Here is a 57,671-nt window from a genome sequence, read left to right on the forward strand (position 1 = left end):
GCCTCCTGCGCCGCCTTCAGCGCTCCAACCTGCACACCCGTCGCATTCTTCGCCGCCAACTGCAAAACAGCTCCATACATCATCGGGGCCGGTTCAGGATTGAGATCGACCGTCGCCGGGTCAGTTCGGGTTTGCGGGATTTGGCATCGTCTCTCATCCGTCCCTCCTCGAACGTGCGGCGCGAATCGCTGCGTGGCTGTGACGCGCCATTTGTATTCTAAAAAAATACAAAATGTATACAGAAAAGTTGACATCATGAGCCTTGAACTGCGCCAAACCACTCGGAGCGTCCGATGGACCAGCTGCGCACATCACTTTCATTCTGGTCGAGGTTGGTTTCCGGAGAGCAGGCAGCGGCTACTGGAAATACGGCGACGCGTTCATGGAGGCGTTCCACTAAGTAAACTCTGTGCTTAGCAACTTTGTGGTCGACGTGATGCTGAACCTGATTGGGGGTGTCCAAGGATAAGGACGGGCCATCGCTGTCGCTCATCTGGCTAGGGCGATCCACGTTATGCAGATGGTACAATGCTCGGGTATTGCCGCTGCGGATCGCCATTGGCAGCGCGTCCGAAAGCCCCAGGCATCATTCGTAGATGTCCCGTTTTATCGCTACGCACATGCTCAAAAAGGCAAAATGGGTTGAGTATTGGCGGCGGGGGGAGCTGCTCTGGCCGTTGGCGAGCCCAGTTGGTCAGGCGCTCACCCCCTGATCCCGCTCGTACCCCCTCGTTAAATTCAAACTCGTAAACTGATCAGCAGGATTGAGTTTTGGTACGTGCAAAAATGGGCATAACTATTACGAGATCGTGTCAGATCTATGTGTTTTACAGCCCAAGTTGCTACTCGTGCCTCATTTTGAAAAGTGTAAAAACCTTAAAGGGGCATATGTTGGCCGCCTGTTGTCACTTATGTTTGCGTTAGAACTGGCTTTATGTCATTTTTGTTTAGCCAAGAATGGGACAATTTCTGTAAATAATGGCGTTAATTCGCAACCGAATTTGTTCGAGAGTTTCCAAGTCCTCATCAGGAGTTAACGTTGGAGGACGGATATGAATTTGGAATCCCAGCACGCCGCAGTGGAACTTGCGCCGCGTATCATTTCTATTGCCAAGCGCGAGCGGCAGATTTGTCAGGCGTCCAAAGCAGCCGAGGCCGCGTTCCAACGTATCGCAAACGCGGCCAATGATGGTGTTTCAGTGCAAGGTGAATTGCAGAACCGGGTGTTTTCCATCTTCCGCTGGTATTTCCTGTCCGCTTTTTGCACGCGCCTGCTGACGGATGCAGCGCATCGGTTGGAGCATCAGACCCTGCAGGTGTCTGTGGATATTTTCAGCGCGGTTAAAATGGTCCTGACGGATAGTGAGATTGAACGCACGATGGCGCTGGTTAGTGTCGAGCGCACATCTCCGACGGTGGTACGCGCCAATGACATCGGCAGTCGCGGGCACACGGTGGGCTGGGTCGCTGCAGGGCTTCATGAAGAAGGTCAAAAATTTCCGGCCGAGATTCAGAACGCCCTGGCTGGTGCGTTAGCGGCGTCGGCCCGGATCAACTGATCCCCGGCAGTGGTTGCCCCCGCGTCAGGCTCTGACTGCATAGTTTACACAAGCACAAATCCTTGCGTACGATCCGGTTGAATTCTTCCGATTGTTTTAACGCAAGGGTTTGAAGCTATGTCAGAAACACTGGACCTTCACAAGTTTGAGAACTTAAGTCCTTTTCAAATCAAAGACGAACTCATTAAGTTGGCCGAGAAAGAAGCGCGCCAGATGGCCTTGCCCTATCTGAATGCAGGACGTGGCAATCCCAACTGGATCGCCACCAAGGCACGCGAGGCGTTTTTCCTGCTGGGCCAGTTCGCAATGACCGAGGCTCAGCGCCACCGCAATGAACCGCAGGTCGGGCTGGCCGGGATGCCGCAGGGGCCGGGCTGCTATGATCGGCTCAAGGCGTATTGTACGGACTCAGTAGATAAGAACGGTCCTCCGGGAGCGGATATTCTGGCCGCCGTGGTGGATTTTGCGATTGAGAAATTCGGCTTCATTCCAGATGATTTCGTGCTGGAACTGACCGACGGTATCGTTGGCGACCATTATCCGATGCCGGACCGTTGCATGAAGCACAATGAGGCGATCGTTCATGAATACGTGATGTGGGCGATGTGCGCGGGGCATCGGCCCGACGCAAAGTTCGACATTTACGCGGTCGAAGGTGGCACCGCGGCGATGTGCTATATTTTTAAAGCGCTCAAGAACCAGCGACTGCTGAACGCGGGTGACACAATTGCGTTGGGGACACCGATCTTCACCCCCTATCTGGAAATGCCGGTGCTGGAAGACTATGGGCTGAATGTGGTGGATGTGTCCTCGGAAGAGGAAGACCATTTCCAGTTGACCGACGATGACCTGGAACAGTTGGCCGACTCGAAAGTCAAAGCGCTGTTTCTGGTCAACCCGGGCAATCCGTCTTCGGTCGCAATCAGCCCCGAGGTGATGGCCCGGCTGGTCGAGTTCGTCAAAACCCGCCGTCCGGATCTGATCATACTGACCGACGACGTCTACGGTACGTTCATTCCGAACTTCCAGTCAGTGATGGGGCACCTGCCCGAGAACACGATCGGGGTCTATTCCTACTCCAAGTATTTCGGCTGCACCGGCTGGCGTCTGGGCGCGATACTGGTGGCCGAGAACAACATCTTCGACAAGATGATCGCCGAAGCGCCGGACGAGACCAAAGCCGTGGTCAACGCGCGATACGAGACGCTGACCCCGGACCCGTCCTCGTTCAAGTTCATCGATCGGATTGTCGCGGACAGCCGCGACGTGGCGCTGAACCACACCGCGGGCCTGTCTCTGCCGCAGCAGGTGATGATGACGCTGTTCTCTTTGGTCGAATTGATGGACGAGGACAAAGGCTACCAGAAGTTCTGCTGGGGCATCCTGAAACACCGCTTTGATGAGCTGGTCAAGGGCATGGGCATCGAAGTGCCCGACAACCCGCTGTTCGACCGGTATTATGGCATAATCGATTTTGAGTTCTGGCTGCGCAAATACGTGGGCGAAGAGGTGGTCGCGTGGATCAAGAAAAACGTCCACCCGCTGGATATCTCGTTCAAGCTGGCGCAGGACCACGGGATTGTGCTGCTGAACGGGTCGGGCTTTGATGCCCCGAACTGGTCCGCACGGGTGTCCTTCGCCAATCTCGATGACAGCGCCTATCGTCAGATTGGTCGCGCGGTACGGGCGGTGGCCGTGGGCTATGTGCAGGCCTATCGCGCCTCGAAAGGGTTGCCGTTGCACGGCTGAATAACGGCGCGGGGGGAGGGGCGAAATGGAATTGATCGGGTCGATATTTGGCCACCATCCCGCCCTTGCCTTGTTCTGCAGCCTCGCCCTTGGCTATGCGCTAGGAAAAATCACCGTCGGCTCGTTCACCGTGGGATCGGTGGCGGGTTGCCTGTTGGCTGGAGTGCTGGTCGGCCAGACCGGGGTGGTGGTGTCGGATGACTTGAAACAGGCGTTTTTTCTGCTGTTCCTGTTCTCGATCGGATACCGGACCGGGCCGCAGTTCTTCCGATCCCTGAACCTGCACGCCTTGCCGCAGATCGCCGTCACAGTGCTGCTGTGTGTCGTGGCGTTGGTGGTGGCCGCGGTGTTGGCCCCGCTGATGAGGCTGTCGGTTGGGATCGCCGCGGGTCTTTTGGCGGGTGGTGTGACCGAAAGTGCTACGCTGGGCGTGGCTATCGATGCCTTTGCCAAAACCGGGGCAGACGAAGCCGCGCAACAGATTTTCGATGGTGAGATCGCCACTGGTTTCGCCGTGGCCTATTTTGTAGGCGTGATCGCCACGATCTTTTTTCACACTCAACTGGCCCCGCGGTTATATGGCCGGTCATTGAAAGAAGCCTGCGCGGAACATGAGGCCGAGCTGGACAATAACGGCGCACCTATGGTGTCGGAACATCGCGATTTTGAAGCCCGCGCCTATCGCATAAACCCCGAGTTTGCGGGCCGTCGAATATCTGAGCTTGAGGCCCGCGTTCCCGATCATGTCCGCGCCTTTTTCGACCGGGTGCGGCGCGGGAACAAGATCCTGCCGACCTCGCGCGATATGGTGCTGCAAGAGGGCGACATCGCTGCCATCGCTGGCGTGCGGTCCTATCTGATCGACCACACTGCCATGCTGGGGGAAGAGGTCGAAGACCCCGAACTTCTGGACCTGCCGGTGCAGACCAACGATATCGTCGTGACCAATAAAGAGGTGGTTAACCAAACGCTGGCCGAACTGTCGGCCCGCCCCGAGGCGCGCACCATCTATCTGCGTGGCATCATGCGCAGCGGTGAGCGGCTGCCGATCTTTCGCGGTGTGACCCTGCACAAGGGCGATGTGCTGACCGTATCGGGCACCCGCGGCCATATTGAAGACGCCGCCAAGCGGTTGGGCTATTTGGATCGCGAAACCACCAAGACCGACATGGTCTTTGTGGCCTTTTTTATTCTGCTGGGCGGGCTGATCGGCATCCCTGCGCTGAAATATGGCGCGATTGAGCTGGGCTTGGGCACCTCGGTCGGGGTGCTGCTGGGCGGACTGGTGGCGGGGTGGCTGCGCTCGGTCCATCGGACGTTTGGCTTCGTACCCGAGGCAACTCTGTGGATCTTCGACTCGCTGGGGCTGTGCGTGTTCGTGGCCTGCGTGGGCATCACCTCGGGGCCCAGTTTTGTAACGGGAGTAATGGAAAGCGGCCCGTCACTGATCTTTGGGTCGGTGGCCATTGTGCTACTGGCCCATGGGTCTGCGGTCTTTGTCGGTCGCAAGGTCTTTGGGATAAACGAGGGTGTTCTGGCGGGCACCTGTTGCGGGGCAGGGACGTCGGCGCCCGGCCTGGCCGCCGTGCAGGAAGCCGCACAGAGTCAGGTTCCAACGCTGGGCTATGGCCTAGGCTATGCCGTTGGCAATGTGCTGCTGGCCCTGTGGGGCTCAGTCATCGTAATCCTGCTGATGTGACTTACGGCACGAACGCCACGACCAGCGGACCCCACAGGGTCAGGAAAATATTCGCCACCGCATAGGTCATGGTGAAGGCAGGCGTCGGGGTTGCGTTGCCGGTCTTTTCCAGCAGCGTCGCAAAGCCTGGATTGCCGGAACGTGACCCTGTCACCACCGCGCAGGCCTCGACCGGGTTTTTGATGCGCAGGACAAAATAGTTGATCGGGAACTGAACGATCATCGGCATCAGCGTGATGACGACACCCAGCAGCAACAGGGTAATGCCGTATTCCTGAATTGCCTCCAGCGCGGGCTTGCCTGCGTTCAGGCCGACGACCCCGACAAATACAGCAAGCCCAAAGCTCTGCAGAAAATTCGCAGCACCCCGGTTGATGCCGCCAATCTTGGGTCGACGGATACGCAGGTACCCGATGATCAACCCGGTCACGAGGCATCCAAGGCCAGACCCCAGCGCCACTTTGGTGCCTGCGATGACAAAGCTGATTTCACCGATCAGATAGCCGACGGCCACGCCGATCCCCAGAGCGATGAAATTCGTGACCGAGGCCGATGGCGGCACATAGCCCGCCACCTTTGATACCCGGTTCAGATCGTCCTTGTGGCCGACGATTGATACCTCGTCACCCGCGTGGATTTCGGTGTTGTGCAAAACAGGCACGTCATGCCCCATGCGCGTGATCTTCGAGATATGGACCCCGCGTCGTTGATCCGCCGTCAATGCTTCGCGCAATTCCGAAAGGGTCTTGCCCGCCAGCTTGCGGTTGGTGATGACGACGTTGCGGCGCTCTTCTACAACGGTCAGCTCGGGCGGGTATTCACCGATCTCACCACTTGCGGTGCCCTCAAACTGAGTCAGGGTCGCAACCAGTGCCGACACGACAATTACATCCCCGGCGTTGACGACAGTTTCAGGTGCCGCGTCTACTGGGGCGCCGTCGTGCAACAGCTTCTCGACGATCAGGTCGCCGTCATAGACGCCCTCGATGGTTTTCACAGTTTGGCCCACAATTGTGGCGTCGGCATTCACCTGATAGGCACGAGCGTCGAAGCGGTTCATCGGAAGGAATTCACCTTCCTCAAGCTTGCGCCCGCCACCGCTGAGTTTCTGGGCCAGCTTGATCGCCTCTTGCCGCAGGTCGACGCGCATAATGATCGGGATGACGCTGACGGCAAGAATCGGGCCGATCGAACCAAAAATATAGGTGACCGAGTACCCCACCGCGATGTTTGTCTTGAGCTTTTCAGCCTCGTCCGCCGACAGCCCCAGAAGGTCGATGGCGTTGCCAGCGGTGCCGATGATGGCGGATTGTGTCAGTCCTCCGGCGGCCAACCCGGCGGCCAACCCTTTGTCCAGCCCGGCCAGTCTGGCGACTACGATGACAAAGAACAGTCCCCAGAGGGTCATCATGAACGCAGCCAGCAGCTTCGTAAGGGCGGTTCTGTTCAGGGCCGCAAAAAACTGTGGCCCACCGTTATATCCGACCATGAAGATGAACAGAGAGAAAAAGACGTTCTGGACATCGGTGCTCAGGTTGATGCCGCCGATCTGGCCCACAAAAACCGCTACCAGCAGGGTCCCTGCGATGCCGCCCAGTTCGAACTTGCCAACCCGGAACTTACCGACGCCATAACCCAGGCCCAGACAAAGGAACAGCGCCATGATCGGATAGGCGCGAAGCTGTTCTGTGATCAATTCCATCTCAAATTCTCCAGTTGCAAGTCTGGCCTTAACGCCGCCCCGAAAGACGTCTCAGAACACTGATAAATCTTGGAAATTCAGATTACCCATGTCGCGCTGCGCTCAGGTAAGCATCGACTTTGTGTTCTGTCAAATTGTCCCCCAAGACCCAGTGGGCGCGAGGACGGTCGAGACACAAGCGTTGCATCCCGGCCTTTGCATCAATGCCTGCTTGTAAACTCTGTGGATATGCGGTTGGGTCGGTTGATCCTGCAACTGAGGTTTTGCCTGTGGCGGTCAATTCGGTAAAGGCGTGATGGCATCAGCAGTGCCGATATTGATTTCGGGTGCGCGCGCGCCAGTTGCACTGCATCTGGCGCGGTTGTTTGCACAGGCAGGTCACCCGGTGACTTTGGTCGATCACCTGAAACACCCAGTTGCTGCGGCCAACCGATTGGACATCGGGTATCACCGCATTCCGACGTTCACGACCGAGCCCCACGCAGCGCGTGCGGCGCTGTCGGAGATCATTTCGTCCGAAGGCATCAAACTTGTCGTACCCACCTGCGAAGAAGCACTGCATCTGGGCGCAATGTGGGCGCAGAACCACATGGGTGCCACATTGTTCGCACCGGAAATTGCATTGCTCGAACGTGTGCACAACAAGTTTACCTTCATAGAATTGTGCCGGGAAATTGGGCTCGACACGCCCGATACCCACCTTCTGACCACCCAAGCCGAATGCGCCGCCTACGCGGCATCTGCACGGGATCTGGTGTTCAAACCGGCGTGGTCGCGATTCGGGTCTAAGGTGCTGATCCGGCCTGATGCCGCGCGCCTGCGCCGGGTAAAGCCTACGGCGGCGACGCCTTGGGTTGCTCAGCGCCACGTATCAGGCGCGGAGCTATGCGTCTACGCCGTGGCGCGTCAGGGCCGAGTTGTTGCGCTTGCTGCCTATCGGGGATTGGTGCGAGCCGGGCCGGGGGCGGCTGTTTGCTTTGAACCTGCCGACGCGGAAATCGTCCGCCCTTTCGTGGAGTGCTTTGTCCGCGCGACCGGATGGACAGGTCAGGTTTCGTTTGACCTGATGCAGACCGACGATGGACGGATAGTCCCGCTCGAATGTAATCCCCGCTCGACAAGCGGGCTGCATTTTTTCACCGACGGGGCGGCTTTCGTACGTGCCATGTTCATGGATGACGCCGAGGTTAAGCCAAACGTAACCGACCCGCAGGCGGTACGGCTGGCGTTATGGCTCTACGGCCTGCCGATGATGCTGCGGCGAAAGGAGCGGCGTGTCTTTCGGGATGCGCTGCGCCGCTCGGGCGATGTTATGGGATGGTCCGGCACGCGGGTGGGGCTGGGGGCACAGCTTCGATCAGTCGCGGAGTTTGCCAGCATCGCCTTGCGGCATCGGATCAGTCTGGAGCGCGCCTCGACCTGGGGTATCGAATGGAACGGAGAGGATCAGAGCTCCATCTCATAGCTTTGCACGCAGGGGGTAAGGGTCTGGCCCGCTTCGATCAGCTCAATCTCGCGCCGCAGAATGTCCAGCGGTCCGATCATGCGGGTGCTGCCGCGTCTTTTCTCGTAGGCCGATGCCAATACCCGTCGATCCTGTTCCAACGCCACGCGAAACATCGGCTTGAAAAACAGCGCCTTGAGATGACCCAAGCCATGTTGACGCGGGGCACTGAGCCAGCCAATGCCCTCAACCGTTTCCGCATCCGTCTGCCGCAGGTGGAAGGTGGTGGCCAGAACCATTCCCCGAGGCCCCCAATATTCAAGCTCGGCAATTCCCGGGCGGCGATAGCGGCCCACGCCTTTGGTGCGGGCCCCATCCAGCAAGGCGCTGACCAGCCCATGTTGGCGCTCTTCCCCGGTATAGACGGCCTCGACCCAATCCGGGCCGCGCGTCACCTCGACTTGAACCCGGTAGCGTTTGGCTGACAGGCCACGCAACAGGCCCTTGTGCGTGTAATGGGTATGGGTTGCATCAAGGATGTTCTCGGCCACGTCGACCAGGGTCGAGCACGTCGTACTTTTTACAACCTGCGAAACGATGTCTTGCCCTTGCATCGGGTGAACAAAGGGCGGGGCAGGGGGCTGCCCGCTGGACAGGAAAATCCCGCCGTCCGTTTCCAGAACCCGATAGCGCGGGACACGGCAACGGGGCAGGGGATCGACTGTTCCGGGCATGTCGACACATTTGCCATCGCCCGAAAAGCGCCAGCCGTGATAGGGGCATTCGATTGTGTCACCCACCACGCGGTCTTGCGACAGCGGCACCAACCGATGGGGGCATTGGTCGTGCAGCGCCGAGATGCCTGTTCCGTTTCGGAAAAGCACTACGGGTTTGCCGTCAAAATGCACGCGGATCGGTTTGCGCCGCAGGTCGCGGGACCGGGCGACAGCGTGCCATAGGTCAGTTGTCATAATTCGAACCTTTGCAGAAGGGGGACGCCGACGCCTGACAACACGGTTGAAATCGCGCGCAAGGCCATTCTTTGTCGTCTGGGCAGATGTCGGACGTAGACGGCGCTGAATTCTATGGCGGGCACGGCCCCCCGATGACGTTTGAAGCCCGCCGCGCCGGCGCTCATGTTGAACAGCAGACCATGATCCAATGCGGCTTGCTGTGCGAGCGCGGTGATCAACCGATATAGCCCCTCCTTTTGCGGGCGGCTGGTGTCGTAGCCAAGCAGCGGTTGTGTCAGGGTGCGCCCGATCTGAAACCGCCCGCCAAAAGCCGCAAGCTCCCCGTCTTCGCCGCGCAACCCCTCCAGTTCAATCAACCCGCATTGGTGCATTTCAGCGATGAAAGCCGGAGTGTATTGCGGGTTCAGTGGGGTGTACTTTTCCAGATATAGCAAGCGGTAAAGCGCGGCGCACCGCGCATAGTCGCGCGGTTCAAAGGCCTCGTTGGTGACCAATTCATGCGGTGTTTTCTGCAGCAGGCGCTGATCGTTTTTCATGTCTTTTTGCAGCTTTGGCGCTTTGCGGCCATCGAACAGGTAGACCTGCCGCGATGGGATCATATGGAACCCCTCGGCCCGGAAAGCGTCCAGCGTAGACGCGTCCGCATAGGTATTGAGCGAGCGCAATATGATCGCGTGGCCCGGAAACCGCGCCGTCAGGTGGTCGCGCAATGCGGCGGCTGTAGGGCGGTCGATCTGCGTCACCGGGTTGGTGGAAAAAAGCCAATTGTTCACCTGCACCGAGCGGTCCAGCCCAGTGGCACGAACGATAGGCGCCGCGCAATGGGTCAGCCTGATTAACACGTGCCGCAACAGTGGGCGGCTGCCAAAATTGCGGGTCTCTTCGATGGCATAGTCGATATAGCCCGTCACCGGATCACAGATGTAGCAATTGCCTTGCAATCTGCCATCGTTCACCGTCATTGGAACGCTCAACTCACCGATATCCAACTGCTCAACCCGTGTGGACAGGTTTGCAATCAGCGCTTCGGAACGGTGTCGGGCAAAGAGGTCGACAAACTGCGCAACAGGGGCGGGGCTGTCCATCATACACTGTCATTCGGTGCAAAGCGGCGTTCGACCCGCCTGAGTTTCCGCGTCACGTCCAGCACCAGCGGTTTGCGTGCCAATGTGACCTCTGCCCAAAGTCCGCGACGCCTCAGCAGGGTTTCAAGTTGGTGTTTGGCCCGATCCACCGTGTCTGATGGCAGGCCCGGCGGCAGCGTCAGGACAATGTCCTGCGCGCCCGTCTGAACGATCCTGAAATCTGTAATCCGCGGGTCTGCTTTTAGCACGGCGTTGCGCAACACGTCCGGAGTGACGAGTTGCTGCCCCGATTGGCCCGGCAAGTGAAAACAATCGTCCACACGCCCGACCACCTCCTTCACCGCTTGCAAGTGTGAGCCGCAGGGGCAGGTTTCAAGCGCAAGCCTGAGAAGATCATTCATCCGGTAGCGCGCAAGGATCTGTGTGTTTCTCCGGAAGGATGAAATCAACGGTGTGACAAGCCCATCCTCTGCGGGTTCGAACTCAAAATGGATCGAATCTTCGGCCAGATGCAGACACCCATGGCGGCAGGTCACGCCCAGCAGCCCCTCGGTGGCCATGTAGATTTGCTCCAACGGTGCCCCAAAGGCTGTTTCGATCACCGGTCGGTCCACCGGATCAAGCGTTTCCGCCGCCGAGAAAACACGGGCCGGCTGCACCCGAAAACTCTGTTCCACCATGTGGCGAAGCACTTTCGGCGGGGCGACGATCACCGAGGGGTCGAAGGCTTCCAGCGCGCCCTGCCATGTGTCCGGGCCAACCGTAAGATCGAAGAATCGCAACTGGATTTGCCGGAACTGGTTGGCGCTGTCATACAGCCCGGTTCCTTGGGACAGGATGATCGCCACCCGCTGCCGGTGCCAAAGAAGATCGGCAATGGTTTTTGCCAGAATGGTCCCCAGCCACCGGTACCGCTCCGCGTCCGAGATGACAAAGAAACCGCGATTTCCACTGGTTCCGGTGCTGGCGCCCACGGTGAGCGAACCGATGCGAAAATCACGCTCCATCGCGTCGCGGACTTGCTCGGCCGTCACGCCGGGCACGTTGTAGCTTCCGAAATCGGCCATGAGCCGGGCCTTGTCCATCACGGGCAGATCCTGCAACCGGGCCGGTGCATCGGCATGGGCGCGCACCCGTGGCACTGACTGGTTGAGCCAACGTTCAAGTGCGCGGGTCTGCAGCTGTTCGAACCGTATGCGCGAAAGCCCCGCCTTGGAAAGGCGTCGCGTCGTCACAAAGCTTATGGGTGCCTGAAGCCGGGCGATCAAAAATGGGCCCCTTCTTCAACATCAAAGGATGAAGCTCCGTCGTCGTGGCACAACATGACGAGGCCCCCGGAGTCGCGAAACGCTTGGACATGATCGGTGCTGCGCCGCATGGCATTGTAATCGTCGGAAAGGAGACGTGGCATCAGGCGGGGCCGTGCGGCCCGAGGCAAGGCATCGATCACCCATTGCGCATCCGTGGCGTATAGCAGCGGTTCCTTCAATCGCGGGAACAAAAGCCCGAAATGACCCGCTGCATGACCGGGCAGCGGGACCGACAGAACACTGCCATCCCCAAAGAGATCATGACCGTCCGGCAGGTGCGGCACGCTCTTACTGGCCCTTTCTTCTACCGGGGTCAGGCGAGTGGCAAAATCGCCCGGAAGCAGTTCCGCAAAAACCCCGTGCCGGATGTTCTGAAAATTCCTGTTGCGTTGAAGACTGGTCCAGGCCGCCCTGCTGCACATGAATTGCGCGTTCGGAAAAACCGACAACCCAGAGACATGATCGGCGTGAAAATGGGTGACAATGACAGTGGTGATATCCCGGGGGGCAAGACCAAAGCGGTTCAGGAACGGCCGCGGCTGCGCATCGTCGTTCAGTATGGGGGCGAAGGCGTGCCCGTAAGCCCGCAGCCATCGGCTCCGCCCCGGCCCTTGGACGCTGTGGGCGGTGTAGCCGGTATCGATGAGAACCGGCCCTGCATCAGGATGCACAAAGAGGCCGTAGCGGACCCTTAACCAATGCTTCCGCCACGAGCCTTTCCGCAAGATGAACCTTTCGCGTGCACTGATCCAGGCGCTGTTGGCAAAAACTGGTTTCATGTCGCGTCTCCTGCTGCAAAGGTGCGCTCAAGGCCTTCGGAAAAGGAAACTCTTGGGACCCAGCCCAATTCGCTTTGGGCGCGCGAGATATTAAGGCTTTGCGCAAAGGCAAACAGGCTGAGAGCATACCTTGTGATCGGTGGTTCAGGTTGGCCGGGTCGCAACAGGGCTATTGCTTCGGCCGCCCGGGCAGCAATCAATGCCGGCGTCAACGGCATGTTTCGCCACTGAGGTGTGATCCCGGCACGCTTGCAAGCGCGTTCGGCGATTTCACTGATCGAGATCACTTCGCCACCGGAAATATTGAAAACCCGCTGCTCAACCGAAGACCCGGCATGGAGGGCGGCCAAGACCGCCTCAACCACGTCGTCCACGAATGTCAGGTCAATCCGCGCCCGCCCATCACGAAACCGGGGCAACGCACGTACCCTTGCAGAGTTCAGCAACCGAGGCAAAAGCGAGCGGTCACCGGGCCCGTAGAGGCCGCGCGGCCGCAGTACGACAGGCCCGACCTCTCGGGCTGCCATCACAAGGCCCTCGGCAGCGATCTTGCTTGCCGCGTAAGCTGTAAACGGGCGGGGCAGAGTTGTGTCTTCGCTTAGGTCCAACTGATCGTTCAGGGAGAAATACACCGAGGGGCTGGAAATAAAGACCAACCGCCTGATGCTGCGTTTTCGCGCGAAATCCAGCACTGCCTGCGTACCCAGAACATTTGCGTTGTGAAACGCCCGGCGCGGGCCAAATGGCGCGGACAAGCCTGCGCAGTGAACAATCGCGGCAATGTCATCGGGTATCCGGGCAACGGGTGCCGGATCGGGCAGGGACCAGCATAAGGTGCGCATTCCCTGATCCTCGAGTGCCGCCAGACGCCCGGTGTCGCGCCCCTGGCCAATGCCCCGCGTGCCCAGCCGACGCAGAATAGCACCGCCCAGAAAGCCGGTGGCCCCGGTGACAAGAATGCGCTCCGCCATCTCAGATCACCAAGGCGGCACCGCCGATGCTGACGCCAGCGGAAGTTCCAAGCATAAGAACCCTGCAGCCTTCGGCCAATCGGCCCTTTTCCCTGGCGATATCGAGAGCAAAGGGAATGGAGGCCGCAATTTGGTTTCCATAGTCTTCGACAATACACACGACCTGATCCCGGTCGAATCCAGTCTGTCGGATCATATGCTCAAGCCCCGCTGGGCTGGCCTGATGGGGGATCACAAGATCTACGTCGGACCGCGTCCAGCCTGCCTGACCTAGCAGGTCATCCACAAAGGTGTTGAAATACTGCGATGTCAGCCGGAACAATGCCTTGCCGTCCATCCCGAACTTGGCGTTGGCAACAAACGCGTCGCGGTCGGTTTCAAAGTCGAACCGGGTGCCACCTGCGCCGATGCTGCAGGCCTCGTATGCCGAGGGAAAGCTGCGGAGCCGGATTGCCTTGATTTCACCGGGTTTGTCGTCGCCAGATGGCCCCAATACCACCGCCGCAGCGCCGTCCCCGAAAAGGGCTGCGACTTCGGGCTGATCATTCCACGGCAACGCACGTGAGGCGACTTCCGACGATATCACCAACGCCCGCTTTGCGGCGCCGCCATCGATCATCCGCGCCGCAGTCTCAAGCGCGCTAACAAAGCTGAGACAGGTGCTGTTGATATCAAACGCTGCAGCGGTTCCATCGGGTATCCCCAATGCTCGCATGATCAACGGCGCGGTCGAAGGGATAGGTTGAAAGGGCACGGAGGACCCTGAGATAACCAAATCGACGTCGCCAGCAGAAAGACCGGCATTTTCAAGCGACGCGAGACCAGCAGCCTTTGCCAGATCAATCTGTGTCTCGTCGTCACAAACAAATCGCCGTTTTACACCGGTAGAAGAGATGCGATCTATTAATCCCAAATCGAATTCTATCGCGCTAGTCAGCAGTGAATTTGTCGGCAGGGACCGACCGGTTCCGAGAACGGAAACTTTCATATTTGTTCCTACGGTTGAGCCTTTGTCATATAGCTCGGCCGCGTTTTTTAAGAAATGGAGTAATTCCTCACCTGTACATAGGACAGACAATTTTGGATTGAAGTAACAAGTCATGCGACCGCTCTCCATGAGTTGAGGACGCGCAAGCATCTGTTGGCGAGCCACTTCTACGGCGGCCCTCCGGTCCAATTGATTTTCGGTAACAAGCAGCAACTTATCGACAAACTGTTTCGTCGGGCGTCGGCTAAAGCCTCAAGCTCTTTCGCAAAGCTGGAGCGGAAATGTCCGATCCTCAGGCTTAATCGCAACGGCGATGTTGCATACTGATCGAATGTCAGCTTTAGGGTGCTCATTCAATCAGATAGCAAAGCGACGACCTGATCTGTTTCGGGTCTTCGACGCGATTGCCGTGGCACCTGGATCACGAGACAACTATCTGTTTGGCAGGATTTCGTATGCGCAAGCGTTAGCGTTCCCGATGCCAGAGCCTCTTTGATCAAGCATAGATGCCCGATCAATACGCCTGCGCCGGCTTTGGCCTCTTCGACGGCTAGACTGTAGAGCGAAAACTGAGGACCACTTTGATCATCGTTCAGATGACATCCAGTGTTTCGTGACCAAATCGCCCAATCGTCTTTCCAAACCTGATCGTGCAGCAATGGAACGTCTTCAAAACCCGTTTCGCTCTGCGCACGATCCAGAAGAATGGGCGCACAAACCGGAGCGATCACATCCTGGCTGACCACAATTTGGTTTGGCGAACCGTCCGGCGGGGCAAAAAAGATCGACAGATCGAACAGCTCACGCTCCAGGCTTGGCGGGGTCTCCATCGCTGTGACGGAAAAAACGACGTCTGGAAGCTGCGCTCTGATCCGCCGCAGTTTTTCGGGTAACCAGAGTTGGGCTACACTGGGTAGGGCGGCGATATGAAAATCGGCTTTGCGCTTGAGATTACGCAGCGCTCGGGCGGCATCGGCCAATTGGTCAAATGCCGAGGTGAAATCCGCAACAAGAGAATGCCCCTCAGGTGAAAGTTCAACCCCTTGGGCATTGCGACGAAAGAGCGGTGCACCTGCCCATCCTTCCAGCGCTTTGATGTGTTGAGAAATTGCGCCCGGTGAGACGCTCAGCTCTTCGGCTGCTGCAGCAAAGCTGATGTGGCGTGCAGCTGCCTCAAAGGCGCGCATGGCGTTTAGGGGTGGTCCCTTTGGGCGTTTGGGAGCAACGCTCATTTCTTTAGCCTTAGTTTTTCTACGCCAAGAAATAGCAATTCTGCTTTGCGATGTCACGCGGCTGCGGTCACATTGGGAAAAACAGGAGATCGACAGATGACACTTGCACGAAGAGATTGGGTGCCCGCTGTAAGCGAAGCCTTGGTTCAGGACATCGCGACAAAGGCCGCTTCGATACCGTCGTGCGATCTTTTGGCCCGGATTGAGCGTCTGGCAGAGGAAAACCGTCGCATTCACGAAAAGGAGTGCTTTAACCTCAACCCGGCAACTAATGTGATGAACCCAAAGGCCGAGGCGCTTTTGTCCTCAGGTATCGGGTCTCGACCCTCACTGGGTTACCCCGGGGACAAATATGAAATGGGGCTGGAGGCAATTGAAGAGATTGAAATCATCGCCGCAGAACTTTGTGCCGACGTTTTTGACGCCCAGTTTGCCGAGGTTCGGGTGCCTTCAGGCGCCATTGCCAACCTCTACGGTTTCATGGCGACTTGCAAACCAGGCGACACAATAATTGCTCCGCCTGCATCGATTGGCGGGCACGTGACCCATCATTTGGCTGGTTGCGCGGGACTTTTCGGCCTGCGTACCATCGAGGCCCCCATAAATGCTGACGGTTACACTGTCGATCTGGATCAGTTACGCAACCTGGCAATGACCAATAGGCCCAAGCTGATCACAGTTGGCGGCAGTCTGAATCTTTTTGAACACCCCGTAGCCGAGGTGCGCTCCATTGCGGATGAAGTCGGAGCAAAGGTCATGTTTGACGCTGCCCACCAATGCGGCATCATTGCTGGGCGCGCATGGTCCAACCCATTGAAAGAGGGTGCGCATTTCATGACCATGAGCACCTACAAGAGTCTCGGCGGTCCGGCAGGGGGTCTGATCGTTTCGAACGATGCCGACATCGCCAAGGCGCTGGACGCCATCGCCTTCCCCGGCATGACAGCCAATTTCGATGCGGCAAAGACAGCCGCGCTCGCGGTCACTATGCTGGATTGGAAAGATTTTGGCCCGGCCTACGCGAACGAGATGATCGCCATGTCAAAAGCTCTGGCCGAAGCTTTGCATATGAAAGGTGTTCCAGTCTTCTCTGGCAGGGATGGCTTCACCAAGTCCCACCAATTCGCGGTTCTGGCACAGCCCTTCGGCGGCGGCCAATCGGCTTCTAAACAGTTGCGCAAAAACGGGTTCCTCTCCTGTGGCATTGGATTGCCCGTCGAACCGGTCGAGGGTGACATGAATGGCCTCCGGATTGGCACACCCGAATTGGTCCGCTGGGGCATGACTTCTGGTGACGCAGAGCGTTTGGCCGACCTGATCAAGCGAGGCCTGAGCGGTGAGCCTGTTTTGTCGGAGGTCTCTGCCTGGCGTGGTGAGTTCAACCGACTGCATTTCGTGAATTAGAATCAAAGCAGCCATCTGAACGAACCTCCCAGATGGCAGCTTTGTCCTGCGCCTGTATCGCTTAGTTGTCCTGCATGAACGGCCGCTGCCGATTGCAAATGATCATTATGTGTCAAACTACCTGGCAGGGATCATTTTTGGTGCGAATGACTAAAGTGACGGCAACGCTATCACGTTTAGGTTCTGGACCCATTAAATTGGTTGCCGTGATCTCGACTGCGTGGATCACGCCCCTGAATTTCAGGGGTGTGCACTGAGCAATCTATTCTGTCTGACTGACGAACAAATGGGGCGTCTTCAGCCTTGCTTTCCGAAGAGCCATGGCAAACCAAGGGTTAACGACCGGCGTGCTCTGAGCGGGATTATCTTTATAAACCGCAATGGGTTGCGGTGTCCGAAGCACCTCGCGAATAAAGACCGCCAAAGACGCTGTACAACCGATGGAAGCGGTGGAGCAACATGGTTGTGTTTGCTTGGATCATGGAAGGATTGGCTGCTGAAGGCACGGATCACAATACGATCATGATTGACGCAACATACCTCAATGCACACCGCACTGCCTCAAGCCTGCGGTTGAAAAAGGTGGTGCGTGGCAGTCTGACCGGTAGGACCAAGGGTGGAATGAACACAAAGCTTCACGCCATTACCGACAGCGTTGGCCGCCCAATTCGGTTCTTCATCTCCACCGGCCAAGTTGGCGATTGTGCTGGGGCCAGGGCTTTGGTGAACGACTTGCCATCGGCTGAATGGTCATTGGGTGATCGTGGTTAAAATGCGGGCAGGTTCCGTGAAGCCCTTATAGACAAGGGAAAAAAGCCCTGCACTTCAGGCCGAAAATCACGCGACAAGCCTGTCCGGTACGACAAGCGCCGCTACGAACGCCGCAACAAGATCGGGATTTTGTTCGGACGCCTGAAGGGCGGGCGTCGTGTTGCCACTCGCTGTGATCTATGCCCGAAAGTCGTCCTCTCGGCCATCGCGCCCGCAGCCATTGTCAAATCAAGGAGTCTGAAACCTAGTCACTCGGTCAAAAGAGCTGAAAGCCCATTCGCCCCTTTTTGCAGTATGCCCAGAAACGACATCAGACTTTTGACGTCATGACGTTGTGTAGGCGCGTGAACCGAAAGCGTGCCCACCAGTCGACCTTGCCCGTCCTGAACGGGTACAGCCAGGGCAGTCATTCCGGTCATGAATTCCTCGTCATCTGTGGAATAACTATTCTGAGAGATACGTTGGATCTCGGCTCGCAACAGCTTGGGATCAGTCAGTGAGCGTTCGGTTTGTGGCTGCAGATGCCCTGCTGAAAGAAACCCATCCAGCTTTTTTTGCCGTAGCGTGGACAGGTACATCTTGCCGCTGGCGGTGCAGTGGAAGGGCACCTGAGTCCCGACCGGGAGTTGAATTCGCAGAGGCCATTTGGTCTCCACCCGGTCGAGATAGATCATCCCCTCTCGGTCAGGAATGGCGAGGTTGCATGTCTCGCCAACTTCTTCTGCCACACTGCGCAAGATTGCCAGACGCGCCGTACGTAGGTGCTCGGACGACATTATATTGACCGAAAGCCGCCGCAGCCGGTGTCCCGGACCGTACGACCGACCATCCAGATCGCGCTGCAGGAAGCCTTCAGCCTCAGCGGTTTGCAGCAAGCGATGGACGGTCGGCTTGGCTAAACCCAGTGTCTCAATCAGGTCCGCTGGCTTGACGGCGACCCCGCGCCGCGCCACTTCCTCGAGGATCAGAAGAAGGCGCAGGTTGGTCGGTATCTGAGTTTCTTTGTCTTGTGTTTCCGTCTCGGCCATCCCGCAACAGTCTAGTTATTTGGCAGCAGGATCAAGGCCAGATCGGGCACAAGCGACACCAAAATCCACACCGACAGCAAAGCTACCAGATATGGGACTGTGTACCGCAACAGCCGGAAATAAGGTACGCCGGTCACACCTGAAGCCACGTAGAGGTTAAGCCCGTAAGGCGGAGTGATAAAGCCGATGGATGCGCCCACAAGGAAGATCACCGAGAAATGGATTGGATCAATCCCAACTGAAGCCGCAATTGGTGCTAGGATCGGTGCCAGGATGATCGTCACCGGCAGACTCTCCAGCACCATGCCCGAGAAGAAGACGATCACCATCGAGGTAAACAGCACCGCGTGATATCCGCCCATCGAGGTCACGAAATCCCCAATGGTTTGCTGCGCGCCGAGTAGCGACAGAATCTGCTGCATCACCACCGAGATAGCTATCAGCGGAGCGAGGATGCCTGTGATCTGGGCCGAACGGATAACGATTGAGGGGATTTCGGGGATCGTGAACCCTTCAACCACGAACATCTCGGCATAACTCTTCTCGGTTGGTGATATGTCGTTCCGCGCACCCATGATGCGGTTGATCGGATAGCTGACCAGACCGGCGATCACGCAGAAGCCAACGGTCACACCCGCTGCCTCAGTAGGAGAAAACTTGCCAGTATAGATGCCCCACAGAACCAACCCGATAGCGAAGAAGCCCAGCCATGCTCCGAATGCGGTTTTCAGCACGCGGTTCAGTTGCAGCGGGATCAGGTGACCCCAACCGTTCATTCGGCAGATGATCCAACATGCAAACTGCATTCCGAAAACCATCAGCGCGCCTGGCAGAATGCCCGCCACAAACAGCTCGGAAATCGGCAGGTTCATCAGGAACCCGTAGACGATGAAGATAATCGAAGGAGGAATGATGATCCCCACCGTGCCGCCTGCTGCCGCGGTCGCGGCGCTGAAGCGTTCATCGTAGCCGCCTTTGACCATTTCAGGGTGCAGCATCGAGCCGATGGTCGCCGTGGTGGCCGAGTTCGATCCTGAAATCGCAGCAAACAATCCGCAGGCCCCCAAAGATGCCATCGCCAATCCGCCGCGTATCCAACCAAGACAGGCGTAGGCAAAATCGCTGAGTCTTCGGGCGATGCCGGACTTGTTAATCAGGTCTCCGGTCAGGATGAAAAGCGGCATCGCCAGCAGAGCAAAGCCCTTGTTGAACACGTTCAACAGCTCGGCGCCCATATTGTCCAGCGTCAGACCCAGGACGAAGGAACAGCCGATGACCCAATAGCCGATAACCAGCAACACCGGTACGCCTAGCATGAATAGAAAGGTGACCCCTAGCGAGATCAGTGTAACCATGGTTCCATCAGTCATCAGTCTGCTCCGATCACGGCCTGCTGGATCAGCGGCTCACCTGTTTTCCAGTTATGCAGATCGTCAGCGAGGTTCTGAAATACGCGCCCGACCATCAGAAAGAACGACAGTGGCGCTGCCAAAAGAAACCACCACTGCATGATATTGTCGGTACCCAGAACAATCTGAAAGTTCGACGCCGACAACGCCACCAACCGGGTTGTGGTCACAATGACGATCACCGCAAAGATGAACCACAGCACCGCGTCGAGGATCAGGCAGGCTAATTGGCCGCCGCGCGGCATGGCCGTGCGAAACTCGCTAAAGCTCAAATGGGTGCGCAGGCGAACGTTGTAGGATGCGCCAAACCACGCCATTACCATGAACAGCAGCGGCGGGATGGTGGTCGACCACGGCTCCTGATCGTTGAACACGAACCGGTCAATCACGCCCCAAAAAATGATCAGGGCAATGGCAAGATAGGAATACACCATAACCGACCGCTCCAGGTGGCGTTCGATAAAGGGCACCGCCCGATAGATCAGCATGATCACAAACCCACCAAGGGCCGAGACCACTGCCCCCAACACCCATGTGGCATTGGATTCCAGCGCGGATTGAATCTCGAACGAATCCTGGCTGAGAAAGGCGCTGAATATCGCACCTATATCTGCCCAAAAAGACATGTATCCCATCCTCCCAGTCGGTATTTGGTTGAACCGGCCCGCTTGGGGCCGGTTCGTTTGAGTTTATCAGGCTTCGCCTCTCCACCAACGGCGCGGCTCGACATTTTCCGGCAGTGTGTCAGCCGGAATTTCACGCGCGATGTCGTAGATTTCCTGATATGTATCGATACCGCCTGACCACTTGTTCAGGCGCTCACGCCACTGCGCCCACGGCTCGGGGTTGTAATTCGGAGCACACATCTCTTCGGCCAGCTTGATCTGGTCGTCCGCCAGGAAGGCCGGGCGCACACCGTTTTCGGCAAAGATTGTGTTGGGCAGTTGCGGGTCCGAGAAACCTACGGTGTTCAGCAGCGCAGCCTCATTCGCACCTTGAATCAGCGCCTGTGTGAAGTACGAGGACTCCATGACTGCATCCTGCAACTCACCGCCCAGCCCGTCGAAAACCTTGGCGGACATTGAGGTATGCTCGGTACCGCAGAAGAATTTCAGGTTCACCGACTGCGACACAACGGGCGACATGTTGGCGTAAGCCACGGCAGAAGCCCATGTCTCGGCGCCGTCGATCAGACCGGTCTTCAGCGCGTCCAGCGTTTCCTCCCACGCCACCGGAACCGGGTTCAGATTCAGAAGCTGCATGGCAATCCGGCCCAACTGTGTGCCCGTTACCCGGTTTTTGGTGCCGAACAGCTCCTCCAGCTTTGTGACTGTCGGTTTGTCTGAAAAGGTCGAGCCCATTTGCAGTCCGCGCAGTTCACAATGGGTGAACAGGAATTTCAGACCGTGCCGCTTTTCAAGCGGTTCACGCAGGATTCGCTGGCTCGCCGGACTGTAGAAGAAATGATACTGCGCCGCGCGGCTGGGGAACATGTAGGCATAGTCCAGCACATTCAGATAGGGCGCACCACCCGCCGAGTTCTGAGTCGAGGCGGCATAGATGTCGACGATCCCCTGCTGGGTTTTCTCGACGCAGCTCAGCTGACCACAGATCTGGTTGTCACCGATGAACTCGATGCGAATTTCACCGTCCGTGCGCTCCTCCAGATCACGCGCAAATTCGATAGCGCCCGCGCGTTCGATCAGCAGGTTGCGTGTATTGAAGCCAGATGCGCCAAATTTCAGCGTGTGCTTTGGCTCTTTCGAAAAGCGCTTTTCATAGGTTGATTCGGCTGCTTGCGCCAGATTCGCCAAGCTCATCGCGCCGCCAAACCCGCCTGCCGCCAGCAGTGTCGAACTCATTCCATAACGCCCGGCAACGCGGAAAAAATCCCGCCGCGAAATACCACTTAGTTTCCGACCGATCTCCATTGCTTACCTCCCTGATCGCAAATAATGAGACATTTTGTATCAAAAAATGCTAGTATAATTCTTGCATCTTGCATAGAGTTTTTTTCAACGACGTTGTGAGGAGGCGGTCATGGAAGTGGATTATGCAGTTGTTGGCGCGGGGTCTTCGGGCTGTGTCATTGCCAATCGGCTGAGTGCCGACCCCAACACAACTGTTGCATTGCTCGAGGCAGGTGGTCGCGATACAAACCCGTGGATTCACATCCCCGTTGGCTATTTCAAAACCATGCATAACCCTTCGGTTGACTGGTGCTATCGCACCGAACCTGATCCGGGGTTGAACGGTCGGTCCATCGACTGGCCACGCGGCAAGGTTCTGGGCGGCTCGTCCTCGCTGAACGGACTGCTCTATGTTCGTGGGCAAAAAGAGGACTATGACCGCTGGCGGCAAATGGGCAATGAAGGTTGGGGGTGGGACGATGTCCTGCCCCTGTTTAAACGCAGCGAGGATCAAGAACGCGGTGAAGATGAGTTTCACGGCGTTGGTGGGCCTTTGTCTGTGTCGAACATGCGCATTCAGCGTCCTATCTGCGACGCCTGGGTCGCTGCGGCACAGGTCGCAGGCTACCCGTTCAATCCCGACTACAATGGCGCTGAACAAGAAGGTGTAGGCTATTTCCAATTGACCACCCGCAACGGTCGTCGCTGTAGTGCTGCAGTGGCCTATCTTAAACCCATTCGAAGTCGCCAGAATCTGAACATCATCACCAAGGCATTGGTGACACGCGTGGTTTTGGACGGTAAAAAGGCAACCGGACTGGTTTACCGGGATAGGTCGGGGGTCGAGCAAACCCTGAAAGTTCGGCGCGAGATTATCCTGTCTGGCGGCGCGATCAACTCTCCTCAGATTTTAATGCTGTCAGGAATCGGCGACCCTGACCACCTGAAGAAAAACGGGATCGAACCGGTCCACGCCCTGCCTGGCGTCGGTAAGGGCTTGCAGGATCATTTGCAGGCGCGATTGGTATTCAAGTGCAATGAACCAACGCTGAATGATGAAGTCCGCAGCCTCTTCAATCAGGCGCGGATTGCTCTGAAATACGCTCTGTTCCGTGCCGGGCCTATGACCATGGCGGCCAGCCTTGCCACCGGCTTTATGAAAACACGCCCGGATGTAGAGACACCCGACATACAGTTTCACGTCCAACCCTGGTCTGCTGACAGCCCGGGCGAGGGCGTACATCCGTTCTCGGCCTTCACAATGTCGGTCTGTCAACTGCGCCCGGAAAGCAGGGGGGAATTGCGATTGAACGGCCCGGACCCGTCCAATCATGTCAAGATCATCCCGAACTACCTATCCACTGAAACAGATTGCCGAACCATCGTCGACGGTGTGAATATCGCGCGCAGGATTGCCAAACAGAATCCACTGGCCTCGAAGATATCGGAAGAGTTTCGACCGACGGCAGACCTGAGTCACGATGATTATGAAGGCACACTTGATTGGGCCAGGTCCAACACCACATCAATCTATCACCCCACCGGCACTTGTGCGATGGGAAGCAACGACATGTCTGTTGTCGACGCTAAACTAAATGTACATGGAATAATGAACCTACGGGTAGCTGATTGCTCCATTATGCCGGAAATCGTCAGTGGCAATACTAATGCTCCAGCAATTATGATAGGCGAAAAGGCAAGCGAATTGATAAGTGCCGATGCCTGACAGGCCCTTCGTCTTACCTGCATGCCGTGCTGAATGTTCAAAACACTCGCAACCGATGGATCAGTGCGCCAATCGCGCAAGCTCAAACTGTTTGGTTGATGGTGCCTGGCCGCAACTTGCGCACTGCCCAGCACTTGCCTCATGACTGACCGTAAACTGGGAGGGTGAGCCTAGGTCAACGATCTGTGGAGCATTAGCTCAGATATAAACGTCACAACAATCTCGCGAAGCTTGCACAAGTGGTCGCGGACACTACTTGCTTTTTCCTATAATTCAGATCGTTACGCCCGCTTTCCTATTTTTAGGCGTGCAAGTACTGCTCTTGAAGAGAGAGACATACGCAGCCCTGGGTCGCGAGCTTGAATGCCCCTAGTGTTCTGGCTGCGGGCACTGCGTCGGTGAACGCTATTGGCTGCTAAATCCGCTCACCCGTCATTAGTTATCCGGTTTTGAACGTCCGGAAAGCGACGTGCCGCACACGCACAAGGCCTAAGCTTGGGTGACGGCGGCTTTGGGCTCGGAGCCGCGCAGCGTTTCCGCGATATCGTGGTGCGTTAACAACGGGTTGTTGTTTTGGGAGGGCGTGGTGGATAGGAGGATCAGTCATGGTAACACCAAACTTACCTGCCATTCGTGCGCTGCGGCCTGCTTGGAACAAAGGTTGGGTCGCCGTACAGAAGCGCCCTCTGATGCCAATGCACGTCTAGGCTATCCGGGTTTGTCTTGAACTGGCTGAAAACCACCGCGGCCTCGCATTGTTCAACATGGCCATCGACAGCAGGTTTCGGGGTTGTGATCTGGTGACGATTAAGGTTGTTGATGTCATTGCGTCGGATCAAATCAGGGAACGCGCCTCGATGCTGCAATGCAAGACACAGAAGCTCGTTCGGGTCGAGATTTTTGAGGGAACACGCGCCACCATCGAGAATTGGATAGAAGACGAGCTGATGGTCGGATCCGAATACCTGTGGCCTGGGCGATTTCATGAACGCTCGCACATCTCCATACTCCGGTACGCACCGATCGTACGCGATTGAGTCACCTCGATTGGATTGGAGGCGAGCGTTTACGAAATCCATTCCATGCGTCAGACGAGGGTGACGTAGATTTACAAGAAAACGGGCGACTTCAGAGCGGTATAATTGCTACTTGGGCACACCAAGATAGTTATCACGGCTAGCTATCTAGGCATTGAACTCGAAGACACGTTGGCCATCGCGGAAGCAATTGAAATCTAATCGTTGAGGGCCGTCTTCGTGGGCGGTCCAAAGCTGCCGTTTGCCGATGGTCGCGATGCTGTGGTTACAGCCCGCTATCCAGACATTCGCCGCACCGGCATAGCTTACGGGTTGGCGAACTCACAGAAAGCGCAACGAAGATGACTTTCGGTACAGCTGCACCAAAGCCCGGTTGTGGAACCGGACTTTGCTCTGGTAACGAACCGAGTTCAGGGCAAAACGGTTGCCCTCATAGCGTTTATGTCCTCAGCCAGTTTCTGGCTAAAACTTTGAGTTATCAGAGACGTCGGGCGATGTGCAGGGGTGAGAATTGAAACGCTGCTGCTGATTCTGGGGCTAAAACGGCGAAATACGATACCATCGGTACCGTGTAGGGGGTCGTTGCAGCTAAAAGCTGTGATTAAATCGCAAATCAAATAGCACAGACCCGCTTTTACAAACTGCAGCCCCGGTAAGAAAGTCCGCAGTTCGAACCTACGCTCAAAACTCTTTCCAGTATTCTTAAAGGCCGCAGAAGTCTGAAGGAATGTCGGATGCTCTGAGAAAAGTGTTGCCAGATTTGCACCATCCAGATCTTCTGTTGAAATTAGGGATTTTGCAGCCAGCGGATCCGAAGAGGGCATGGCACAAAGACACTCCAGATCGAAGTCCTGCTGATGAATTGATTTTCGCGGTTCAGGTGTTTCGGTAAATCCGAGGTCGTATTGCTGCGAGGCGATCAGTTCCTCAATGACTTTGGATGAGCGCATCATCAACGACGCCTTGATGGCTGGCTTGTCTTGCAAAAACTGACCAAGAACACTTGGCATGAAGAACCCTGATGCGGCTGGGTGGCAAGCGACGCGCAGACGGCCACGCTTCAGGTTCGATATCTCCTGTAAAGTGTTCGTGGACTGTGTAAGCCGTGACAGGACGGCCTCGGCCTCTTCCAGAAAATAATGCGCTTCGGGCGTCGGTGTCAGCCGGCCATGCTCTCGTTCGAACAGTCGAAATCCGATCTCATTCTCCAGGCCCGCAATCATCGCGCTGACCGATGGTTGCGTGCGCCCGAGCGTGCGCCCGGCTTCGGATATGGACCCAGTGCGTAACACTTCGCGAAATGTCGTGAGTTGACGGATTGTCAGGTTCATGTGGCTGGATCCCCATTGCACCCCATAGAGGCAAACTATGGATATAACGTAATTTCCAATTTGCTTCTATGGAAGAGGAGAAAGTAGGTATTGCGACGACGGACAATCACGTCGCGAGGGGGGAAATGGAGCGTTTCGTAAAATACCTGCTGACCAGCATTATTTGCATCGTGGCTTTGGGCCAGTTTGTTCAGGTTATCACCCGCTATGTTCTGCAAGTACCGGTGATGGGGCTTGAGGAAACCATGGCATATCCGGCGCTGTGGCTCTACGTCCTTGGGGCGGTAAATGCCTCGCGGGAAAACACTCATATCCGCGCAAATGTGCTTGAGATCTTCCTGAAGACGCCACGCCAGCACGTCATTCTGGCGATTATCGGCGAAGTGATCAGCCTGATTGTCGGACTCTGGCTGCTAAGTTGGTCCTGGGAATTCACCCGCTATTCGTGGCGTGTATGGAAAGAGAGCCCGACGCTCTACATTCCCACATTTTATGCTGAGGTGGCTCTGACCATCGGTCTGGCGCTGATGATGATCTACACGGCGATTCATCTGGTCCGCCACATTCTTGGATATGATACTGACGAGGAGATTCACCTTGGTTGAAGTCGCCCTGCTTGCCGTTGCTGTCCTGGTGATCCTGCTGACCCTCGGGGTGCCGTTGCCCTATTGCTTCGGGGGTGCGCTGATGGTGATGTATTTCATCGGCGGCGCCACCATGAAGGGCAACATGCTCTGGGGGTTCCAGCAACTTGGAAACCCGATTTTGCTGGCCATTCCGCTATTTGTTCTGGCCGGATCCATCATGAGCGAAAGCGGTATTGCCGCCTCTCTGCTGCGCTTCGTCAGTGCCTTTATCGGCCACGTGCGTGGCGGTCTGGGTGTCGTGGCGGCGGTCAGCTGTGCAGTGATCGGGGCGATCTCGGGGTCCGGCCTGACCGGTATCGCGGCGATCGGACCGCTGTTGATCCCGGAAATGGAAAAGCGCGGCTATCCCCGCGAATACGCGACCGCACTGATTGCCAATTCCTCGATCCTTGGTTTGTTGATCCCACCCTCGGTCACCATGATCATCTACGGCTGGGTCACTGACACGTCGATCCTCGCCTGTTTCCTCGCGACGCTTGGGCCGGGTCTGTTCATCATGTTCAACTTTTCAATGGTGAACCTATGGATGTCGCGCAAGTTCAACCTGATACTGGATGAAAAGCCCACGTTCAGCGAACTCAGTAGCGAGGTTGCCAAACGCGGCGTTCACGCCTTCCCCGCACTGTTGATGCCGGTAATCATCCTGGGCGGCATCTATGGCGGCATCATGACCCCGACAGAAGCTGCCGCAGTAGCGGTGATCTATGCACTGCCCGTCGGCTTTCTGATCTACAAGGGGCTCAGGTGGGAAAACTTCCTGATGGCCGGTAAGGAGTCCGCAACCGCCGTCGGTGCAATTCTGCTTATGATCCTGTTTTCGATGATCCTAAGCCAGATGTATGTGATGGAAGGTATCCCGCAGGCGCTGGTCGCCTCGATATTTGAGATCACTGACAACAAGGTTCTGCTGCTTATCCTGATCAACATTATGCTGTTTCTGGTCGGCATGGTCGTGAACGACGTCACCGCAATCATCCTGATAGCGCCGCTGCTCTTGCCTCTGATGAATGCCATTGGTGTCAGCCCGGTGCAGTTCGCCGCGATCATGGGGGTCAACACCGCGATGGGGGGCGTGACACCGCCCTATGCCTCGATCCTCTATCTCGGGGCTCGGATCGGCAACGTGAAGGTCACCAAGGTGATCCCGCCCGCGATGATCCTGATCGTGACCGGTTATGTGCCCGTGGTGTTCCTGACATCGCTCTGGCCGGACCTGTCGCTCTTCCTGCCCAGACTCTTTGGCTACTGATCCTGAACTAACTAAACCCAAAACGGAGGAAACCAAATGAAACGCATGATGATATCTGCTGCAACCGGCGCGCTGATGGCGCTGTCGACCACCGCGATGGCGGCTGACCTGAAGATGAGCCATGTGCGCCCGCAAGGTACGACGATCGACTTCGAGTTGAACGCCTTTGCCGCCGCCGTGGACGAAGCAACCGGCGGTGACGTCAAAGTGAAAATTTATGCCGCCTCGGCGTTGGGCGACTATACAACAGTGCAGGAACGTATCTCGGTCGGCGCGGTTGACATGGCGACACAGCCGGCCGCCGCCGCAGCAGACCGTAAGATGCAGATCAGTTCGTTCCCCTACCTCGCCGGAAACTGGGAACAGGCCCGCGCGATCTACGGCCCCGGTGGCGTGGTGCGTGAAACCATGGATGGGCTTTACGCCAAGCAGGACATCACGATGCTGGCCGCCTATCCGGTTTACTTTGGTGGCATCGCGCTCAACACCGACGCAGTGTCGCCGGGCGATCCGTCTGTCGACAACGGCATCAAGGTGCGGGTGCCCGGCATCAAGAGCTTCCAGTTAACCGGCGATGCATTGGGCTACATCCCCGCGCCTATCCCGTTTTCCGAAGCTTTCACGGCGGTGCAGACCGGCGTTGTTGATGGTGTGATCGGCTCGGGTGCCGAAGGCTACTATGCCTCGTTCCGCGACGTGACCAAAACATACATCCCGGCCAATACCCATTTCGAAGTCTGGTACATGATCATCTCGAATGAATCCCTTGCCGGCCTGGACGCCGAGGATCAGGACGCGCTGAAAGCGGCTGCGGCAGAATTTGAAGCGACCCGTTGGACCGTGGCAGAAGCCGACCAAAAGGCCAACGAACAGAAACTGGCCGATCTGGGAGCCACCATCGTCTCGCTAAGTGACGCAGAACTGGCCGCAATGTCGGCCAAGGTTCAGGCGGAAGTCTGGCCGGTCGTGCTCGAAGACGTGGGTGTGGAATGGGGTCAGGCGATCCTGGACAAGGTTTCCAAGTAAGCAGCCTCTCTTCTGTTAAAATCCGGGGCGACACCTTTTCTTCGCCCCGGCTCTACTCAAATCTAGGTTCAGAAACTGAGATCATGGAATCCGACTTTGCAATCATTGGCGGTGGTGTTGTCGGCCTGTCTGTTGCATGGGGCCTTTTGAAACGCGGCAAGCGCGTTCTGGTCCTTGATGGAGGCGACGACAGCTTTCGCGCCAGTCGGGGAAATTTTGGACTTGTCTGGGTGCAGTCTAAGGGCACCAAGCAACCCCGTTATGCCACATGGAGCCAGCAATCCGCCGCCGCATGGTCTGGGTTTGCCGATGAGCTTGCTGACGCGACCGGATATGACATGTCGCTTGAGCAGACGGGCGGCTACGACCTGCATTTCTCGGAAGAAACGCTGACGAAAACAATCTCGCAATACGAGGAGCTGAAGGCGAAGCTGGACGGCAACTACCCATATGAAGTTCTGGATCGGAAGGCGCTTCTCACAGAGGAACCGGAGATCGGCCCGAAAGTCGTTGGTGCGATCCTTCATCATCAAGATGGCCATGTAAATCCATTGAAGTTGCTGCGGTCTCTCGCCGACGACGTCCGGCGACTTGGTGGGCGGGTGCTGAACGAAAAAACTGTTACAGACGTCAGAAAATCGGATGGTTTCACTATCACCTGCGCGGACGGAAGCCACGTGCAGGCCGACAAGGTGATCCTTTCCGCGGGTTTGGGCGCGATGGAACTTGGACCCAAACTGGGGTTCAAAGCCCCAATCCGGCCACAGCGCGGTCAAGTGATGATCACCGAGAAGCTGCCAAAAATAATCAACCGCCCCTCGCTGATCGCACGGCAGGTCGATGAAGGTGGCGTCCAGATAGGTGCCACCAACGAAGAGGTGGGTCTGAATGATGGCGTCACCCGGCCAGGCCTCTCCGGTCTCGCCTCCGAGGCGATCGCGGCCTACCCGGTGCTCGCCAAGGCGCAGCTAGTGCGTGTTTGGGGGGCTTTGCGAATTCTGTCGCCCGATGGCCTGCCAATCTACCAGGAAAGCCCCGAAATGGCCGGCGCCTTTCTGGTGACTTGCCACAGCGGCATAACCCTTGCAGCGGCCCACGCCCGTTTCTTGCCCGACTGGCTGGAAGGCAATGGCGCGGCCCCGGATTTGGAGGTGTTCAGTGAAGACCGCTTCGTCATTTCTTGAGTTGGAGGTTGGGCGCCCACAGGTTCCAGTATGGTTCGAGGGCGAAGAGCTGCAGCTGCCCGAAGGTTCAAATCTCGCGGCCGCGATGCTGGCCGCCGGTGTGGGGACGTTCAGATACACGCCGGTATCGGGCGCTCCACGCGCGCCGTTCTGCATGATGGGCGCCTGTTTCGACTGCCTCGTCGAGGTTGACGGTGTGACCCGTCAAGCCTGCATGCTTGAAGTCACGGAAGGGTTGCGTTTGTCGATGCCGCGCAATGGAAAGGACGTGATCGATGCAGAAAACTGATCTTGTCATCATCGGGGCCGGCCCTGCCGGGATGGCTGCGGCCGCAACCGCCGCAAAGGCTGGTTTGCATGTTATTCTGCTGGACGAACAGCGCCGTCCGGGCGGACAGATCTACCGCGATGTGGATCGGGTCGCACCGGTCAGGGGCGAAATGCTTGGTAATGACTACACAGACGGATTGTCCCTCACGGCAGAGCTGGATCACGGCAACATCACCCATATCGGAGGAGCGGCGGTTTGGGCGATCGAAGAGGGAATTCGGGTTCTCTACACAGCTGACGGACGAGGGGGCGCAATCGAAGCGAAACGCATCCTCATCGCCACAGGAGCCCTGGAACGCCCGATGCCGCTACCGGGCTGGACCTTGCCTGGCGTGATGACGGCGGGGGCGGCGCAAATTCTGTTGAAACAATCCGGCGTCCTGTCAAAAAAAGCGGTTTTGGTCGGATCAGGACCGCTGCTTTACTTGATCGCCGCGCAGATGATACGGGCGGGCACACCGCCTCTGGCACTGGTCGAAACGCAGACACGGGCGGATTTTCTGCGTGCGCTTCCGCATCTGGGCGGGGCCCTTCGCGGCTGGCGATATCTGCTCAAGGGGTTGACGATGCTCACGGAAATCCGCCGCGCCGGGATACGCCGCTACACTTCCGCGACGAGTATTTCTATTTATGGAGAAACTACCGCCGAAGGCATCCGCTTTACCGCGGGCGGAAAGACCCGACATATTCCCTGCGACACAGTGCTCTTGCATCACGGCGTCGTGCCTAACACACAGGCGGCCCGCTCCATTGACGTGGCGCATCACTGGGACGCACGGAAGCAGTGCTTTGTGCCTAACCTTGATAACTGGGGCGGGACCAATGTCGAAACGGTCCATATCGCCGGCGATGGCGCCGGCATCGGTGGCGCGAAGGTAGCCGCCTTGGCAGGCCGCCTTGCCGCATTGAAAATGGCCGCCGATCTGGGGGCGACTTCGACGATCGAGAGGGACAACGCCGCCAAACCAATTCGGCGCAGTATCGCGCAGGAACTGGCGGTGCGACCTTTCCTTGACACGGCATTTCCACCCGCAGTCGAAGCCACAAAGCCCGTCGACACGACTATCATCTGCCGTTGCGAGGAAATCACTGCAGGAGACATTCGTCGCCATGCCGGTATCGGCTGCTCGGGTCCGAACCAGGCCAAGGCCTTCAGCCGTGCCGGAATGGGACCATGCCAAGGGCGGTATTGCGGACTGACCGTAAGCAGCCTGCTGGCCGAAGCGAACAGCGCTACGATGGATGAAACCGGATACTATCGGATCAGACCACCGTTGAAACCCGTGACTCTTGGCGAACTGGCAGCGATGGGCGGTTCGGTGAACAGCGCAACCAACTAAGAAAGAAGCCCGATGATCGAACGTATCAACACCAGCCGACGCATGAGCAAGATAGTCAAACACAACGGCGTCGCATTTCTTTGCGGGCAGGTTGGTGAAGGTTCCACAGTGGCCGAGCAGACCCGCGAGTGCCTGTCTCGCGTCGACGCGCTTCTGGACAAAGCGGGTTCGTCGCGGGAACAGATGTTGCAAGCGATCATCTGGCTGTCCGACATGGCCGATTTTGGCGAGATGAACGACGTTTGGGATAGCTGGGTTCCTGCCGGGTTCGCCCCGGCTCGCGCTTGCGGTGAGGCAAAGCTCGCTCGGCCGGATCTGAAAGTCGAGATCATCATCACCGCTGCGTGTAATGCATGATGGCAAGCGGCTTGGAAAAGGCACATACAATTCACTGCAAGTTTAATAAGCTGGCGTGTCTAGAATGAACCTAATTAAAACTTGGCTAAGTCTTAAATGGCAGGAAAACCAACCGCAGACCAAGTGATTACACTCCAGTTGGTTGAATGTCGGCTCATTCAATTCGTGCTGCAAGTATCACGGGTGCAGCGAATGACGGCTTCCCGTCGGACCTGCGGATTTGAATTGTCCGCTTTGGGTTGAGATTTGCCGAATGCACTCGTAGCGCCCAGTTGCCTGATGAAACCACTAAATGAAGAGTGCAATAGGACTAAATGGACGTTTCCCACTGGCATTTTGTGGGTAGCGTCAAAACGAAGGTGCTAGCCACTAAAACATCAAATTTTTCGCAAATATGCCCATGAAACATACCCCTTTAGCCCACGCGCGCGTTGCAAGGACACGCGGCACCAACGGGTGCCACCGGTCTGTTCGCAACTGTGAACTCGCAAAGCGGTTCCGTTTGGAAGGCCCACGATTACGTTGAATCCTATTCCGGGTCCTGCACGCAGCTTCAGCATGTCTCCGCCTTCAACGCCAAAAACTTCGTATCGTCCAAGAGGAGCCGCCGCTGCAGATTTCGCTTCGAAAACAGCACCTAGGAAAAATGCTGCTAAGGGTAAGAAGATTATACTTCGCATCACGTTAGCCTGTCTGTTGCCTCAACTACAATCGTAGCGGCTTAGATCATCAAGTGGAACTACCTGACAACAGAATGCACAATTCTTGACCCACCATTGAAGCAATTTTTCAGTTGCGCTGGAGGGGCAATAGTGGAGACGAATGCGTGAACAGATAGGCTGACCATTAAAAACTCGGCTAGATAGTTATCGTGGCGTGCGTCATGGGTGTGTCACTACATTCGCCAATGTCAAATCTCTAAATCCCAGCTTACAGATTGCTTCCTAAAGTAACGGCATAGGTATGTTGCCATCTCCATAACGCCCAGCCATGCAGCGCAGCGCATGGCCCAAAAGGATGTCATTGGCGTCAGGTTGCACACCGGCGTGTCGACAAGCGTCTTTGAAGTTGTGGCGAAAAGAGTGGAACGAGGTATTGATCGTCTTCACTCCAATTCTGTCGATGTACCGGTTAAAATCTCTGCTGGCCTGATCTCAGTAGTAGCCTGTCGCTCCCAGTTTTAGTTCCTGGAATAACCCTATTGAACGAGCAGCTGCTTCACGACCAAAGCTTCCAAGAGGGTGATTGAGGATTGATGCCGTTTGCAATGGGGATCAATTGCTTCCGCGTCAAACGCGTGACGGGCCAATCCCGGGAAATCAGTTTTTCACATCTCCAATCACCGCTGCGTTTATGACAGTAGGGCAGGCATGGCTGCCACTTGATAAACACTGGGCTTAAACGCGGGAAAATTCCGACACCCCGTCGGCGACGATACGCCCAGCATTACCATGCTATCCGAAGAGACGACCGAACCGGGTATTGGTGTCCTCAATGCCTGCCAGCCGAAGCATGTGCCAGGCAAGCGCTTGGTTGCTCGAAAGGACTGGCACCCCGGTCTTTTCTTCCGCCCGAGCGATGACATCTAGGCATCGTAGATTCGTGCAGGACACAACCACGGCGTCACAGGGTGCTTGCGCGGACACTTTATCGACGGCCTCAAGGATTGACGCTTCTTTGATCCGGGCGACGACACGATCATTGCCTTCCTCGAACGAGCCGAAGCCCGCGATCTCGAATCCGGCTTCCTCAAGCTTTGCACGCATCCCGGCAGATACTTCTGGGATGTAAGGTGTTACAAAGCCCAGTCGCTTGGCCTTCAGATGCTTACCGGCAGCGATGATTGCCGCCAGCGGGTCGGTGACGCAAGCGTCAGGGAATACGGTTTCGATGGCGTGAGCCACTTTCTCCGACCCGATCACCGTCGAGGCCGAGGTGCAGCCAAATCCGATGGCGTCAAAGCTGAGCGATGGCGGCAATAACCGCGCGGATGCCGGCAGATCCTGCTCCATTCGAGCCAGTGTGTCGGGCCGGATTTCGGGCACCATTGGGATTCTGCTGTGGTAAAGCGCAACCCCTGCGAGATCCATGATGCGCGAAAACTCTTGCTCAAGCGTTTCGTCCGTTTCAAGAACGATAACGCCGAGATTTGCACGTGTACCGATGCCTTCATCTGTTTGGAATTCAAGCTTCATAGAGGACCTCAGATGATTGGAAGCTCGGGCGCGGCGCGCTCGGTCAGAAGTTCCGCGCCACCTGCGCGGACAACTATGTTCTCTTCGTGCACCATGATCAGGCCGTCACCGTAGCCAAGCGAAGGTTCAAGGGTAAGCACCATGTTCTCTTTAATCTCGGTTGAATCCCAGATGGCATGCGAAGGCCATTCGGTCAGCTGCATGCCAAGCCCATGACCTAACCTGCCAACATCACCGCCCTGATCATCCAGTTCAGCGATCACTCTCTGCATCGCATGAAATAGATCGTGGCAAGTAGCGCCAGGACGGGCAGCGGCAATCCCGGCCTCGGTTGCACGCCAAAGAACGTCATAGGCGCGGCGCGAGGCATCATCCGCGCTGCCAATGGCCCAGTTCCGGTCGAAGTCGCAGAAGTATCCATCCCAGTTGGCGCCAGAGTCGAGCATCAGGATATCACCGCGCGCCAAGGGGCGACGAGAGGGGGGCGAGATAACGTCGTGATAGCCACCAGTGTCTGCACCGCCGACAAGATAAGGAACGTCATCGGCGCCCTGTGCCAACCCTTCACGGCGGAAAGCCCGGAATACGTCTTCGAGAGGCTGACCTTCGCGGGCGATTTCAGGCACCCGTGCAAATGTACGCGAACCGATGGCACAGATATGTGAAAGCTTTTCGATCTCGGCCTCGGATTTTACCATTCGCAAGCTGCGAACGATCTCTGAAGCATCTTCAATCACGAGTCCCTCAAGGCCAGTTATCAGCCGTTCATAGTCACCAAGCGGCATCCGCAGATGGGTTTCATGTCCCTTCATCAGACCGATTGTCTCGCCCCGTCCCGCATAGGGAGACAACAGATCGGTCAAAAGCCCAACACCGTCGTCTTGGGGTGCCGGGGCACTCCAAGTACGGATATCAGTAACCCAGGTGCGTCGCATCAAATCGGCCCCAATCTCGGGGATGATCGCAATTGGATTACCCATTGCGGGTATGAACAGGAACCACGGACGGGTTGGGCTTTGCCAGAACAGCGTGTGAAACCCGCTGAAATAGCGCACATCCGGTTCGGTGGTCAGCAGCATGCCAGCCATTCCAGATTCAGTCATCTTTGACTGTGCCGCCGCCGTGCGCGTGGCGTATTCTTCTTTGTCGAAGCCGCGTCGTGGGGCGATCATGAGTAGTGTTCCTTTCGAAGGGGCAGTCGGTCTTGAACCAGTCTGACCCAGAATTTTGTACCTATGGGCAACAGGGCATCATTGAAATCATAGTCAGAGGCATGGAGCGGTTGGGCATTTGGTCCGGTCTCGCCATTGCCCAGCAAGAGAAAACAGCCCGGCACGGCGGCCGACAGCTGTGCAAAATCTTCAGAAAAACTCATCGGGTCGCGATCTCTGATCAGGTCGCAACCCGCCGTCTCAGCGGCACGGTAAACTGCCTCGACCGGTGCTTCTGAGTTGATGGTCTCGACGAATTGAGTGTCAAAAGCCACGGAGGCTTCAATCCCGTGCGCAGCTGCCACCCCTTCGACAATCAGGCGCATGAAACGTTTGATGGCCACGCGATCATCGGGGGATCTGGCCCGGAAATCACCCTTAAGCGTGGCGTTACCTGGCAGGACATTTCGTTGACCGTCAGTCAGGAATTCGGTGACGGAGATGACTGCGCCGGACGCCGGTGCAAGCTTTCGCGCCACTACTGTCTGTAATGCGAGAACAATTTCAGCACCAACGGTTATGGCATCGACGCCAGTCTGCGGCATGGAAGCATGGCCGCCTTGCCCTTTTACATCAATCTCAAAGAGTGTTTCGCTGTTGCAGATGATACCGGTACGCGTCGAAATCTGGCCGGTGGGCGCTCCGGGCAGGTTGTGGATTGCATAAACTTCGTCGACCGGAAATTGCTTAAGCACCCCTTCGTCGATCATCGCGCGAGCACCAAGCCCATGCTCTTCGTTCGGTTGGAACAGAAAGACGACGGTGCCGTCGAAGGAAGGATCTTGCGACAGGCGTTCCGCCGCTCCTAGCAACATTGTAGTATGGCCATCATGACCGCACGCGTGCATAACTCCCGGCGATGTTGAAGCATAGTCATGCGTGGATGTTTCGGTGATCGGCAGCGCATCCATGTCAGCACGTAGCCCGATAGCCTTGTTGCCATCTCGGGACCGAAGCACACCGACAACGCCTGCACCTTCGTGCACCTCGATCCCGAGAGCACGCAATCGGTCGGCAACAATCGCCTTGGTTCGTGTCTCTTGGAAACCCAGTTCAGGATTCCTGTGCAGATCTTGCCGAAGTTCGATTAAACGGGTCTCTAAATCACTCATTCCGTCATCCACGTGTAATTCAATCTTGTTTTACACATTGACGATGCGCGAATTGTATCAAGTTTCCGCCCCGTAGACAGAAAAACTTGCACCAAAGCGGCGAATCCAGATGGATTCATATACGAGTTCAATTATCCTCTGGGAAACGGTCGAATCTGCGCTCAATGTCAATGAAGTTACCAAAGTGGTCAAATCGGAAGGTTTAGGCCGATTTTCGTACGATCCATCACTACAGATGTGCGGAATCTGCGGACGTTAGAGTTGTCGAAGAACAATCGGTGGGTCAAATCCTCAAAATCCTGCATGTTCCGGGCGACGCAGAGGAGAATAAAGTCAGCGTCTCCGGTTACATAATAGCATTGCTGCACCTGTGGCTCGTTTCTGGCGCGCTTACGAAAAACATCCAGCTGCTGTAGCGATTCCCGATCAAGTTCCACGAGAACAATGAATGTCATCTTGTAATCGAAACGCGACGGGTCGAGGACGGCGACCTCTCTTAGGATCAGGCCGGATTCCCGGAGCCGCTTTAGCCGGCGCTGCACGGACGGAACCGAAAGGCTGCACTCCTGCGCAAGTTGTTCAAGTCCGATTCGGCAATCCTTCTGAAGCGTTCTGAGAATTGTGGTGTCTGCATCATCAAGGTCGGCGCTCATGAAAATTCTCCGCTCCCTATTGGCCAAGAGTGAAATTGTTTTTCAACAATATGGCCAAATACGAAAAATACAAACAAGCGAGTCATGCAAAATCTCTGCTCACAGTAAAAGCGGATGAATAGCACATGACACGTACCGACAACCTCAATTTTGCGCCGGATTTTGCCCGCGCGCTGGAGTTTTTTCAGGCACAGGAGAACTATGCTGTTTCACCGCTGTTCGAAATCCAAGGTCCCAGTGGTCTGAGCGTTTACGCCAAGAACGAAACGCAGCGAATGGGGCTTGGCGCTTTCAAAGCGTTGGGTGCGCCATACGCCGTTGCGCGCATTCTTGAGGAGGCATGGCAGAAAGAAACGGGTGAAACGCTGTCCCAAACACGGATGGGGGATGCAGATTTTCGAGACTTTGCGGCAGTCCACACTTTCGTTTGCGCCAGTGCGGGCAATCACGGCATAGGCGTTGCTGCCGGAGCGCGGGCGATGGGGGCTAGGGCACGGATTCACCTTGCAAGGACTGTGCCCGAAGGATTTGGCGATCGGCTCAGAGTACTTGGTGCGGAAGTGGTCCGCTCAGGCGACGTTTATGACGAAAGCGTTGCGGCGGCCATCGCCGACGCTGAAACTACCGGCGCCACGCTTTTGGCCGACGGAACCTGGCCCGGTTACACCGAGATTCCGAAATTGGTGATGGAGGGGTACTGCGTCATCGCCGAGGAGATGCGCAAGCAGTTCTCAGCCTCCGGCCTCTGGCCAACACATGTCTATCTTCAGGCTGGCGTCGGCGGGCTTGCCGCCGCGATGTCACATATGATCCGTCTGAATTGGGCAGAACAACCTGAATTGATCGTCGTCGAACCCAGTGCAGCCGCTTGCCTGAAAACAAGCAACTTGGCCGGGAAACCATCCCGCAGTGACGGGCAAGACTCAAACATGGGTCGCCTTGACTGCAAGGAACCCTCGATCGTGGCCTGGGACGTGCTCGAACGCTGCGACGTGAAATACGAAACGCTTTCCGAAGAAGAAGGCAAGGCAGCTGCCGAAGCTGTCACCGCCCTTGGTATCTCGACCACACCATCTGGTGCGGCCGGTTACGGGGCACTGTGCAAAAGAACCACCGAACAAGGGAACGCAGAGGAAACGCGCCCTCTTGTTATCATCTCAGAAGGACTCGCATGAGCGGGCAAGAAAGGACCAACAGAATGAAATCTACCATTAGCAAGCTGTTCACTTCGGCAGTGCTTGCCGCCGGTCTGTCCACCGCGGCATTCGCGGACACGTGGAAATTCGCCTCGGAAGAGGACAAAGGAGACGTTCAGGACATCTTCGCTCAGGCATTTGCCGAAAGCATCAAGGAGCAATCCGACGGCGACATCAAAGTGCGCATCTACTATTACGGGCAGTTGGGCACCGAGAACGACATCGTCGAACTTACATCGAAAGGCACCGTCCAGTTCGTTTCTGTCGGCACAGGTCACCTTGGTTCCTATGTGCCCGAGGCACAGGTTCTCGATCTGCCTTATGTGCTTGGGGGAGATGTCGATGTGATCCGCAAGGTTCTGACAACGAGCCCGACAATCTACCAAGACCTGAGCGCGAAGTTCGAGAAAGTGAACCTCAAGCTGCTGACTATGATTTCGGAAGGCGAAATGGCCTGGGGCGCCAACAAGGCGATCCGCAGCCCCGCCGATTTCGAGGGTCAGAAAATCCGCACTTTCACCTCGACCATTCCTGTCGAAACCTTCAAGGCTTTCGGCGCCAACCCGACACCGCTGTCCTGGGGCGAGGTCTATGGCGCGCTTCAGCTGAAGACCGTCGACGGAATGGTGAACCCTATCTACTTCATCTACAACGCGAAGTGGCACGAAGTTCAGGATTACCTGATTTTCCCTGGTCAACTGCCTTATGTCGGCACCGTTTCGACCAACAGCGAATGGTTCAACGGTCTCCCCGCCGATCAGCAGGAAATGGTAGAGAAAGCCATCGCCGAAGCAGAACAGGCGGCGCATGACTACCAGATCAAGATCAACCTTGAGAACATGGACAAGATCAAGGCGGAACGTCCCGATCTGCAGGTCATTGTCCTGACCGAGGAAGAGCGCGCTGTCTTCGAAGCCCAAAGCGCCACCTTGCACGAAACTTTCTATGACGTGGTCGAAAATGCCTATGACGACGCCGAGAAACCCACTGCGCGTGATGGTGCCCAGAAGATCCTCGAAAGCTTGCTCAAAGAGGTCGAAAACGCCTCATAACTAAAGCTGAAATTGCTGGGGGGCGCGGCGTCCTGTTCAGGCGTCGCGTCCTTCGTTTTGAGGTGCGCCCACCGGTGTGCCTAGGGAGGGAAGTCCATGAAAACCTTACTGCTCGCCTTGAGCAAGGGCACTGAATTCATTGAGAAGCTCGTCATCATTTCAGCCATTCTACTAATGATGATGAACTCGACCGCCAACGCCATTGGTCGCTATGCCTTTGGTAAAAGCCTTTTCTTTTCCGAAGAACTGAACCAGTTCCTGATCGTCAGCGTGACCTTTTTCGGATTTGCATATGCGGTCCGGAAAGGCCGGAATATTCGTATGACGGCGCTCTACGATACGCTGAGCCGTCAGTCAAAAAAGGCCGTCCTGACACTGATTTCGATCACCACCAGCCTGCTGCTGGCATATCTGGCATATAAATCCGTTTTCTACGTTTTGGAGATCAAAGAACTGAACCGCCTGAGCCCGGCGCTGCAATTCCCGGTCTACATAATCTACTCGGTGATCCCGATTGGCCTTTTCATGGCCAGCCTGCAGTACCTGATCGCTTTTATCATGAACATCAGCCATGCCGGCGCCTGGCACTCTTATGAGGTCGAAGACAGCGACGCAGTAGAGATTGGAGTCTGACATGTCAGGTTTCCTTGAATTTCTCGGGGATATCGTGGCCGGTGAGCTGGATATCTACGTCATCACATTTACGCTGGTCGTAGCGATGGTTGTGCTGCTGTTTCTCAGCTACCCCATGGTCGTTCCCTTGGCAGTTGCGACCCTGATCGGCCTGGTACATTTCTCTCAGAGTGATACCGGCGTCATCATTCAGCAAATGGTAACCGGCATTTCACCGAACGCGCTCATCGCTGTGCCAATGTTCATATTTGCCGCCGATATTATGGCCCGCGGCCATACTGCCAACAACCTGCTTGGCCTGATCGAAGCATTTGTAGGGCACCGCCGGGCTGGCTTGCCGATCACTGCTTGCATCAGTTGCACGCTGTTTGGCTCAGTCTCGGGGTCGACCCAGGCAACAGTGGTCTCGATCGGTCAGATCATGAGGCCAAAATTGTTGAAAGCGGGTTACAAGGACCGTTTTGTCATGGCACTGATCATCAATGCCAGCGACATCGCCTTCCTTATTCCTCCCAGCATCGGAATGATCCTTTACGGCACACTAGCCAATACAAGTGTTGGGGAGTTGTTCATCGCAGGGATCGGACCGGGGGTTGTTCTGGCGGTCATGTTTTCGATTTATTGCTACTTCTACAGTGCGCTGCAAGGCGATCAGATTGCGCTTGTCCCGAAGAAATCTAGTGCTGAGCGCAGGGCGGCTTTCCGCAGAGCTGTCCTTCCTTTGGGATTCCCAGTACTGATCGTTGGCGGCATCTATTCCGGAGCCGTCACCCCAACAGAAGCGGCATCGTTTTCGGTCCTCTACGCACTGATCGTCGAGTGCGTGATCTACCAAGAACTGAAGCTCAATGATGTATTGGATTCGGCACTCAGTACTGGTTTGATCACAGCGGTCGTGTTCATTCTTGTCGGGGTCGGTCAGGCGTTTTCCTGGTATATCTCGTTTGAACAGATACCCCAGGGCCTGCTGGAGCCGCTCAACCTCGAAGGCGCGTCCCACGAATACATTCTCTTCATCATCGCCCTTTGTTTCTTCGTGGGCTGCATGTTTGTCGACTCGCTTGTTGTACTTGTCATCCTCACTCCGATCTTTGTTCCGATCGTAGATACCTCGGGGCTTGATCCGGTTCTTGTTGGCGTTATGGTCACGCTGCAGATGGCCATTGGATCGGCTACGCCACCCTTTGGCTGCGATATCTTCACCGCAATCGCAATCTTCAACAGGCCTTATCTGGAAGTAATCAGGGGGACTTTGCCGTTCTTCGCAATATTGGCTCTGATGACGGCGTTGCTGATATTTCTCCCGGGCATCGCGTTGTTCCTCCGAGATCTCGCGGCGTTCTGAATATGCAAAAGTCGGATGGCTAGCCCTTAGATTTGGCCATCCGCACTGGCCTATCGTTTCAGGGCCCAGGCAGGTCGGCTTCGCCCAATACCGTGGTAGATAAAAGCCATCATGTCACACGCCCACGCCACTGTCCGACACACCAGCACCGCAGGCATTCAACTTGGCTAAATGCGAACCTCGCCAATTTCTGCCTTTGTTACACCTGCCCGTCGTTTAACGCGTTCGTAGGATTAGGTGGTTCGTGCTCAGCGCGGGCAACGGAGCGAAAGCCGCCTTTTGCTCATGCTGCTAGTGCCGACGCAGTAATAGTTTGCAGGGGCAGTACGAATATCATTACGTTGCAGCTGATGTCTTTAGACCGGTCATTCCCAACCACAGTGAGTTCCAGGTCTCTATTGGCCTGGATGCGTCCACAGAGCCGTCTTGCAATGGTTGGGAATTTTGATCCCAGGCCTCAAATACTCCAGTCAAACATCAGTGATGTGGGTACGTCATCAGCACGTTTGCGAAGCTGATTGCGGAATGCCTGGATGAAAATGTGTCCTTTCAACTTTATATCGCACCAAGGAAACCGCACCGCCGCTTATGTTGATCCGACGATTCAAGCCTCGGTCAGGTGCTTCCTGACAGTTGGGTCGATCTTATTGCTTTGGAATGGGTAGATACCACAAGCGGCAATTGCCTCGCGCGCAGTGACGCGCTCGTGCAATCGTTTCCAGATAGTTTTGGCAGCATAGGGATGAGGGTACGGGCGCCAGGCGACGCCCATGGTCATTCCTCGTAGATACTTCAGTTGCTGCCGGTGCGCGGAGTACAAGATGGTGTTGGCTACGCTGCCTTCTCGTGCAAGCTCGTGTTCTGTCACGAATATCCTGTTTCCCCGCATTGTCACCAAGCCGGAATAGCGGGAAATCTGGTGCATGCTTTTGTCTGTCGACGTGGCAATTTCCCTGGAACGAATAGTGAAAAGCCCATCAACTTCCTGGATGCGGATCAATGAACAGAAGATCTTTCCTTCCCAAGATGGCGTGCAGAAATATGAATGGTAAAACCCTACGTAACGCCTCAGGTTTTTCTGTTGACCCCGAAAAGGATCAAGAAATGCGTCTGTGGGCGTTTTGCCAACTTGTGGCACGACACCCTTTAGCATTCGTTCGAAGTTATCAGTTTCAGCGAACAGCTCTGCTTCTGTCAGATCGAAGTGACGCGCAATTCGGCGCATGTTGTGGGCCGAAGGCAGGCTAGAGCCAGTCAGGTAACGATTGAATTGCTGTCTGTTGACGCCGATGTCACGACAAATCTGCGAAATGCTCCCGTGTTCTGCGCATAACGACTTTAGGTTTGTGGAAAAATTCTCTGTCACCGGTAAAACCTTTCGCGTTTTGACGCTATAGTACGACAGATAGCGTCAATTCGCACAAGATCGCACAATTTGTTTTCCCTGCAAATTGGTTTCTTCTTCGGCATCAACTCGCAACAGACAAGCCTCCAGATGCCAATTCAGACCATCGAAAACACATGGATCACACTCTCGGATGGACGGAGTCTTGCTGCGCGACTCTGGTTACCCGAAACGAGCCCTGTACCGGCTATTCTGGAATATCTGCCTTATCGCAAACGCGACGGCACAGCGCCGAGAGATGAAACGACACACACAGTGTTCGCTGAGGCGGATTATGCCTGCGTGAGGGTCGACATAACCGGCACCGGGGACAGCGAAGGTCAATTCGATGATGAATACTCTGAGCAGGAACTGCGTGATGGCGAGGAAGTCATAGCCTGGATTGCCGCGCAGGATTGGTGTGACGGGCATGTCGGGATGATCGGAATATCGTGGGGCGGATTTAACGGCTTGCAACTAGCCTTTCGCCGACCACCAGCTTTGAAGGCTGTTATCAGCGTCGCCTCGACCGTGGATCGCTATGCGGATGACATCCATTTTATGGGCGGGTGCCTGCTGAGTGACAACGTGAACTGGGGTAGTCAGATGTTTGCATATCTGACGCGCCCCGCCGATCCGGACCTACGTGCAGATTGGCGAGAGGATTGGCTGGCTCGCCTGCAAAACGTCCCATTCTCTGCCGCAGATTGGTTGCGTCACCAAACCCGTGACTCCTATTGGATGCATGGCTCTGTTTGCGAGGATTGGTCTGCCATTCAAGTTCCTGTTTTGGCGATCACAGGCTGGGCAGATGCTTATGTGAATGCTCCACCCGCTTTGGCTGCAAATCTGAGGGCACCGAGCAAGGCCGTCATCGGGCCATGGGAACATCGGTATCCTCATATCTCGAAACTTGATCCTGCGGATTTCCATTCCGAAGTCATCGGCTGGTTTGATCGCTGGTTGAAAGGGCAAGAAAATGGTGCAGAGGACCTGCCTGCCTATCGGACATTTATGCAGGAACACTTTAACCCAGCGCCGCAAAATGGCCCTCGGCAAGGTCGTTGGATTGCGGAAGCTAGCTGGCCGTCGCCGCACGTACAAGAACAGATCTGGCACTTGGTTCCCGGCGGGTTTTCCCAAAGCCCAAGCCCTGGTTCCTTGGCAATCGCATCACCTTGTCATGTCGGTATGCAAGGCGGGTATTTCTGTGCTGGCATGCGGATTGACAACGAGCTTCCCGGAGATCAGTCAAGCGATGACGCCTTGTCGCTCTGTTTTAACAGCGCACCATTGCAAGCGCCGATGGAGTTGCTGGGGCGCGCTAAACTGAAGTTTCAGTTTTCGGTGGATCAGCCTGTTGCCCAGCTTGTTGCTCGATTGTGCGATGTGTCGCCGGACGGTGTATCACAACGTATCAGCTATCGGTCGCTGAACCTCTGTCACTACCGCAGTCATGAAGCGCCCGAAACCTTAAGGCCCGGAGAGATTTACGAGGCCGAGATTGCCCTGAATGAATGCGCGCACCGCTTGCGCGAGGGTCATGTGCTGCGGCTGGCCCTGTCGACGTCTTACTGGCCGATCGTCTGGCCGGCACCGAATGCCGTTGAGGTGACATTACACTTGCAGAATTGCACTCTGCACTTGCCTGTGCGCGAAGTTACGCACGAAATACAAGCCTCTGAACCTGGCCAAGCTCAAGGTTACCCGGTTCTTGATGCCGAGCAACTTCGGTCACCTGCATCGCAGTCCGAACAGATCGAGAGCGAAGACGGTCAGATAGTTCTGAAGACGTTTGATGACTACGGTAAAACGCGCGATCCCTACCACGATCTGATTGTCGGTAGCGACGTGCGCATGCACTATGGCATTCATCCGGATGATCCCTCAACCGCATGTTTCGAGACGGCTTGGAATTTCACCTTTGAACGGGCGGATTGGCAGGTTGCCATCTCGACCAAGTGCCGCATGAGTTGTGATGCACAGAATTTCTACCTCTACCGCAAACTACGCGCCACTGAAGGCGCGGATGAAACCGAAGTTCTGACGAAGGAATGGTCCGAAACCGTTCCACGCGGACTTCTATGACTTAGTCCAAGGGAGGATATTATGAAGATCGAATGGACAAAGGCCAATGTTGGCCGCAGGAAGTTTTTGAAAGGCGCAACCGCGCTTGGGGCGGCCACAGCTCTTCCGATGGGATGGGCAAACCGCGCATTTGCGGCAGATGACGGTGTTCTGCGGGTGCGGGCTTATGGTGATGCACAGAATATGGATCCAGCCCATTCCGTTGGTGTTGTTGAAGAAGAGGTTCATGCCTCCATCTACAACAAGCTGATCCAGTATAAGCCAGGCGAGGAATGGGGTTGGCAGCTGGATGCGGCAACGATGATCGAACAGGTTGATCCGACCCACATCAAGTTCGCATTGCGAGACGACATCGGGTTCACCAACGGTTTTGGCGCCATGACTGCCGAGGATGTTAAATTCAGCATGGAACGGGTCGTGGACGACGCGACCGACAGTCCGAACAAACCCGACCTGGGTCCCTTCAGCCATGTTGAGGTGACCGGTGAACGCGAGGGGACAATCGTTCTGAATGAACCGTTCGCACCGATCTGGTCGATTGCCCTACCTTACATTACCGGAAACATCGTTTCGAAAGCGGCGGTCGAAGCTGCTGGTGGCCGGATCGGCGCTGATCCGGTGGCAGAGTCCGGCCCCTACCTGCGGGACAGTTGGTCCCCCAAGGAAAAGACAGTTCTCAAGCGCAATCCCGACTGGAAAGGGGACGCACCCACCTGGGATACCGTCGAAATCTATCCGATCGACGACGAAAACACCGCCGAGATCGCGTTCGAGGCGGGCGAGCTGGATGTAACCCGTGTGTCGCTAGGCTCGGTCGAGCGGTATCGCGCCGGGGTTCCCAATGGTGGATCATTGGTTGAGAAACCCTCGCTTTATTATGTCTGGATGGGCATGAATGTTGAGCATCCGAAGCTGCAGAACCAGAAGCTGCGGCAGGCGATTCAGCACGCGGTGGATGTACCCAGCATTCTCGAGGCTGCATATTTTGGTGCTGCGGAACCTTCGACCGGCATCATTGCACCGGGCCTTGCCGGTCACCGGCCGTCTTCGATGGTGCCGCCTGAGGCGAATTTCGAGAAAGCGGCGCAGTTGCTTGCAGAATCCGGTGAGACCAATGTTACGCTGACCCTCGATACGCTGAACAAGACGACCTTCACCACAACCGCTCAGATCATTCAGGCAACGCTGGCGCAGATCGGGATCACGGTTGAGGTGAACGTTCTGGAATCCGGGGCATTCTGGGCGTCGGGTGACAATGAGAACCTGCAGCTTGTTCTGAACCGCTATTCGATGACTCCGGACCCGTACTATGCGACGTCGTGGTTCACGCCCGAACAGATCGGAAAATGGAACTGGGAACGCTTCAACAGCCCTGAATTCAATGAAATTCATGAAACTGCGGCTGCGGAAACGGATATCGCAAAACGGGCAGAAATGTATCAGCGCGCTCAGGACCTGATGGAAGAAAGCGGTGCTTATCGATTTATTACCCACGAGGCGACACCGGTAATTCACAGCGCACGCGTCGTTCCGGCATTGCGGCCAGATGGCCTGTCCCTGCTTCGGTATTTCGGCAAGGCGACCTGAACTCCCCAGGTCGACCAGGTACGGCGGGCGCGTAATGCTCGCCGTACCAAAAACAACGCCACCAAGCCACAAGGAGCCAGTTGGCCATGCTGAATTTCGCAACCCGTCGCTTCGGGCTGTCGCTGCTTATCCTGTTCGTGGCGGTCACCGTCATGTTTCTGATGATCCGCGCCGTGCCTGGCGATCCGGTCCAGATCATGCTGGGCCCGCGTGCCACGCCCGAACTTCAGGCCCAACTCACCGCGGCGCTGGGACTGGATCAACCGATCTGGAAACAGCTTTTGATTTTCTATGGGAATCTTTTGCAGGGTGACCTTGGAACCGATGTTTTCTCGGGCCGGTCCGTGACTGACATCGTGTTCCAGCAATTGCCATTCACGCTGGAACTGATCTTTGCGTCGATCCTTTGGTCCGCAAGCCTGGGTATTGCCCTTGGTGCTTATGCGGCGGCGCATCCCAATACTTTGATTGATCGGATCGCTGCTGCGATATCTGTCAGCTTTGTCGCTGCTCCGGCTTTTGTTGTCGCGCTTTTGTCGCTTTTGATTTTCGCCGTCCATCTGCAATGGTTTCCCGCCATCGGGGCGGGAGAAGGTTTTTGGGACCGCCTAAACCATCTGGTTCTGCCGGCTTTCGCGATCGGGCTCAGCTGGGTCGGCTATATTGCCCGTCTGGTGCGGGCATCGATGCTGGAGGTTATGGGCGAAAGCCATGTGCGTACGGCCCGGGCTTTTGGTATCGCCGAACGTCGCGTGGTCATGGTTTACGCGCTTCGCATCGCCATTCTGCCGGTGGTTACCGTGATCGGCGTTGGGATGGGCTTTCTTCTCAGCTCGGCCGTCTTTGCCGAAATCGTTTTTGCCCGGCCGGGGCTGGGTAAACTGGTCATCGATAGCATTACGACCCGAAACTACCCGATTGTTATGGGCTCAGTCCTCATATCCACCGCGTTGTTTGTGGTTTCGACCGCGTTGGCAGATTTGATCAACGCGTTGCTCGATCCACGTGCACGTACGGCTCATTGAGGGGGGAAAGTGATGGAAAAATCTCGTTCCGAATTGGGTCAGATCATCATCGGGGTCGCCCGCGACCCGCTTGGCCTAATGGGCTTGATCATCGTCGGCATCATCGTGTTCTGCGCAATATTCGCAGCCTGGATCGTGCCCTACGACCCGATTGCCATGGATATTAAATCGCGCATGCAAGGACCATCCGCTGCACACCTTCTGGGGACCGACCAACTTGGGCGCGATACGTTTTCGCGGGTGATTGCAGGGGGTCAGGTTGCGCTCAAGGTGGCATTGCCGGCCGTGTTCGGCGCAATGGCGATTGGTCTGACGCTGGGCATGATAGCCGGGTATGGGCCGAAATGGCTCGACAACTTACTGATGCTGTTCTTCGATACCATTCGATCCTTTCCGACCGTAATGTTCGCGCTGGCCGTAGTTGCGCTGGTCGGGCCCAGCCTGCAGACAGTGGTGTTCGTGGTCATGGCAACTTCGATCCCGACCTATGGGCGCGTTGCACGGACGCAGACACTGACGCTGCGCAATTCCGAGTTCATTCTGGCCGAGCGGTCGATGGGGGCGGGCATGGCGCGCATATTGGGCGTTCATATGCTGCCCAATATCATCGGCGTTCTGGCAGTGCTGGCAGCCATGGATATCCCTACAGTCATCGCGCTTGAGGCCGGACTGTCCTTTCTGGGACTGGGTGTAAAACCCCCCACACCTAGTTGGGGTGCCTTACTGAAGGATGGCTATTCCTTGATCCGTCAAACCCCTTGGCTGGTGGTTGGCGGGGGCCTGCCGATCATTCTGGCAACACTTGGGTTCACGTTCCTGGGCGAAAGCCTGCGCGACGTGGTTGATCCGAAACTGAGGAAACAGCGATGACCGATACACTTCTGGAAATCGACCACCTCAGCGTCGATTACGAAACAGGGCGGGGCTATCTCAAAGCCCTGAGGGATATCACATTCGACGTCAACAAAGGTGAAATCGTTGGCATTGTCGGGGAATCTGGTTGTGGCAAATCCACCCTGATTTCATCCATCCTACGGCTGACCGCGCCCAATACGCGGTTCCGTGAGGGAGAGATCAGGTTCAAAGGACAGGATTTGTTGCAGGCCTCGGAACGGCATATGCGCGATTTGCGTGGGGCGGATATTTCGATTGTCTTTCAGGACCCGATGCAAACGCATAATCCTGTTCTGACCATCGGACAGCAGATGCTGGACATTCAACACCGCTCAAAACAGTCAAAAGCCGATAAGCTGGCGCAAGCGGCCAAGATGCTGGGTGCGGTTGGCATTCCCGACCCTGAGGCGCGATTGAAACAGTATCCGCATGAGTTTTCTGGCGGGATGCGTCAGCGGATCGCCATCGCGATGGCCTTGATGTCCGAGCCTGATCTTTTGATCGCGGATGAACCGACCACCGCGCTGGATGCGACGCTTGAGGTGCAGATCATTGAGCGTCTGCAAGAACTGCAGCGCGAGTTTCACTGTGCCATCCTGTTCATCTCGCATCATTTGGGCGTGATCGCAGAACTCTGCGACCGGGTGGTGGTGATGTATGCCGGTGCGGTTGTCGAAAGCGGGGATGTGCGTGAAATTTTCCACAATCCCAAACATCCCTACACCCGCCGCCTGATCGAATGCGACCCCGGTCACATCAAGGAACGCGCCCGCGTTTTGCCCACCATTCCCGGTGAAGTACCCGATCTGGCCAACCTGCCGGGGGGCTGTATCTTCCGCGACCGCTGCGATCAGGCCATGCCCCGTTGCGCCACCGAAGTACCCCCACTGGAACAACTGAAACAAGGCCACCACGCCGCGTGCTGGCTGAACCATGAGGAGGCCACAACATGAGCTTGCTGAACGTTGTGGACCTGCACACCAGCTACGGGCCGGTCAATGTGCTGGCAGGTGTGAGCTTTACCGTACAACCCGGCGAGACCTACGCGCTGGTCGGTGAAAGCGGTTCCGGAAAAACGACCGTGATACGCGCCATTGCGGGGCTTGCGCCCGCACAGGACGGTTCGGTCACATTTGAAGGGCAGGAAATTCGTGGCGCCCCGGAAAGTGTCATGCGTCCGTTGCGCAAAGACATGGCAATGATGTTTCAGGATCCAGTCGGAAGCCTTTCGCCACGCCTGACCATCCGCAGCCTGATCACCGAACCCTATCGTATTCAGGGCATGAAAGACCGCGATCTGGATGCCGAGGCTAGACGCCTGTTGGAAATGGTGAACCTGCCGACGCATTTTGCAGATCGCTATCCGTATCAGCTATCAGGGGGTCAGGCACGGCGTGTGGGCGTCGCACGCGCGTTGGCGTTGGAACCCAAGCTGATCCTTGCGGATGAGCCGACTGCCGGTCTCGATGTGTCGGTGCAGGGTGAGTTACTGAACCTGCTCAACGATCTGCGCGAACGGCTGGGGCTGGCGATGGTGATCATCACCCATAACCTCAGCGTTGTGCGTCATGTGGCTGACAGAATGGGGATCATGTATCTTGGCCGATTGGTCGAAGAAGGTCCAACCGAGACAATCTTCAACGACCCGCGCCATCCTTATACCCGTTGCCTTCTAAGCGCCAACCCGGAACCAGATCCGGATGCGCGATTGGAACGGATCGCCCTCAAAGGGGAACCACCCAGCTTGCTTAAACGCCCCTCGGGGTGTGAATTCCGCGAGCGTTGCCCCTTTGCCCAGGGCATCTGCACCCAGACCCCGGAATGGGAAGTGGACGGTGGCCACGGGCTGCGTTGTCTAGCCCCGCTGTCGTAGCAGGAAAACCGATGCCAAGCACACTCTATTTCAACGGTACAATCCTGACGATGGATGAACAGAACTCATCGCCAGAGGCAGTTCTGACCGAAGGAAACAGAATTCAGGCAGTGGGTGCCGAGGCTGATCTGCGCGCACGCATGACGGCGGATTCTCAGGAGTACAACCTTCAGGGTCGTACTCTGATGCCTGCATTTATCGACCCGCACGGGCATTTCCCAGATCCCGGGTTTATCCGGCTGTTCCGAGTCGACCTGTCGTCGCCTCCTCTAGGGGATTGCAGGGAAATGTCGCAGGCGCTGGACAGGCTGCGAGAGAAGGCCGACGCAACGCCCGAGGGTGAATGGGTCATGGGGGTTTCGTTCGACAATACGTCCATTCTCGAGGGTCGAATGCCGACACGGGCTGAGTTGGATGAAGTTTCACAACGGCATCCAATCTGGGTGATTCACGCATCGGGACACAATGGCGCGGCAAATTCTCTGGCGCTCGAGAGGCGCGGGGTAAATCGTCAAACACCTAACCCGGAAGGTGGTCGCTTTGGCCGTGATCCCAAAACCGGAGCCCTGACGGGATTGATAGAAGGGTTATCGGCCATGGGAGAGATGGGCGATACTGACTTCCTGATTGACCGCGAAAGGTTCTGGCAAGGCTTTGACGCCTGTCGTGACGAATACCTCGCCCATGGGGTGACTTATGCCCAAAATGCCTGGGCGTCGCAAACCATGTTGGATCACTTTGCCAGCCTTTCTGCCGATCAGGACCCGGGAATTGACATAGAACTCTTACCTGTCGGAAGTCTGGAGCCTGGGTTGTCTGCCAACTGGATCGGCACGAACTGGCCGGGAAACCCGCACTTCACTCTGGGTCCACGCAAACTGTTCACTGATGGGGCATTTCAGTTGCAAACCGCGTATCTGTCTGCCCCGTATTTCAAGCCGACCAACCCGGATCACCCTTCTGGAATGGTATACACCTCGCAAGAGCAATTGGATGCCGACGTCAGTAAGCTCCATGGCAAAGGCTTACAGATTCATTGCCACTGCAATGGCGATGCCGGCGCAGAGATGTTCATAGATGCGGTGGAAAAGGCGCTTCTAGTGCACCCACGCCAAGATCATCGTCACACCATTATCCACGGCCAGGCCCTTCGGGATGATCAGTTAGAGCGTATGGCTCAGCTTGGAATAACAGTCAGCTTCTTTCCCGCTCATGTCTTTTTTTGGGGGGATCGCCACTATGACACCTTCTTGGGGCCCGAGCGGTCCGAGCGGATATCACCAGCGGCCTCAGCTGAACGGTATGGCGTACGATATACGATCCACAACGATGCCTCGGTCACGCCAACACGTCCAATCCACTTGGCCCATTGTTCGGTAAATCGGAAAACCGTTTCAGGCCGCGTACTGGGTGAGGACCAGAAAATCAGCGTTCAATCAGCTTTGCGCGCCCAAACCATCGACGCCGCTTGGCAGGTTTTCAAGGAAGATCAGCGCGGCTCCATCGAAACGGGGAAAGTCGCTGATTTCGTGGTTCTTTCGCGCAATCCACTGCACGCGCCGGAGCGCCTGACCGATACACAAGTGCTCGAAACAATTCGCAACGGTCAAAGTGTATTTGCCGCCACGGGTGCCGAACAAGAAATCGAGCACACATAATGACCTTCAAGCGTGTTGCGATCGCAGGGTTTCAGCATGAAACCAATTGTTTTGGTGTGACGAAAGCCGGTCTGCACGAATTTGAAATGGCGGATTCCTGGCCCGGTATGTTGCATGGAACGCAGGTGGTTTCGGAAACAACTGGCATGAACCTACCGATCGCAGGTTTTGCCAAGACCGCAGTAGCAGCAGGGTTTGAAGTCGTGCCAATCCTGTGGTGCGCCGCCGAGCCGTCCGCACATGTGACCGATCATGCTTTTGAAACGATTTGCGGGATGCTGTTGGACGGGCTCAAAGATGCGGGCCACATTGACGGCGTTTATCTTGACCTCCACGGGGCAATGGTCACCGATAGTTTTGCTGATGGTGAAGGAGAGTTATTACGTCGTGTGCGAGAAACTGTGGCCTCCAATATTCCAGTGGTCGCAAGTTTGGACCTGCATGCCAACATCTCTGCTGAAATGGTTGAATACGCCGACTATTTTTCGATTTTTAGGACTTATCCTCACTTGGATATGGCGGAAACGGGCGCCCGTTGCGTAACCGTACTGCAGCGTTTGATAGCGGGTGAAACACTTTCCAAGGCGTTCCAACCGGTGCCTTATCTCATTCCCCTGCATTCGCAGCATACCGGATCCGCGTTGTTCAACGAAATTTATCAAATGCCGGCCAGATTTGAGCAGCAGGAAATCTTGGCCGAAATTGCTCTTGGATTTACAGCAGCGGATTTCCCCGACACCGGCCCGTCTTGCGTTGTCTACGCATCCACAGCCGAGAAAGCCGTCGCTGCCGCAGAAGAAATCGTCTCCTTGTTTATGTCTCGGGAAGCCGACCTCGATTGTTCGATGCTGTCTCTGGAGGAAGCCGTATCGACATGTCGTCAAAGGCGGAAGAAACCCATTGTTCTCGCAGATGTTCAGGACAACGCCGGTGCAGGCGGGACGTCTGATACCACGGGACTGTTGGCAGCACTGATTGAGGGTGGAACAAAGAGTGTCTTGATGGGTTTGTTCCATGATCCGCAAAGCGCAAGGCAAGCCCATGAGGTTGGAGAGGGCGCCTTGGTCGAATTGGCAATTGGCGCAAAGTTCGATTTGGCTGGCCAGATTCCAGTCATAGCAGAGTTTGAGGTTCTGGCTTTGAGTGACGGCACTTGCCGCTATACCGGAGAAATGTATGGGGGTGGTGTCGCAACGCTTGGTAAGACGGCGGCGCTACGGTTAGTTGGGCAAGAGGCCGAAATCGATCTTGTTGTCACAAGCCTACGCAATCAATGTCTGGATCGTGCACATTTTACTCATATCGGCCTAAACCCTGAGAGCTATTCAGTGATTTGCGTTAAGAGTACCGCACATTTCCGGGCAGATTTTGAACCTATAGCTGGAGATGTATTTGCGGTTTCTTCTCCAGGCGCATTTCTCTGCGACCTCAAAAAAATCCCTTACACTTGTGTCACCAGACGGTTGCCCAACACTTGCAGTGCTTCCACCAGTCGACACAAATGAAGGTCTATTGAATTCGGAACTACTCATTCCCCTTGACCTATGAGAACAGGCACGCGATCGGGAGGTTTAAATTCTGTCGCTTGATTGAGAGAGTAATTTGAAAGGAAGGTGCTGCTCGAAGCCGTATTGAGGAGTTACGGCAAACTGCTCATATTTCCTATGATCTGAATGTCAGCTTTCGACATCGGATTTCAATTTTTTCGCAAATGCAGCGAAGGACCGGTATCCGCCGATTCTGTTGAAAAGCAACGTGTTGCCGGCGCAGAAAGTGAGGCGCTGAACAGAGCGCGAGCGCCTTCTGGTCAGGCTTTGCGCGTTTGCTGCGGTGCAGGAAAGATCTTAGCTTATTTGCGGCGAAACTGCCTGAGCGCGTGGCCTGCTGGGCAGATGTACTGACCATTTTCAGCATCCCATTCGAAGTCGGCGCGCGTCTAGGTACCGTCGTTGCGCCCGGATTTATCAAAGACAGGAATGTGCGGCGCGATCTTGCGGTCGACCAGCCATCCAAGAAGTGGCCCGGTGCCATAAGCGGTGTCGGCGATCAGCCATTCTGGATGCAGGTCGAACTTGTCCTCTACCCGGTCCAGCATGGTTTTGGTTGATCCGACTTCAGCTTGGCGGATGGACCGTGTGACTTCCACATTGACGATGACCCCGTGATCGGTGTCGATCAGATAGTAGTCGGAATGGCTAAAGAATGCTGGGCCTTTACGGGCCGCCGTCCACTGGCTGGCCGGATCAGAATGAGAGGTGAACTTTCGTTGCACCTCGCTGGCGGCACCGAATGCGGCTTCATCTAACGTGTCCAGATACTCGCTAACGGCGCGAGGGGCATCGGTCGGGTCGATGTCGGAGGCGTCCCAATCTTCCTTCGGCGTCGAGTTCTGTTTGTTAGAGTCCGCCTCTATCAGGATGGCATCAATTGCCAGACGCTGGCCGCTAACCAAACCTTCCGCGATGCAACGCGCAACAGTCGTCTTGAACAGATGACGCAGCGGCTCACTCTCACGGAACCGGCCATGCCGGTTCTTGGAAAATGTTGAGTGATCTGGCACCCGGTCGTTCAGATCAAGACGACAAAACCAGCGATACGCCAGGTTCAAATGCACCTCTTCGCACAATCGGCGTTCTGACCGAATGCCGAAGCAATACCCAAACAGAAGCATGAGTATCAGCAGCTCCGGATCAACCTATGGGCGGCCAGCGTGGCTGTGGAAGTCGGCGAGATGCGCTGGCGTACTGGCCAGATCAACAAACCGATCAATCGCGCGCAGCAGGTGATCTTGGGCAACATGATGCTCAAGCGAGAATTCGTAGAACAACGCCGCCTGAGCATCCTTCTTCGGTCCCATCATCGCTTTTTCTCGCAATCCATACCGGAATTGAATCAGCGGCTTACCTCACGATCAAGCAAGAGTTTTTCAACGAAATACGCCCGTGCTGTTTTTCGCTGCCAACGCAAAGCGTACAATGCAGCCGTTGGTTCGAGGAGCGGCAACGGCGGAGTTGTCCCGCGGAATGTAAGTTTGATCTGTTTACAGTTCTGCGCTCGCGGCGAATGTCAACAATGCGGGCTGCAGCCGCAGAAGCAGAGGTGTGTGGTGAATGTCTCTTATGGGCCGTTCTCGCAGCTTTGCAAAGCGCGGTTTCTGAATTCAACTGCCGACGGTTGAAATCACAGCGAATGGCAATACCCTGCCCCTTTGCGGACAGGACGTGTTTGGTTTGGGCTATTTGTCAAAATTGGAATTTCCGGAACTACCAACCCAGATCCCTCATTCCGTAAAACGTGTATGCAAGCGGCAGGCTGTGGCGGCGAAGTCTGGGGAAAGGGATTGCCGCAGGCTGTTGTTGCATGAGCGAAGGCAAAGGTGATTTGTAGGGCTTGCCAGCCGCAATTCCTGCCAGCAACCGCCCGGTATAGGTCGCCATTGCAACACCGCCGCCGTGATAGCCAAACCCGGTCCAGGCGCGTCGCCAGTTTCCGATCTGCCCGGCATAAGGAATAAGGCCTCTGGTGAGACAGACCAGACCGCTCCAGTGAAACTCAGTTTCCGCGCAGATCAGCGCCGGGAACATGGCCTCGAATTCGTGGCGGATCTGACGCCGCATCCGCTGCATTGAGCCAGCTGTGATGTTGCTGGTGCCGCGCATTCCAAACAGCACACGGTTGTCCGGCAGCAGGCGAAAGTAGTGCAGGAGGTTACGGGTGTCGTATGCGATGCGCCGGGTCGTCCACCCCTGGGTCTGTTTTTCCAGTTCGGTCAATGGCCGCGTGACCATGATATGTGACACCACCGGCAAGTAGCGCCCCCGCAGCCAGTCCGGAAGGTTGTCGCTGCTGTAGCCGTTGCAGGCGACGATGAGACGATCAGCCTTAATCCTGCCGGTAGGCGTTTCGATGATGTAAATCCCGCCCGGCTCTTCATGCACCGAAAGCGCAGGGGTGCTGCCGTGAATCACAGCGCCGGCCTGCTGTGCTAGACGGGCCAGACCAGCAGCATACTTGCCTGGGTTCAAGCCGAAGCCTTGGGGCAGCAGAAAACCACCGTGGAAACCGTCGCCGTGCAAGCCTTCCTGTTGCATCTCCTGTGCTGACAGAATCGGGCAATCAACCCCGGCATAGCGGCGCAGACCCTCCGCCACCTCTGGTAGTGCACGCGCGGCTGAGGCGTTGTGGGCCAGGCAGTATTCTCCGTCAACCTGGGCCTCTGCCTCAATGCCACCGCTGGAGGTGAGATCTCGGACCAGGGCGACGGCCTCTTTCTGGGCGCTGTAGAAAGAGCGCAGGTCATCCTCGCCGAAGCGGCTGATGATCGCGCTATCTGCCAGTTTGGCGCCGCCGAAGCCGCAGAAGCCGGCATTACGCCCTGATGCCCCCCAGCCGGGCTGGGCGGCCTCGATTACAAGCGGCGCCTCGCCGTAGTCGCGGGCGAGATGCAGAGCCGTGCTGAGACCGGTGTAGCCAGCACCGATAATGGCCACACCCCCGCGCCGATCCCCGTCCAGCGCCGGAAAGGCAGGCGTGGCAGGCATCGTAGCCTCCCAATAGCTGCCAATCGGTGTCTCGGTGTCATAGGCGTGGGCGTCGTAGATGCGGTGAAGATTTGGCATGGCGTTGGTCCGTTCCGGCGGCGCCCCTTCAGAGCGCTGCGATCACCTTGGTTTCAAGATATTCGAGAATACCTTCACGGCCGCCCTCTCGCCCGACTCCCGACCTCTTGATCCCACCGAAAGGAGAGCCCGCGCCAAGGAAGGCACCGTTCACATTGACCATACCCGCGTGCAGGGCGCGTGCGACGCGGGCCGCGCGGTCACTGTCGCCGGTTTGCACATAGGCAGAAAGGCCGTAAGGCGTATCATTGGCAATGGCGATAGCTTCCGCCTCGTTGTCGAAGGGGATCATTACCAGAACCGGACCGAAGATCTCCTCCTGCGCGATGCGCATTGCATTGTTTACATCGGCAAAAATGGTGGGACGGGCATAGTAGCCAGTCTCAAATCCTTCAGGCTTGCCAGGTCCGCCGGCGACCAGCCGCGCGCCTTCGGCAATACCGGCCTCTATCATCTCCTGCACGCGGGTATATTGCTGCGCGCTGGACAGCGGCCCCATGTGATCGCCCGGTTCAGCGGGGTTGCCGACGGTCATTCGCTCGCATTTCACCTGCGCCAGTTCCACTGCGCGGTCATAGACGGTGTACTCTACCAACATCCGGGTGGCAGCATCGCAACTCTGACCAGTATTGATGAAACAGGCTTCGATACCCTCGGCGACAGCAGTTTCCAGATCGCAATCGGCAAAGATCAGGTTCGGGGACTTGCCACCCAGTTCCAGTGCCACCTTCTTGACCGTTTCCGCCGCGTCCCGAGTCACCGCGACACCGCCGCGGGTCGACCCGGTGAATGATATCATGGCGACATCCGGGTGGCGTGACAGCGCAGCACCAACCACTGGGCCTTCGCCGTGAACCAGGTTGAATACACCCGCAGGTACACCAGCCTCATGCAGTACTTCAGCA

The 57,671-nt window shown here is 56.4% G+C and carries 47 protein-coding genes and 4 pseudogenes (1 of these 51 running past the window's edge); 27 read left to right on the forward strand and 24 right to left on the reverse strand.

What is annotated here, in order from left to right; translation table 11 throughout:
• Together ACR0IK_RS20460 and ACR0IK_RS20465 are read right to left on the reverse strand one after the other, a co-directional pair.
• Positions 1-254, reverse strand: a pseudogene (locus tag ACR0IK_RS20460) (hypothetical protein); the annotation flags it as partial.
• Positions 254-559 carry a hypothetical protein gene (locus tag ACR0IK_RS20465; protein ID WP_480642999.1) on the reverse strand — a complete coding sequence of 102 codons (306 nt, stop codon included), beginning with the start codon at positions 557-559 and terminating at the stop codon, positions 254-256. The gene ACR0IK_RS20465 and the pseudogene ACR0IK_RS20460, both read right to left, overlap by 1 nt.
• 493 nt (positions 560-1,052) lie before the next feature.
• Between ACR0IK_RS20465 and ACR0IK_RS20470 the strand changes: the two genes are divergently transcribed.
• From ACR0IK_RS20470 to aspT (ACR0IK_RS20480), 3 genes are all read left to right on the forward strand, one after another.
• On the forward strand, positions 1,053-1,559 hold the full coding sequence (locus ACR0IK_RS20470) for a hypothetical protein (RefSeq protein WP_480643000.1): 507 nt from the start codon (positions 1,053-1,055) through the stop codon (positions 1,557-1,559).
• A gap of 117 nt (positions 1,560-1,676) precedes the next feature.
• Positions 1,677-3,308 carry a bifunctional aspartate transaminase/aspartate 4-decarboxylase gene (locus ACR0IK_RS20475; protein ID WP_480643001.1) on the forward strand — a complete coding sequence of 544 codons (1,632 nt, stop codon included), beginning with the start codon at positions 1,677-1,679 and terminating at the stop codon, positions 3,306-3,308.
• Between the two features lie 25 nt (positions 3,309-3,333).
• Positions 3,334-5,007, forward strand: a complete 1,674-nt coding sequence (gene aspT / locus ACR0IK_RS20480) for an aspartate-alanine antiporter (protein WP_480595290.1) — start codon at positions 3,334-3,336, stop codon at positions 5,005-5,007.
• A 1-nt stretch (position 5,008) separates the two neighbouring features.
• Here aspT (ACR0IK_RS20480) and aspT (ACR0IK_RS20485) read toward each other — a convergent pair whose 3' ends face one another.
• Positions 5,009-6,709 (reverse strand): aspartate-alanine antiporter, encoded by a 1,701-nt coding sequence (gene aspT / locus ACR0IK_RS20485; RefSeq protein WP_480643002.1) that lies wholly within the window; start codon positions 6,707-6,709, stop codon positions 5,009-5,011.
• 295 nt (positions 6,710-7,004) lie between these two features.
• Between aspT (ACR0IK_RS20485) and ACR0IK_RS20490 the strand changes: the two genes are divergently transcribed.
• Positions 7,005-8,174 carry an ATP-grasp domain-containing protein gene (locus ACR0IK_RS20490; protein WP_480643004.1) on the forward strand — a complete coding sequence of 390 codons (1,170 nt, stop codon included), beginning with the start codon at positions 7,005-7,007 and terminating at the stop codon, positions 8,172-8,174.
• On the opposite strand, the gene ACR0IK_RS20495 is transcribed toward ACR0IK_RS20490, so the two are convergent.
• From ACR0IK_RS20495 to ACR0IK_RS20525, 7 genes are all read right to left on the reverse strand, one after another.
• The gene (locus ACR0IK_RS20495) at positions 8,156-9,124 is read right to left on the reverse strand and encodes a Rieske 2Fe-2S domain-containing protein (RefSeq protein WP_480643005.1); all 969 of its coding nucleotides are present in this window, start codon (positions 9,122-9,124) and stop codon (positions 8,156-8,158) included. The genes ACR0IK_RS20490 and ACR0IK_RS20495 overlap by 19 nt on opposite strands.
• Positions 9,121-10,215, reverse strand: coding sequence for a GNAT family N-acetyltransferase (locus ACR0IK_RS20500; protein ID WP_480643006.1), 1,095 nt, complete (start codon positions 10,213-10,215; stop codon positions 9,121-9,123). Before ACR0IK_RS20500 ends, ACR0IK_RS20495 begins: the two co-directional genes overlap by 4 nt.
• The gene (locus tag ACR0IK_RS20505) at positions 10,212-11,480 is read right to left on the reverse strand and encodes a CoF synthetase (protein ID WP_480643008.1); all 1,269 of its coding nucleotides are present in this window, start codon (positions 11,478-11,480) and stop codon (positions 10,212-10,214) included. The genes ACR0IK_RS20500 and ACR0IK_RS20505 overlap by 4 nt, the downstream gene beginning before the upstream one ends.
• Positions 11,477-12,301 (reverse strand): MBL fold metallo-hydrolase, encoded by an 825-nt coding sequence (locus ACR0IK_RS20510; protein WP_480643009.1) that lies wholly within the window; start codon positions 12,299-12,301, stop codon positions 11,477-11,479. The genes ACR0IK_RS20505 and ACR0IK_RS20510 overlap by 4 nt, the downstream gene beginning before the upstream one ends.
• A complete protein-coding gene (locus ACR0IK_RS20515; protein ID WP_480643011.1) occupies positions 12,298-13,272 on the reverse strand; it encodes an NAD-dependent epimerase/dehydratase family protein in 975 nt (324 codons plus the stop codon). Before ACR0IK_RS20515 ends, ACR0IK_RS20510 begins: the two co-directional genes overlap by 4 nt.
• Position 13,273: 1 nt before the next feature.
• Positions 13,274-14,260 (reverse strand): 3-oxoacyl-ACP synthase III family protein, encoded by a 987-nt coding sequence (locus ACR0IK_RS20520; RefSeq protein WP_480643012.1) that lies wholly within the window; start codon positions 14,258-14,260, stop codon positions 13,274-13,276.
• A gap of 353 nt (positions 14,261-14,613) precedes the next feature.
• Positions 14,614-15,492 (reverse strand): LysR family transcriptional regulator, encoded by an 879-nt coding sequence (locus ACR0IK_RS20525; protein WP_480643013.1) that lies wholly within the window; start codon positions 15,490-15,492, stop codon positions 14,614-14,616.
• A gap of 96 nt (positions 15,493-15,588) precedes the next feature.
• On the opposite strand from ACR0IK_RS20525, the gene ACR0IK_RS20530 reads away from it, so the two are divergent.
• Positions 15,589-16,896: an aminotransferase class I/II-fold pyridoxal phosphate-dependent enzyme gene (locus tag ACR0IK_RS20530; protein WP_480643014.1), complete on the forward strand. Its 1,308-nt coding sequence runs from the start codon at positions 15,589-15,591 to the stop codon at positions 16,894-16,896.
• A gap of 253 nt (positions 16,897-17,149) precedes the next feature.
• Positions 17,150-17,892 (forward strand): annotated as a pseudogene (locus ACR0IK_RS20535) (IS5 family transposase); the annotation flags it as partial.
• Between the two features lie 23 nt (positions 17,893-17,915).
• Here ACR0IK_RS20535 and ACR0IK_RS20540 read toward each other — a convergent pair.
• From ACR0IK_RS20540 to ACR0IK_RS20555, 4 genes are all read right to left on the reverse strand, one after another.
• The gene (locus tag ACR0IK_RS20540; protein ID WP_480643015.1) at positions 17,916-18,695 is read right to left on the reverse strand and encodes an IclR family transcriptional regulator; all 780 of its coding nucleotides are present in this window, start codon (positions 18,693-18,695) and stop codon (positions 17,916-17,918) included.
• An 11-nt stretch (positions 18,696-18,706) separates the two neighbouring features.
• The gene (locus tag ACR0IK_RS20545) at positions 18,707-20,065 is read right to left on the reverse strand and encodes a TRAP transporter large permease (protein ID WP_480595272.1); all 1,359 of its coding nucleotides are present in this window, start codon (positions 20,063-20,065) and stop codon (positions 18,707-18,709) included.
• Positions 20,065-20,730 carry a TRAP transporter small permease gene (locus ACR0IK_RS20550; RefSeq protein WP_480595270.1) on the reverse strand — a complete coding sequence of 222 codons (666 nt, stop codon included), beginning with the start codon at positions 20,728-20,730 and terminating at the stop codon, positions 20,065-20,067. The genes ACR0IK_RS20545 and ACR0IK_RS20550 overlap by 1 nt, the downstream gene beginning before the upstream one ends.
• 66 nt (positions 20,731-20,796) lie before the next feature.
• Entirely contained in the window at positions 20,797-22,035 is a 1,239-nt protein-coding gene (locus tag ACR0IK_RS20555; RefSeq protein WP_480595269.1) for a TRAP transporter substrate-binding protein, read from the reverse strand.
• Between the two features lie 109 nt (positions 22,036-22,144).
• On the opposite strand from ACR0IK_RS20555, the gene ACR0IK_RS20560 reads away from it, so the two are divergent.
• Positions 22,145-23,740, forward strand: a complete 1,596-nt coding sequence (locus ACR0IK_RS20560) for a GMC family oxidoreductase (protein ID WP_480643017.1) — start codon at positions 22,145-22,147, stop codon at positions 23,738-23,740.
• A 764-nt stretch (positions 23,741-24,504) separates the two neighbouring features.
• A pseudogene (locus ACR0IK_RS20565) lies at positions 24,505-24,978 on the forward strand (tyrosine-type recombinase/integrase).
• A 209-nt stretch (positions 24,979-25,187) separates the two neighbouring features.
• Here ACR0IK_RS20565 and ACR0IK_RS20570 read toward each other — a convergent pair.
• Entirely contained in the window at positions 25,188-26,108 is a 921-nt protein-coding gene (locus ACR0IK_RS20570; RefSeq protein WP_480595265.1) for a LysR substrate-binding domain-containing protein, read from the reverse strand.
• A gap of 125 nt (positions 26,109-26,233) precedes the next feature.
• Between ACR0IK_RS20570 and ACR0IK_RS20575 the strand changes: the two genes are divergently transcribed.
• The 7 genes from ACR0IK_RS20575 (at position 26,234) to ACR0IK_RS20605 (ending at position 32,241) form a co-directional block, all read left to right on the forward strand.
• Entirely contained in the window at positions 26,234-26,713 is a 480-nt protein-coding gene (locus ACR0IK_RS20575) for a TRAP transporter small permease (protein ID WP_480534004.1), read from the forward strand.
• Complete coding sequence (locus ACR0IK_RS20580; protein WP_480534002.1) at positions 26,706-28,004, forward strand: TRAP transporter large permease; 1,299 nt, start codon at positions 26,706-26,708, stop codon at positions 28,002-28,004. Before ACR0IK_RS20575 ends, ACR0IK_RS20580 begins: the two co-directional genes overlap by 8 nt.
• Positions 28,005-28,040: 36 nt before the next feature.
• The gene (gene dctP, locus ACR0IK_RS20585; RefSeq protein ID WP_480643019.1) at positions 28,041-29,030 is read left to right on the forward strand and encodes a TRAP transporter substrate-binding protein DctP; all 990 of its coding nucleotides are present in this window, start codon (positions 28,041-28,043) and stop codon (positions 29,028-29,030) included.
• An 83-nt stretch (positions 29,031-29,113) separates the two neighbouring features.
• Positions 29,114-30,214 carry an NAD(P)/FAD-dependent oxidoreductase gene (locus tag ACR0IK_RS20590; RefSeq protein WP_480643021.1) on the forward strand — a complete coding sequence of 367 codons (1,101 nt, stop codon included), beginning with the start codon at positions 29,114-29,116 and terminating at the stop codon, positions 30,212-30,214.
• A complete protein-coding gene (locus ACR0IK_RS20595; protein ID WP_480595258.1) occupies positions 30,189-30,503 on the forward strand; it encodes a (2Fe-2S)-binding protein in 315 nt (104 codons plus the stop codon). The genes ACR0IK_RS20590 and ACR0IK_RS20595 overlap by 26 nt, the downstream gene beginning before the upstream one ends.
• Positions 30,490-31,884: an FAD/NAD(P)-dependent oxidoreductase gene (locus ACR0IK_RS20600; RefSeq protein ID WP_480643022.1), complete on the forward strand. Its 1,395-nt coding sequence runs from the start codon at positions 30,490-30,492 to the stop codon at positions 31,882-31,884. Before ACR0IK_RS20595 ends, ACR0IK_RS20600 begins: the two co-directional genes overlap by 14 nt.
• Positions 31,885-31,896: 12 nt before the next feature.
• Positions 31,897-32,241: a RidA family protein gene (locus ACR0IK_RS20605; protein WP_480595254.1), complete on the forward strand. Its 345-nt coding sequence runs from the start codon at positions 31,897-31,899 to the stop codon at positions 32,239-32,241.
• A 377-nt stretch (positions 32,242-32,618) separates the two neighbouring features.
• On the opposite strand, the gene ACR0IK_RS20610 is transcribed toward ACR0IK_RS20605, so the two are convergent.
• From ACR0IK_RS20610 to ACR0IK_RS20630, 5 genes are all read right to left on the reverse strand, one after another.
• A complete protein-coding gene (locus tag ACR0IK_RS20610; protein WP_480595252.1) occupies positions 32,619-32,921 on the reverse strand; it encodes an SH3 domain-containing protein in 303 nt (100 codons plus the stop codon).
• Between the two features lie 774 nt (positions 32,922-33,695).
• Positions 33,696-34,436 carry a maleate cis-trans isomerase family protein gene (locus ACR0IK_RS20615; protein WP_480643024.1) on the reverse strand — a complete coding sequence of 247 codons (741 nt, stop codon included), beginning with the start codon at positions 34,434-34,436 and terminating at the stop codon, positions 33,696-33,698.
• 8 nt (positions 34,437-34,444) lie between these two features.
• Complete coding sequence (locus tag ACR0IK_RS20620; RefSeq protein ID WP_480643026.1) at positions 34,445-35,608, reverse strand: M24 family metallopeptidase; 1,164 nt, start codon at positions 35,606-35,608, stop codon at positions 34,445-34,447.
• Positions 35,605-36,759, reverse strand: coding sequence for an amidohydrolase (locus tag ACR0IK_RS20625; protein ID WP_480643027.1), 1,155 nt, complete (start codon positions 36,757-36,759; stop codon positions 35,605-35,607). Before ACR0IK_RS20625 ends, ACR0IK_RS20620 begins: the two co-directional genes overlap by 4 nt.
• A gap of 188 nt (positions 36,760-36,947) precedes the next feature.
• The gene (locus tag ACR0IK_RS20630; protein WP_480643028.1) at positions 36,948-37,412 is read right to left on the reverse strand and encodes an Lrp/AsnC family transcriptional regulator; all 465 of its coding nucleotides are present in this window, start codon (positions 37,410-37,412) and stop codon (positions 36,948-36,950) included.
• Positions 37,413-37,537: 125 nt separating this feature from the next.
• Between ACR0IK_RS20630 and ACR0IK_RS20635 the strand changes: the two genes are divergently transcribed.
• The 4 genes from ACR0IK_RS20635 (at position 37,538) to ACR0IK_RS20650 (ending at position 41,638) form a co-directional block, all read left to right on the forward strand.
• The gene (locus ACR0IK_RS20635; RefSeq protein ID WP_480643030.1) at positions 37,538-38,587 is read left to right on the forward strand and encodes a pyridoxal-phosphate dependent enzyme; all 1,050 of its coding nucleotides are present in this window, start codon (positions 37,538-37,540) and stop codon (positions 38,585-38,587) included.
• A 23-nt stretch (positions 38,588-38,610) separates the two neighbouring features.
• Positions 38,611-39,660, forward strand: coding sequence for a TRAP transporter substrate-binding protein (locus ACR0IK_RS20640; protein WP_480643032.1), 1,050 nt, complete (start codon positions 38,611-38,613; stop codon positions 39,658-39,660).
• A gap of 96 nt (positions 39,661-39,756) precedes the next feature.
• Positions 39,757-40,293 (forward strand): TRAP transporter small permease, encoded by a 537-nt coding sequence (locus ACR0IK_RS20645; RefSeq protein ID WP_480643033.1) that lies wholly within the window; start codon positions 39,757-39,759, stop codon positions 40,291-40,293.
• A gap of 61 nt (positions 40,294-40,354) precedes the next feature.
• On the forward strand, positions 40,355-41,638 hold the full coding sequence (locus ACR0IK_RS20650) for a TRAP transporter large permease (RefSeq protein ID WP_480643057.1): 1,284 nt from the start codon (positions 40,355-40,357) through the stop codon (positions 41,636-41,638).
• A 604-nt stretch (positions 41,639-42,242) separates the two neighbouring features.
• Here the strand turns inward: ACR0IK_RS20650 and ACR0IK_RS20655 are convergent.
• Positions 42,243-43,004 carry a helix-turn-helix transcriptional regulator gene (locus ACR0IK_RS20655; RefSeq protein ID WP_480643035.1) on the reverse strand — a complete coding sequence of 254 codons (762 nt, stop codon included), beginning with the start codon at positions 43,002-43,004 and terminating at the stop codon, positions 42,243-42,245.
• A 129-nt stretch (positions 43,005-43,133) separates the two neighbouring features.
• On the opposite strand from ACR0IK_RS20655, the gene ACR0IK_RS20660 reads away from it, so the two are divergent.
• The 8 genes from ACR0IK_RS20660 (at position 43,134) to ACR0IK_RS20695 (ending at position 53,652) form a co-directional block, all read left to right on the forward strand.
• Positions 43,134-45,110 carry a CocE/NonD family hydrolase gene (locus tag ACR0IK_RS20660; RefSeq protein ID WP_480643036.1) on the forward strand — a complete coding sequence of 659 codons (1,977 nt, stop codon included), beginning with the start codon at positions 43,134-43,136 and terminating at the stop codon, positions 45,108-45,110.
• Positions 45,111-45,131: 21 nt separating this feature from the next.
• Positions 45,132-46,697 carry an ABC transporter substrate-binding protein gene (locus ACR0IK_RS20665; RefSeq protein ID WP_480643037.1) on the forward strand — a complete coding sequence of 522 codons (1,566 nt, stop codon included), beginning with the start codon at positions 45,132-45,134 and terminating at the stop codon, positions 46,695-46,697.
• 86 nt (positions 46,698-46,783) lie between these two features.
• The gene (locus ACR0IK_RS20670; RefSeq protein WP_480595226.1) at positions 46,784-47,722 is read left to right on the forward strand and encodes an ABC transporter permease; all 939 of its coding nucleotides are present in this window, start codon (positions 46,784-46,786) and stop codon (positions 47,720-47,722) included.
• Between the two features lie 12 nt (positions 47,723-47,734).
• Positions 47,735-48,592: an ABC transporter permease gene (locus tag ACR0IK_RS20675; RefSeq protein WP_480643038.1), complete on the forward strand. Its 858-nt coding sequence runs from the start codon at positions 47,735-47,737 to the stop codon at positions 48,590-48,592.
• Positions 48,589-49,569 carry an ABC transporter ATP-binding protein gene (locus ACR0IK_RS20680; RefSeq protein WP_480643039.1) on the forward strand — a complete coding sequence of 327 codons (981 nt, stop codon included), beginning with the start codon at positions 48,589-48,591 and terminating at the stop codon, positions 49,567-49,569. Before ACR0IK_RS20675 ends, ACR0IK_RS20680 begins: the two co-directional genes overlap by 4 nt.
• Positions 49,566-50,489, forward strand: a complete 924-nt coding sequence (locus ACR0IK_RS20685) for an oligopeptide/dipeptide ABC transporter ATP-binding protein (protein ID WP_480643040.1) — start codon at positions 49,566-49,568, stop codon at positions 50,487-50,489. The genes ACR0IK_RS20680 and ACR0IK_RS20685 overlap by 4 nt, the downstream gene beginning before the upstream one ends.
• Positions 50,490-50,500: 11 nt before the next feature.
• Entirely contained in the window at positions 50,501-52,147 is a 1,647-nt protein-coding gene (locus ACR0IK_RS20690; RefSeq protein WP_480643042.1) for an amidohydrolase, read from the forward strand.
• Positions 52,147-53,652: a M81 family metallopeptidase gene (locus ACR0IK_RS20695; protein WP_480643043.1), complete on the forward strand. Its 1,506-nt coding sequence runs from the start codon at positions 52,147-52,149 to the stop codon at positions 53,650-53,652. The genes ACR0IK_RS20690 and ACR0IK_RS20695 overlap by 1 nt, the downstream gene beginning before the upstream one ends.
• 350 nt (positions 53,653-54,002) lie before the next feature.
• Here ACR0IK_RS20695 and ACR0IK_RS20700 read toward each other — a convergent pair.
• The 3 genes and pseudogenes from ACR0IK_RS20700 to ACR0IK_RS20710 form a co-directional block, all read right to left on the reverse strand.
• A pseudogene (locus ACR0IK_RS20700) lies at positions 54,003-55,007 on the reverse strand (transposase); the annotation flags it as partial.
• A gap of 403 nt (positions 55,008-55,410) precedes the next feature.
• Positions 55,411-56,766, reverse strand: coding sequence for an NAD(P)/FAD-dependent oxidoreductase (locus tag ACR0IK_RS20705; RefSeq protein ID WP_480643044.1), 1,356 nt, complete (start codon positions 56,764-56,766; stop codon positions 55,411-55,413).
• Positions 56,767-56,794: 28 nt separating this feature from the next.
• On the reverse strand, positions 56,795-57,671 hold the 3' portion of the coding sequence (locus ACR0IK_RS20710; protein ID WP_480643045.1) for an aldehyde dehydrogenase family protein. Its footprint extends 551 nt past the window's final position; only the last 877 of its 1,428 coding nucleotides appear in the window; its start codon lies beyond the right edge, outside the window — the gene reads right to left on this strand; it ends in the stop codon at positions 56,795-56,797.

It is taken from the genome of Ruegeria sp. BF7, assembly GCF_056538605.1.

Excerpts from the sequence above, each read along its gene's own strand:
- ACR0IK_RS20530 (WP_480643014.1), top strand. The coding sequence starts at position 15,589 with ATGACACTTGCACGAAGAGATTGGGTGCCCGCTGTAAGCGAAGCCTTG.
- ACR0IK_RS20705 (WP_480643044.1), bottom strand. The coding sequence starts at position 56,766 with ATGCCAAATCTTCACCGCATCTACGACGCCCACGCCTATGACACCGAG.
- dctP (WP_480643019.1), top strand. The coding sequence starts at position 28,041 with ATGAAACGCATGATGATATCTGCTGCAACCGGCGCGCTGATGGCGCTG.
- ACR0IK_RS20670 (WP_480595226.1), top strand. The coding sequence starts at position 46,784 with ATGCTGAATTTCGCAACCCGTCGCTTCGGGCTGTCGCTGCTTATCCTG.
- ACR0IK_RS20680 (WP_480643039.1), top strand. The coding sequence starts at position 48,589 with ATGACCGATACACTTCTGGAAATCGACCACCTCAGCGTCGATTACGAA.
- ACR0IK_RS20645 (WP_480643033.1), top strand. The coding sequence starts at position 39,757 with ATGAAAACCTTACTGCTCGCCTTGAGCAAGGGCACTGAATTCATTGAG.
- ACR0IK_RS20640 (WP_480643032.1), top strand. The coding sequence starts at position 38,611 with ATGAAATCTACCATTAGCAAGCTGTTCACTTCGGCAGTGCTTGCCGCC.
- ACR0IK_RS20540 (WP_480643015.1), bottom strand. The coding sequence starts at position 18,695 with ATGGCCGAGACGGAAACACAAGACAAAGAAACTCAGATACCGACCAAC.
- ACR0IK_RS20675 (WP_480643038.1), top strand. The coding sequence starts at position 47,735 with ATGGAAAAATCTCGTTCCGAATTGGGTCAGATCATCATCGGGGTCGCC.
- ACR0IK_RS20665 (WP_480643037.1), top strand. The coding sequence starts at position 45,132 with ATGAAGATCGAATGGACAAAGGCCAATGTTGGCCGCAGGAAGTTTTTG.
- ACR0IK_RS20495 (WP_480643005.1), bottom strand. The coding sequence starts at position 9,124 with ATGACAACTGACCTATGGCACGCTGTCGCCCGGTCCCGCGACCTGCGG.
- aspT (WP_480595290.1), top strand. The coding sequence starts at position 3,334 with ATGGAATTGATCGGGTCGATATTTGGCCACCATCCCGCCCTTGCCTTG.
- ACR0IK_RS20555 (WP_480595269.1), bottom strand. The coding sequence starts at position 22,035 with ATGGAGATCGGTCGGAAACTAAGTGGTATTTCGCGGCGGGATTTTTTC.
- ACR0IK_RS20500 (WP_480643006.1), bottom strand. The coding sequence starts at position 10,215 with ATGATGGACAGCCCCGCCCCTGTTGCGCAGTTTGTCGACCTCTTTGCC.
- ACR0IK_RS20525 (WP_480643013.1), bottom strand. The coding sequence starts at position 15,492 with ATGAGCGTTGCTCCCAAACGCCCAAAGGGACCACCCCTAAACGCCATG.
- ACR0IK_RS20690 (WP_480643042.1), top strand. The coding sequence starts at position 50,501 with ATGCCAAGCACACTCTATTTCAACGGTACAATCCTGACGATGGATGAA.
- ACR0IK_RS20600 (WP_480643022.1), top strand. The coding sequence starts at position 30,490 with ATGCAGAAAACTGATCTTGTCATCATCGGGGCCGGCCCTGCCGGGATG.
- ACR0IK_RS20605 (WP_480595254.1), top strand. The coding sequence starts at position 31,897 with ATGATCGAACGTATCAACACCAGCCGACGCATGAGCAAGATAGTCAAA.
- ACR0IK_RS20475 (WP_480643001.1), top strand. The coding sequence starts at position 1,677 with ATGTCAGAAACACTGGACCTTCACAAGTTTGAGAACTTAAGTCCTTTT.
- ACR0IK_RS20570 (WP_480595265.1), bottom strand. The coding sequence starts at position 26,108 with ATGAACCTGACAATCCGTCAACTCACGACATTTCGCGAAGTGTTACGC.
- ACR0IK_RS20660 (WP_480643036.1), top strand. The coding sequence starts at position 43,134 with ATGCCAATTCAGACCATCGAAAACACATGGATCACACTCTCGGATGGA.
- ACR0IK_RS20550 (WP_480595270.1), bottom strand. The coding sequence starts at position 20,730 with ATGTCTTTTTGGGCAGATATAGGTGCGATATTCAGCGCCTTTCTCAGC.
- ACR0IK_RS20575 (WP_480534004.1), top strand. The coding sequence starts at position 26,234 with ATGGAGCGTTTCGTAAAATACCTGCTGACCAGCATTATTTGCATCGTG.
- ACR0IK_RS20520 (WP_480643012.1), bottom strand. The coding sequence starts at position 14,260 with ATGAAAGTTTCCGTTCTCGGAACCGGTCGGTCCCTGCCGACAAATTCA.
- ACR0IK_RS20620 (WP_480643026.1), bottom strand. The coding sequence starts at position 35,608 with ATGATCGCCCCACGACGCGGCTTCGACAAAGAAGAATACGCCACGCGC.
- ACR0IK_RS20635 (WP_480643030.1), top strand. The coding sequence starts at position 37,538 with ATGACACGTACCGACAACCTCAATTTTGCGCCGGATTTTGCCCGCGCG.
- ACR0IK_RS20515 (WP_480643011.1), bottom strand. The coding sequence starts at position 13,272 with ATGGCGGAGCGCATTCTTGTCACCGGGGCCACCGGCTTTCTGGGCGGT.
- ACR0IK_RS20625 (WP_480643027.1), bottom strand. The coding sequence starts at position 36,759 with ATGAGTGATTTAGAGACCCGTTTAATCGAACTTCGGCAAGATCTGCAC.
- ACR0IK_RS20470 (WP_480643000.1), top strand. The coding sequence starts at position 1,053 with ATGAATTTGGAATCCCAGCACGCCGCAGTGGAACTTGCGCCGCGTATC.
- ACR0IK_RS20560 (WP_480643017.1), top strand. The coding sequence starts at position 22,145 with ATGGAAGTGGATTATGCAGTTGTTGGCGCGGGGTCTTCGGGCTGTGTC.
- ACR0IK_RS20510 (WP_480643009.1), bottom strand. The coding sequence starts at position 12,301 with ATGAAACCAGTTTTTGCCAACAGCGCCTGGATCAGTGCACGCGAAAGG.
- ACR0IK_RS20490 (WP_480643004.1), top strand. The coding sequence starts at position 7,005 with ATGGCATCAGCAGTGCCGATATTGATTTCGGGTGCGCGCGCGCCAGTT.
- aspT (WP_480643002.1), bottom strand. The coding sequence starts at position 6,709 with ATGGAATTGATCACAGAACAGCTTCGCGCCTATCCGATCATGGCGCTG.
- ACR0IK_RS20610 (WP_480595252.1), bottom strand. The coding sequence starts at position 32,921 with ATGCGAAGTATAATCTTCTTACCCTTAGCAGCATTTTTCCTAGGTGCT.
- ACR0IK_RS20465 (WP_480642999.1), bottom strand. The coding sequence starts at position 559 with ATGGCGATCCGCAGCGGCAATACCCGAGCATTGTACCATCTGCATAAC.
- ACR0IK_RS20695 (WP_480643043.1), top strand. The coding sequence starts at position 52,147 with ATGACCTTCAAGCGTGTTGCGATCGCAGGGTTTCAGCATGAAACCAAT.
- ACR0IK_RS20545 (WP_480595272.1), bottom strand. The coding sequence starts at position 20,065 with ATGACTGATGGAACCATGGTTACACTGATCTCGCTAGGGGTCACCTTT.
- ACR0IK_RS20685 (WP_480643040.1), top strand. The coding sequence starts at position 49,566 with ATGAGCTTGCTGAACGTTGTGGACCTGCACACCAGCTACGGGCCGGTC.
- ACR0IK_RS20590 (WP_480643021.1), top strand. The coding sequence starts at position 29,114 with ATGGAATCCGACTTTGCAATCATTGGCGGTGGTGTTGTCGGCCTGTCT.
- ACR0IK_RS20615 (WP_480643024.1), bottom strand. The coding sequence starts at position 34,436 with ATGAAGCTTGAATTCCAAACAGATGAAGGCATCGGTACACGTGCAAAT.
- ACR0IK_RS20630 (WP_480643028.1), bottom strand. The coding sequence starts at position 37,412 with ATGAGCGCCGACCTTGATGATGCAGACACCACAATTCTCAGAACGCTT.